This is a genomic window from Cecembia calidifontis (assembly GCF_004216715.1).
GTDB classification, from domain to species: Bacteria; Bacteroidota; Bacteroidia; order Cytophagales; family Cyclobacteriaceae; genus Cecembia_A; species Cecembia_A calidifontis.
In genome coordinates this window covers 4535001-4590000 of record NZ_SGXG01000001.1, presented here as the reverse complement: position 1 = coordinate 4590000, position 55000 = coordinate 4535001, and the positions used below count along the sequence as shown (strand labels likewise).

At 40.9% G+C, this 55000-nt stretch carries 44 protein-coding genes, 4 tRNA genes and 3 rRNA genes (1 of these 51 running past the window's edge); 38 read left to right on the top strand and 13 right to left on the bottom strand.

What is annotated here, in order from left to right:
- The 5 genes from BC751_RS19830 to rrf all read left to right on the top strand — a co-directional run.
- Positions 1–38: ribosomal RNA gene (locus BC751_RS19830) — 16S ribosomal RNA — on the top strand (it extends 1484 nt beyond the left edge of the window).
- Between the two features lie 67 nt (positions 39–105).
- Positions 106–179: transfer RNA gene (locus BC751_RS19825), tRNA-Ile, on the top strand.
- 18 nt (positions 180–197) lie between these two features.
- Positions 198–271, top strand: a tRNA-Ala gene (locus BC751_RS19820).
- A 119-nt stretch (positions 272–390) separates the two neighbouring features.
- Positions 391–3269, top strand: a 23S ribosomal RNA gene (locus BC751_RS19815).
- Positions 3270–3446: 177 nt separating this feature from the next.
- Positions 3447–3558: ribosomal RNA gene (gene rrf / locus BC751_RS19810) — 5S ribosomal RNA — on the top strand.
- The 16S, 23S and 5S rRNA genes sit together here with 2 tRNA genes alongside, the layout of an rRNA operon.
- A 925-nt stretch (positions 3559–4483) precedes the next feature.
- Here the strand turns inward: rrf and BC751_RS19805 are convergent.
- Positions 4484–5344, bottom strand: a complete 861-nt coding sequence (locus BC751_RS19805; protein WP_130277127.1) for an endonuclease/exonuclease/phosphatase family protein — start codon at positions 5342–5344, stop codon at positions 4484–4486.
- Between the two features lie 95 nt (positions 5345–5439).
- On the opposite strand from BC751_RS19805, the gene BC751_RS19800 reads away from it, so the two are divergent.
- Complete coding sequence (locus tag BC751_RS19800) at positions 5440–6330, top strand: flavin reductase family protein (RefSeq protein WP_130277126.1); 891 nt, start codon at positions 5440–5442, stop codon at positions 6328–6330.
- A 24-nt stretch (positions 6331–6354) separates the two neighbouring features.
- Here BC751_RS19800 and sppA read toward each other — a convergent pair whose 3' ends face one another.
- Positions 6355–8115: a signal peptide peptidase SppA gene (sppA, locus tag BC751_RS19795; RefSeq protein WP_130277125.1), complete on the bottom strand. Its 1761-nt coding sequence runs from the start codon at positions 8113–8115 to the stop codon at positions 6355–6357.
- A 71-nt stretch (positions 8116–8186) separates the two neighbouring features.
- Here sppA and folK point away from each other — a divergent pair, with 71 nt between their 5' ends.
- Complete coding sequence (gene folK, locus BC751_RS19790; protein WP_130277124.1) at positions 8187–8690, top strand: 2-amino-4-hydroxy-6-hydroxymethyldihydropteridine diphosphokinase; 504 nt, start codon at positions 8187–8189, stop codon at positions 8688–8690.
- Between the two features lie 3 nt (positions 8691–8693).
- On the opposite strand, the gene fabD is transcribed toward folK, so the two are convergent.
- The 3 genes from fabD to BC751_RS19775 form a co-directional block, all read right to left on the bottom strand.
- Entirely contained in the window at positions 8694–9569 is an 876-nt protein-coding gene (gene fabD / locus BC751_RS19785; protein ID WP_130277123.1) for an ACP S-malonyltransferase, read from the bottom strand.
- Between the two features lie 86 nt (positions 9570–9655).
- Positions 9656–10081, bottom strand: a complete 426-nt coding sequence (locus BC751_RS19780; protein ID WP_130277122.1) for a thiol-disulfide oxidoreductase DCC family protein — start codon at positions 10079–10081, stop codon at positions 9656–9658.
- Entirely contained in the window at positions 10078–12867 is a 2790-nt protein-coding gene (locus BC751_RS19775) for a T9SS type B sorting domain-containing protein (RefSeq protein ID WP_130277121.1), read from the bottom strand. The genes BC751_RS19780 and BC751_RS19775 overlap by 4 nt, the downstream gene beginning before the upstream one ends.
- Before the next feature lie 258 nt (positions 12868–13125).
- On the opposite strand from BC751_RS19775, the gene BC751_RS19770 reads away from it, so the two are divergent.
- From BC751_RS19770 to BC751_RS19755, 4 genes are all read left to right on the top strand, one after another.
- Positions 13126–13806 carry a succinate dehydrogenase cytochrome b subunit gene (locus BC751_RS19770; protein ID WP_130277120.1) on the top strand — a complete coding sequence of 227 codons (681 nt, stop codon included), beginning with the start codon at positions 13126–13128 and terminating at the stop codon, positions 13804–13806.
- Positions 13807–13818: 12 nt separating this feature from the next.
- On the top strand, positions 13819–15753 hold the full coding sequence (locus BC751_RS19765; protein ID WP_130277119.1) for a fumarate reductase/succinate dehydrogenase flavoprotein subunit: 1935 nt from the start codon (positions 13819–13821) through the stop codon (positions 15751–15753).
- Positions 15754–15780: 27 nt separating this feature from the next.
- Entirely contained in the window at positions 15781–16530 is a 750-nt protein-coding gene (locus tag BC751_RS19760) for a succinate dehydrogenase/fumarate reductase iron-sulfur subunit (protein ID WP_130277118.1), read from the top strand.
- Between the two features lie 313 nt (positions 16531–16843).
- On the top strand, positions 16844–18070 hold the full coding sequence (locus BC751_RS19755) for an IS4 family transposase (RefSeq protein WP_130273774.1): 1227 nt from the start codon (positions 16844–16846) through the stop codon (positions 18068–18070).
- Between the two features lie 416 nt (positions 18071–18486).
- Here the strand turns inward: BC751_RS19755 and BC751_RS19750 are convergent, their stop codons facing one another.
- The gene (locus tag BC751_RS19750) at positions 18487–19794 is read right to left on the bottom strand and encodes an IS1380 family transposase (protein ID WP_130273823.1); all 1308 of its coding nucleotides are present in this window, start codon (positions 19792–19794) and stop codon (positions 18487–18489) included.
- A gap of 484 nt (positions 19795–20278) precedes the next feature.
- On the opposite strand from BC751_RS19750, the gene BC751_RS19745 reads away from it, so the two are divergent.
- From BC751_RS19745 to BC751_RS19725, 5 genes are all read left to right on the top strand, one after another.
- A complete protein-coding gene (locus BC751_RS19745; RefSeq protein ID WP_130277117.1) occupies positions 20279–21340 on the top strand; it encodes a BF3164 family lipoprotein in 1062 nt (353 codons plus the stop codon).
- A 136-nt stretch (positions 21341–21476) separates the two neighbouring features.
- Positions 21477–22919 carry a sodium:solute symporter family protein gene (locus BC751_RS19740; protein ID WP_130277116.1) on the top strand — a complete coding sequence of 481 codons (1443 nt, stop codon included), beginning with the start codon at positions 21477–21479 and terminating at the stop codon, positions 22917–22919.
- Positions 22912–23355 carry a GNAT family N-acetyltransferase gene (locus tag BC751_RS19735; RefSeq protein ID WP_130277115.1) on the top strand — a complete coding sequence of 148 codons (444 nt, stop codon included), beginning with the start codon at positions 22912–22914 and terminating at the stop codon, positions 23353–23355. Before BC751_RS19740 ends, BC751_RS19735 begins: the two co-directional genes overlap by 8 nt.
- A gap of 421 nt (positions 23356–23776) precedes the next feature.
- Entirely contained in the window at positions 23777–24847 is a 1071-nt protein-coding gene (locus tag BC751_RS19730; RefSeq protein ID WP_130277114.1) for an alanine racemase, read from the top strand.
- 104 nt (positions 24848–24951) lie between these two features.
- The gene (locus tag BC751_RS19725) at positions 24952–25548 is read left to right on the top strand and encodes a porin family protein (RefSeq protein WP_130277113.1); all 597 of its coding nucleotides are present in this window, start codon (positions 24952–24954) and stop codon (positions 25546–25548) included.
- 21 nt (positions 25549–25569) lie between these two features.
- Here the strand turns inward: BC751_RS19725 and BC751_RS19720 are convergent, their stop codons facing one another.
- On the bottom strand, positions 25570–26697 hold the full coding sequence (locus BC751_RS19720; protein ID WP_130277112.1) for an SO2930 family diheme c-type cytochrome: 1128 nt from the start codon (positions 26695–26697) through the stop codon (positions 25570–25572).
- A gap of 4 nt (positions 26698–26701) precedes the next feature.
- Positions 26702–28003 carry a parallel beta-helix domain-containing protein gene (locus tag BC751_RS19715; RefSeq protein WP_130277111.1) on the bottom strand — a complete coding sequence of 434 codons (1302 nt, stop codon included), beginning with the start codon at positions 28001–28003 and terminating at the stop codon, positions 26702–26704.
- 226 nt (positions 28004–28229) lie between these two features.
- Between BC751_RS19715 and BC751_RS19710 the strand changes: the two genes are divergently transcribed.
- Complete coding sequence (locus BC751_RS19710; protein ID WP_130277110.1) at positions 28230–28775, top strand: porin family protein; 546 nt, start codon at positions 28230–28232, stop codon at positions 28773–28775.
- On the opposite strand, the gene ruvC is transcribed toward BC751_RS19710, so the two are convergent.
- Complete coding sequence (ruvC, locus tag BC751_RS19705; protein WP_130277109.1) at positions 28772–29347, bottom strand: crossover junction endodeoxyribonuclease RuvC; 576 nt, start codon at positions 29345–29347, stop codon at positions 28772–28774. The genes BC751_RS19710 and ruvC overlap by 4 nt on opposite strands.
- 21 nt (positions 29348–29368) lie before the next feature.
- On the opposite strand from ruvC, the gene BC751_RS19700 reads away from it, so the two are divergent.
- The 17 genes from BC751_RS19700 to BC751_RS19620 all read left to right on the top strand — a co-directional run bounded on the left by BC751_RS19700 (position 29369) and on the right by BC751_RS19620 (position 46653).
- Complete coding sequence (locus BC751_RS19700) at positions 29369–30481, top strand: glycosyltransferase (RefSeq protein ID WP_130277108.1); 1113 nt, start codon at positions 29369–29371, stop codon at positions 30479–30481.
- A 33-nt stretch (positions 30482–30514) separates the two neighbouring features.
- Positions 30515–30769 carry a hypothetical protein gene (locus BC751_RS19695; RefSeq protein ID WP_130277107.1) on the top strand — a complete coding sequence of 85 codons (255 nt, stop codon included), beginning with the start codon at positions 30515–30517 and terminating at the stop codon, positions 30767–30769.
- Between the two features lie 4 nt (positions 30770–30773).
- Positions 30774–31985 carry a PP2C family protein-serine/threonine phosphatase gene (locus BC751_RS19690; protein ID WP_130277106.1) on the top strand — a complete coding sequence of 404 codons (1212 nt, stop codon included), beginning with the start codon at positions 30774–30776 and terminating at the stop codon, positions 31983–31985.
- A 2-nt stretch (positions 31986–31987) separates the two neighbouring features.
- Entirely contained in the window at positions 31988–32617 is a 630-nt protein-coding gene (locus BC751_RS19685) for a polysaccharide deacetylase family protein (RefSeq protein WP_130277105.1), read from the top strand.
- Positions 32614–33723, top strand: coding sequence for a glycosyltransferase (locus BC751_RS19680; RefSeq protein WP_130277104.1), 1110 nt, complete (start codon positions 32614–32616; stop codon positions 33721–33723). Before BC751_RS19685 ends, BC751_RS19680 begins: the two co-directional genes overlap by 4 nt.
- Before the next feature lie 157 nt (positions 33724–33880).
- Entirely contained in the window at positions 33881–34657 is a 777-nt protein-coding gene (locus tag BC751_RS19675) for a TatD family hydrolase (protein ID WP_130277103.1), read from the top strand.
- Positions 34654–35733, top strand: coding sequence for an asparaginase (locus BC751_RS19670; protein ID WP_130277102.1), 1080 nt, complete (start codon positions 34654–34656; stop codon positions 35731–35733). Before BC751_RS19675 ends, BC751_RS19670 begins: the two co-directional genes overlap by 4 nt.
- A gap of 73 nt (positions 35734–35806) precedes the next feature.
- A tRNA-Ser gene (locus BC751_RS19665) sits at positions 35807–35894 on the top strand.
- A gap of 714 nt (positions 35895–36608) precedes the next feature.
- Entirely contained in the window at positions 36609–37409 is an 801-nt protein-coding gene (locus tag BC751_RS19660) for a MotA/TolQ/ExbB proton channel family protein (RefSeq protein WP_130277101.1), read from the top strand.
- A 56-nt stretch (positions 37410–37465) separates the two neighbouring features.
- Positions 37466–37795, top strand: coding sequence for a hypothetical protein (locus BC751_RS19655; RefSeq protein ID WP_130277100.1), 330 nt, complete (start codon positions 37466–37468; stop codon positions 37793–37795).
- Positions 37795–38436, top strand: coding sequence for an ExbD/TolR family protein (locus BC751_RS19650; RefSeq protein ID WP_130277099.1), 642 nt, complete (start codon positions 37795–37797; stop codon positions 38434–38436). Before BC751_RS19655 ends, BC751_RS19650 begins: the two co-directional genes overlap by 1 nt.
- Position 38437: 1 nt before the next feature.
- Positions 38438–38899 (top strand): ExbD/TolR family protein, encoded by a 462-nt coding sequence (locus tag BC751_RS19645; protein ID WP_130277098.1) that lies wholly within the window; start codon positions 38438–38440, stop codon positions 38897–38899.
- Between the two features lie 60 nt (positions 38900–38959).
- Entirely contained in the window at positions 38960–40288 is a 1329-nt protein-coding gene (locus BC751_RS19640; RefSeq protein WP_130277097.1) for an MFS transporter, read from the top strand.
- Positions 40281–41756 (top strand): NAD(P)H-hydrate dehydratase, encoded by a 1476-nt coding sequence (locus BC751_RS19635; protein ID WP_130277096.1) that lies wholly within the window; start codon positions 40281–40283, stop codon positions 41754–41756. Before BC751_RS19640 ends, BC751_RS19635 begins: the two co-directional genes overlap by 8 nt.
- 64 nt (positions 41757–41820) lie before the next feature.
- Positions 41821–43062: an MFS transporter gene (locus tag BC751_RS19630; protein WP_130277095.1), complete on the top strand. Its 1242-nt coding sequence runs from the start codon at positions 41821–41823 to the stop codon at positions 43060–43062.
- 262 nt (positions 43063–43324) lie between these two features.
- Positions 43325–45211 carry an IS1634 family transposase gene (locus tag BC751_RS19625; protein WP_242617459.1) on the top strand — a complete coding sequence of 629 codons (1887 nt, stop codon included), beginning with the start codon at positions 43325–43327 and terminating at the stop codon, positions 45209–45211.
- A gap of 134 nt (positions 45212–45345) precedes the next feature.
- Positions 45346–46653, top strand: coding sequence for an IS1380 family transposase (locus BC751_RS19620; RefSeq protein WP_130273823.1), 1308 nt, complete (start codon positions 45346–45348; stop codon positions 46651–46653).
- A 212-nt stretch (positions 46654–46865) separates the two neighbouring features.
- Here the strand turns inward: BC751_RS19620 and BC751_RS19615 are convergent, their stop codons facing one another.
- Complete coding sequence (locus tag BC751_RS19615) at positions 46866–48038, bottom strand: DUF4221 family protein (protein ID WP_130277094.1); 1173 nt, start codon at positions 48036–48038, stop codon at positions 46866–46868.
- Between the two features lie 62 nt (positions 48039–48100).
- Positions 48101–48244: a hypothetical protein gene (locus BC751_RS22160; RefSeq protein ID WP_207226921.1), complete on the bottom strand. Its 144-nt coding sequence runs from the start codon at positions 48242–48244 to the stop codon at positions 48101–48103.
- A gap of 201 nt (positions 48245–48445) precedes the next feature.
- Between BC751_RS22160 and BC751_RS19610 the strand changes: the two genes are divergently transcribed.
- Entirely contained in the window at positions 48446–49456 is a 1011-nt protein-coding gene (locus BC751_RS19610) for an IS30 family transposase (RefSeq protein WP_130273814.1), read from the top strand.
- A gap of 209 nt (positions 49457–49665) precedes the next feature.
- Here BC751_RS19610 and asnS read toward each other — a convergent pair whose 3' ends face one another.
- Positions 49666–51117, bottom strand: coding sequence for an asparagine--tRNA ligase (gene asnS, locus BC751_RS19605; RefSeq protein WP_130277093.1), 1452 nt, complete (start codon positions 51115–51117; stop codon positions 49666–49668).
- A gap of 177 nt (positions 51118–51294) precedes the next feature.
- On the opposite strand from asnS, the gene rpoN reads away from it, so the two are divergent.
- Together rpoN and BC751_RS19595 are read left to right on the top strand one after the other, a co-directional pair.
- On the top strand, positions 51295–52752 hold the full coding sequence (gene rpoN / locus BC751_RS19600; RefSeq protein ID WP_130277092.1) for an RNA polymerase factor sigma-54: 1458 nt from the start codon (positions 51295–51297) through the stop codon (positions 52750–52752).
- Positions 52753–52821: 69 nt separating this feature from the next.
- Positions 52822–53370, top strand: coding sequence for a phosphatase PAP2 family protein (locus BC751_RS19595; RefSeq protein WP_242617547.1), 549 nt, complete (start codon positions 52822–52824; stop codon positions 53368–53370).
- Positions 53371–53488: 118 nt separating this feature from the next.
- On the opposite strand, the gene BC751_RS19590 is transcribed toward BC751_RS19595, so the two are convergent.
- Positions 53489–54229, bottom strand: coding sequence for a porin family protein (locus BC751_RS19590; RefSeq protein ID WP_130277091.1), 741 nt, complete (start codon positions 54227–54229; stop codon positions 53489–53491).
- A gap of 174 nt (positions 54230–54403) precedes the next feature.
- Between BC751_RS19590 and BC751_RS19585 the strand changes: the two genes are divergently transcribed.
- A tRNA-Arg gene (locus tag BC751_RS19585) sits at positions 54404–54477 on the top strand.
- Positions 54478–55000 lie beyond the last annotated feature (523 nt).

Below are 55000 nucleotides of genomic sequence, written 5' to 3'. Positions count from 1 at the left end.
GTAGCCGTACCGGAAGGTGCGGCTGGAACACCTCCTTTCTGGAAAGACGACAGGTGTGTCGTTTTCGTATTCTCTTTCAAAATTTAAGTATTTCATTAATATAAAGGGCTTGTAGCTCAGGTGGTTAGAGCGCTACACTGATAATGTAGAGGTCCGTGGTTCGAGTCCACGCAGGCCCACTTTATATTAAAATTTATGGGGGATTAGCTCAGCTGGCTAGAGCACCTGCCTTGCACGCAGGGGGTCAACGGTTCGAATCCGTTATCCTCCACCTGGTTCCAAAATGTTGGGACAAAGTTCTTTGACATGTTGAGCGGAGAATGCAACAGGACGGGTGATAACCTGTCTTAAGACTGCATATGTCCTTTGCAAAAGGGGGGCATATGTGAAGAGTAAGTGAACAAGGGCGCACGGGGGATGCCTGGGCTCCATGAGGCGAAGAAGGACGTGCCAAGCTGCGATAAGCTGTGGGGACCTGCAAGGGGGGGCGATCCACAGATTTCCGAATGGGGCAACCCACCACGTGAGTGGTATTCCGCAAGGAAGGCGAACCTGCCGAACTGAAACATCTAAGTAGGCAGAGGAATAGAAAACAAGAGTGATTCCGTGAGTAGTGGCGAGCGAAAGCGGAGCAGCCCAAACCGCGCGTGTTACGGCACGTACGGGGTTATAGGACCTGCGCAAGATATGTGAATGTGACCTGAACGTACTGGGAAGTGCGGCCGTAGAGGGTGAGGGCCCCGTAAGGGAAGCATGAACATGTTGGCGGGAATCCTGAGTAGGCCGGGACAGGGGAAATCCCGGTTGAATTTGCCGGCACCATCCGGTAAGGCTAAATACTACATGGAGACCGATAGTGTACAAGTACCGTGAGGGAAAGGTGAAAAGTACCGTGAATAACGGGGTGAAAGAGAACCTGAAACCGTGCGCTTACAAGCGGTCGGAGTCCCGATACTTCGGGATGACGGCGTGCCTTTTGCATAATGAGCCTACGAGTTGCGCGTCACTGGCGAGGTTAAGGGCTTAAGGTCCGCAGCCGGAGCGAAAGCGAGTCTGAACAGGGCGTTGAGTCAGTGGCGGCAGACGCGAAACTTTGTGATCTACCCATGGCCAGGCTGAAGGTGCGGTAACACGTACTGGAGGGCCGAACCGATAAGCGTTGAAAAGCTTCCGGATGAGCTGTGGGTAGGGGTGAAAGGCCAATCAAACTGAGAAATAGCTCGTACTCCCCGAAATGTTTTTAGGAACAGCGTCGTGGAAAGTATCGATGAGGTAGAGCTACCGATAGGACTAGGGGGAGTCACATCCTACCAAATCCTGACGAACTCCGAATGCGTCGATACTGTAACGGCAGTGAGGGCTTGGGTGCTAAGGTCCGAGTCCGAGAGGGAAAGAACCCGGACCTACCGCTAAGGTCCCGAAATTTACACTAAGTTGAACAAAGGTGGTCCAGCTGCAGAGACAGCCAGGAGGTTAGCTTGGAAGCAGCTATTCCTTTAAAGAGTGCGTAACAGCTCACTGGTCGAGCGGCAGGGCGTCGATAATAAACGGGCATCAAGTGTAATACCGAAGCGTAGGATACAGACATCAGTCTGTGTGGTAGGGGAGCATTCCAAACGGCGGTGAATGCGCATGGCGATGTGCGCTGGAGCGTTTGGAAAAGCAAATGTAGGCATAAGTAACGATAATGGGGGCGTGAAACCCCCACACCGATAGACCAAGGTTTCCTGATCAACGTTAATCGGATCAGGGTCAGTCGGGACCTAAGGATAACCCGTTAGGGGATTCCGATGGCAAATGGGTTAATATTCCCATACCGCACATACAGGTGACGGAGTGACGGAGTGATGAAAGGACCGCGCGGTGACGGAATACCGCGTTAAAGGGTGTAGGTAATGGAGCTGTAGTAAAATGCGCAGCTTTAGCCGAACCTGACAGTACCGCGACCCTACGGGGGAGCGGACAGAGTCCCTAAGGGCTTCCAAGAAAAACTTCTGGCGATAAGCGTATGTGCGCCCGTACCGCAAACCGACACAGGTGGTCAAGGAGAGGATCCTGAGGTGCTCGAGTGAGTCATGGCTAAGGAACTCGGCAAAATTGCCCTGTAACTTCGGGAGAAGGGGCGCCCCCCACAAGGGGGGCCGCAGTGAAAAGGCCCAGGCGACTGTTTAGCAAAAACACATGGCTTTGCGAATTCGAAAGAATATGTATAAGGCCTGACACCTGCCCGGTGCCGGAAGGTTAAGAGGGGATGTTATCGCAAGAGAAGCATTGAATTGAAGCCCCGGTAAACGGCGGCCGTAACTATAACGGTCCTAAGGTAGCGAAATTCCTTGTCGGGTAAGTTCCGACCTGCACGAATGGTGTAACGATCTGGGCGCTGTCTCAGCCATGAGCTCGGTGAAATTGTAGTCACGGTGAAGATGCCGTGTACCCGCAACGGGACGGAAAGACCCCATGAACCTTTACTGCAGCTTAGCATTGGTATCGGGTAAACGATGTGTAGGATAGGCGGGAGGCTGTGAGACTGTGTCGCCAGGCACGGTGGAGCCGCTGTTGAAATACCGCCCTTTGTTTGCCTGGTATCTAATCCCAACGTGATTGGGAGACATTGCTTGGTGGGTAGTTTGACTGGGGTGGTCGCCTCCAAAAGGATAACGGAGGCTTCCAAAGGTTCCCTCAGCACGCTTGGTAACCGTGCGCGGAGTGCAATAGCATAAGGGGGCTTGACTGTGAGGCCGACAAGCCGAACAGGGTGGAAACACGGGTATAGTGATCCGGCGGTACTGAATGGAAAGGCCGTCGCTCAAAGGATAAAAGGTACTCTGGGGATAACAGGCTGATCTCCCCCAAGAGCTCATATCGACGGGGAGGTTTGGCACCTCGATGTCGGCTCGTCACATCCTGGGGCTGGAGAAGGTCCCAAGGGTTGGGCTGTTCGCCCATTAAAGTGGCACGCGAGCTGGGTTCAGAACGTCGTGAGACAGTTCGGTCCCTATCTGTTGCGGGCGTGGGAAGTTTGAGGAGACCTGACCTTAGTACGAGAGGACCGGGTTGGACTGACCGCTGGTGTACCGGTTGTGGTGCCAACTGCACTGCCGGGTAGCTACGTCGGGAAGAGATAAGCGCTGAAAGCATCTAAGTGCGAAACTCCCTCCGAGATGAGACTTCCGAACAGGGCCGTCAGAGACGATGACGTTGATAGGCTGCAGGTGTAAAGTCAGTAATGACAAAGCCGAGCAGTACTAATAGCCCGAAAGCTTACTGAAGTCTGCCTGTTGCATTTTCCGCGAGACATGATCATTTTAGACGTGAGACACAAGACACAAGATACAAGACTTGGGACTCGGTGCACGTCAACAGAACTTAAGATATTGAATATATGGACCGGAAGCCAGACAGAGCTAAGTCTTATGTCTTGTGTCTTCGGTCTTATATCTAAAAGCATAGGCGGCCCAGCGCAGGGGTCCCACCTCTTCCCATCCCGAACAGAGAAGTTAAGCCCTGCAGCGCCGATGGTACTGGGGTTACACCCGGGAGAGTAGGTCGCCGCCACATTATTAAAAGCCAGCAGCAATGCTGGCTTTTGTGTTTTCTATCCAAAACGGAAGGGGTTACACCCGGGAGAGTAGAGCCTGTCCCGGGAAGCGGGATCGCCGCCACATTATTTAAAAGCCTTTCAGGAAACTGGAAGGCTTTTGTGTTTTGCGCACAATACGGAAGGGGTTGCACCCGGGAGGGTAGAGCCTGTCCCGGGAACCGGGATCGCCGCCACATTATTTAAAAGCCTTTCAGGAAACTGGAAGGCTTTTGTGTTTTGCGCACAATACGGAAGGGGTTGCACCCGGGAGAGTAGAGCCTGTCCCGGGAACCGGGATCGCCGCCACATTATTTAAAAGCCTTTCAGGAAACTGGAAGGCTTTTGTGTTTTGCGCACAATAGGGAAGGGGTTACACCCGGGAGAGTAGAGCCTGTCCCGGGAACCGGAATCGCCGCCACATTATTTAAAAGCCTTTCAGGAAACTGGGAGGCTTTTGTGTTTTCCGCACAATAGGGAAGGGGTTACACCCGGGAGAGTAGAGCCTGTCCCGGGAAGCGGGATCGCCGCCACATTATTTAAAAGCCTTTCAGGAAACTGGGAGGCTTTTGTGTTTTCCGCACAATACGGAAGGGGTTACACCCAGGAGAGTAGAGCCTGTCCCGGGAAGCGGGATCGCCGCCACATTATTTAAAAGCCTTTCAGGAAACTGGAAGGCTTTTGGCGTTTATGGGAGAAGATAGAGGAGAGAAGCGGGAGATTAGATTCAAGATTCAAGACTCAAGACACAAGAGACAGGGAAAAGGGGGAAGTCGGAAGGCGGATGTCGGAAGGACAGGTCAGGGTGGATTTTTTGTTTGCTTTTGCACTGTTTCCAAAATTCGGGACAAGTTGTGGTTCCTAAAATGCAACTAAACAATTTGTGGTTTAGGGATTGCAACTAACTTACCAAGAAATCTCTGCCATGACAGGAAAATGGTCGGATGGGTATTTTAAACCATAATTGTCTGTTAATATCCCATGGCGATTCACCTTAATTTTAGGACTGACAAAAATGTGGTCAATTATTCCTTCCGGAAGTTTTTCCCAGTTGAAACCATTAAATGTTCCTTGATTTCCAATAGACGGCAATTGGCTGATTAATCTACTGTCTTTGAAATCCGAAGATTCTATAATATGACGGTAAGCAGGGTTGTCCGGTGTTACATTGAAATCCCCCATAAATATCACAGGTAAATTCTTGCTATTGATTTCTTTGATTTTAGTAAGAACCAGTCTGCTGCTTTCTTCCCTTGCTTTTTGTCCAATATGGTCATAATGGATATTGAAAACGTAAAATTCTTTTTTACCTTTTTTTGTCCTGAATTTTCCCCATGTACATACCCTGTTCAACGCGGCATCCCAACCTTTGCTAGGCTGACCTGGCGTTTCAGAAAGCCAAAACGTGTTCCCTTCGAGATAAATCAATTTTTCAGGATTATAAAATACTGCACTGAATTCTCCTTCATTTCCACCTTTGTCTCTACCAAGGCCTATATAAGGGAATGAAAGCACATCTTTCATTTCTTCCAATTGGTGAAATAGCCCTTCTTGGGTCCCAATGATATCCATTTGGTGAAATTTTATCTGATTGATAAGGTGTGGTGCCCTGTCTTTCCAAAGGTTTCCTATGTCATTGGGATTATCAAATCTTATATTATAAGTCGCAATATTCAATGTTTGGGCCTGGATAGAAAAGGGTAGGAGGGTGCAAAGCAATACAAAAATGAAAATGGTGCGTACTTTTAGGAAAATATCTGTCTTCATGGGTCTTTCTTGTTTTGTTTTATAATTTAGCAAAATAGAATGACGTGAAAGCAACCGTTCAGGTAAAGCTTTTGTTAACAACATAAAAGTTTTGAATGAAGACTGTAGACCCAAAAGAGATTGAAACAGCTCAGCTGCATGGCCTATTATTGGGAGCGATAGCCCCAAGGCCCATTGCTTTTGCCAGTACCATTGATGAAGCAGGCAATGTAAATTTAAGCCCTTTTTCTTTTTTTAATGTATTCAGTTCCAATCCTCCCATACTTATTTTCTCTCCTGCCAGAAGGGTGAGGGACAATACAACCAAGCACAGTTTGGACAATGTTTTGGAAGTTCCTGAAGTAGTGATCAATATTGTCAATTTTGAAATGGTGGAACAAATGTCCCTTGCCAGTACAGAATATGAAAAAGGGATCAATGAGTTTTTAAAATCAGGGTTGACCCCAGTACCTTCCGTCAAAGTCAAACCTCCCAGGGTTAAAGAATCTCCGGCAGCTTTTGAGTGTAAAGTGCTGCAGGTAATTCCTTTGGGCAAAGAAGGAGGGGCCGGAAATTTAGTGTTATGCGAAGTTTTATTGGCTCACTTTAAAGATGAAATTTTTGATGAGCAAGGGAAAATTGACCCAAATAAACTCGATGCAGTTGCCAGAATGGGAGGTGATTGGTATTGTCGGGCCAGTGGATCTGCACTATTTGAAGTTCCAAAGCCAGTGAAAAATAAAGGTATTGGGGTGGACCAAATACCCGATGTAGTTAAGAAAAGCCTTGTACTGACGGGCAATAATCTTGGCAGGTTGGGAAATGTGGAAAAACTACCAACAAAGGAAGAGGTTGAAGCTTTTTCTCATGATCCTGCAATTAAGGAAATGCAGAAAAGGTTTATTAACGATAAGGAAAGTTTTATCGATCACTTGCATCAATATGCCAAAGAATTCCTGGAGAAAGGTGATTTGGATACTGCCTGGAAGGTTTTGTTACAAAAGTAAAAAAGGAGCGAAAAGCTCCTTTTTTTATTGGATATGGTAATCAAATGGCATCCTGACCATAATGCCTTCATATTTATGGAGATCCTCAATCTGCTTATAAATGGGATAAAAATTCCCCAGTTTTTTCTGTTGGTAGTAAGCCTGGACATCATTGGAAATCTGACTTATAAATCTCTCAAACCAAGATTTCATTTCCGGATAATAAACCACCCGATAATCATCCGCTACTCCGGCTTTGGTGGCTGCAATTTTTATGGCTTCATCCAAACCACCCAAAACATCCACCAGTCCATTTTCCAAAGCCTGGTTTCCTGTCCACACCCTACCTGAGGCCACTTTCATCACGTCTTCTTTATCCATTTCTCTTCCCTGTGCTACCCTGCTAAGGAAAATGTCATAGCCATCTTCTATTTGTTTCTGAAAAATCTCTTTTTCTGCATCAGTAACTCTTCTTGTTGGGCTGAGGAAATCAGAAAACTCACCTGTTTTAACAACATCGGTTGTAATTCCCAATTTATTGTTCAAAAGTCCTTTGGCGTTGAACCATAAAGCGAATATGCCTATCGAACCTGTGATGGTATTTGGCTGGGCAACGATGGTATCTGAGGCCGCTGCAATGTAGTAACCTCCTGAGGCTGCAACTTCACCCATAGAAGCAATCACCGGTTTTTCTTTTCTGGCTTCTTCCAATTCTCTCCAGATAACTTCTGAAGCCAAGGCCGATCCTCCCGGAGAATTAACCCTTAATACTATGGCTTTTACATTATCATTTTTTCTGGCTTTGCGGATTTCTTCCTTAAAGCGCTCAGAGCTAATTAAGTTATCAGCATTGCCCCCCATAATTTCTCCCTCTGCCACGATTACCGCGATTCGGTTTTTCGAGCTTCTGCTTTTTGGCTTGACAGCTTTATTGATTCGGGAAACATTGATGGTATTGATTTTATCCTCTTTTTCTAAACCCAGTTTCTGCTTCATTAAATCAATTACCTGGTCTTCATACCACAAACCATCAATCAATTTTAATTCTTCAGCATCTTTCATTCTTCTGACAAGCATCTGGGCATTGATTTCTTTCAGCCTGTTATAGTTTATTCCTCTACTTTCGGAAATCTCATTTAGCATGAAAGCATTCAAATCTGTCAGAAAGGATTCAGTCTGTAACCTGTTTTCTTCACTCATTTTGTCCAGCATGAAAGGCTCTACAGCACTTTTAAAATCTCCAACCCTGAAAATTTCAGGCTCCACCTCTAATTTTTGAAAAAGCCCTTTGAAAAATAAGATTTCTGATGCTAATCCATTAAACTCCATCATGCCTGAGGGATTGACATAGATTTCATCTGCGGCAGTGCTTAGGTAATAACCATTCTCGGTATAGAGTTCACCATAGCTAATTATAAATTTACCGGATTCCTTGAAAGATAAGAGTTCATCCCTCAATTCCTTTATTCCCGCCTGTCCTGCCATGAGCGTTCCTGCTTTTAAGAAAATACCCTTTATATTGTCATTTTCTTTCGCGGTTCTGATGGCATTTTTTAAACTGGTCAAACCAATTGAAGGTACCGTGCTGATTAATCCAAAAGAAGAAAAATCCGGGTCATCCTCATTGCTTCTTTCTGCCAAAACTCTTCCTTCAAGGTTGAGCACAAGAACTGTATTTTCCTTGATTTTGACCTCTTCTTCTGAAGAAGAAATGACAGCGATCAATCCTGCAAAGAAGAAAAAACTAATCACCGAGAAAATCAAAAGTCCGACAATTACGGCTAAAACATTACCTAGAAATTTCATATTCTTGAATATTTGTTGGGCTAAAATAAGGCTTTTTTGTTTAAGTTTGATCTGCTTCATTTAACTTAAAAATGGAAAAATTAGTTTTTATCATCGGAGGAAATTTGGGAAACAGGTTTTCATTGATAAAAAGCGCTAAAATAATGATGGAGGAAGTATTCGGTCCAACAATTGCTGCCTCCTCCGTTTATGAGACAGAAGCCTGGGGCGGAAAATCCTCAGCGGATTACTTGAACCAGGTCCTTGTTTTCCAAAGTTCATTTGATCCTTTTAAAGTTTTGGAAATTATTCAAGGTATAGAGAATCGGCTTGAAAGAAAAAGGGCAATCAAATGGGGCGATAGGACCATGGACATAGATTTGCTTTTCTATGGGAATCTTTGTTTAGAAACTGAAAATCTGGTTATTCCCCATCCCTTTATTGCCAGAAGGAGATTTGTTCTGGAGCCTTTGAATGAGGTGATGCCTGAATTTATTCACCCCAAAGAAAAAATTGAAATACGCCAATTGTTGGCGAATTGTAAGGACGCTTCAAAAGTGTCCACATTTAAAAAAAGCCCGGAATTACCGGGCTAATTATTATATGCTGGACACTTCAGCTTCTTTATGGATTTTTTTAACCAATCCCTGCAACACTTTCCCCGGACCACATTCAATAAAATGAGTGGCGCCATCTGCTACCATTTGCTGTACAGATTGCGTCCATTTTACAGGAGCAGTCAATTGTGCAATGAGGTTTTTCTTAATTTCTTCTACCTCACGCACTCCTTTGGTACTTACATTTTGGTATACAGGACAGGATGGTGTATAAAAAACAGTATTTTCAATAGCTTTTTGAAGTTTTTCTCGGGCGGGTTCCATCAATGGGGAATGAAACGCTCCTCCTACAGGTAAGGGAAGGGCTCTTTTGGCTCCTGCTTCTTTCATTTTTTCGCAGGCAATTTCTATCCCTTTATTGGTACCGGAAATTACTAATTGGCCAGGACAATTGTAATTGGCAGGCACAACGGTTTCGCTGGTAATAGAGGCACAAATTTCTTCTACTTTTTCATCTTCCAAACCCAAAATTGCAGCCATTCCAGAGGGATTGATTTCACAGGCTTCCTGCATGGCCAATGCCCTTTGATAAACCAATTTCAAACCATCCTCAAAGGCAAGTGTCCCATTGGCCACCAAAGCTGAAAATTCGCCAAGAGAGTGGCCCGCTACCATATCCGGATTGAATTCGGGAGATGTTTTGGCCAAGATTACAGAGTGAAGGAAAATTGCAGGTTGGGTAACTTTAGTCTGCTTCAATTCCTCTTCAGTGCCTTCAAACATAATATCTGAAATCCTGAATCCTAAAATTTCATTGGCTTTTTCAAATAGGGCCCTGGCTTCGGCATTATTTTCATATAGGTCTTTTCCCATTCCTGAAAATTGAGCGCCCTGGCCCGGAAAAACATATGCTTTCATAGAGTTTGTTTTTTTGAAGCTGCAAATATACCAAAAAAATAAAATCCGGATTCTTCAAGGGCCTATACATGACCGAAGGAGCAAGATTAAATAAAATCCTTATCTGTTAGAAATTTATCCAACTCTTTTTTGGTTGGGATTCTGCAAGTATCTTTTTTACCGAACCATTTGTATCGGTTCTTGGCAATCCAATCATAAATGGGGTCCCTTAAAAAAGCTGGAATGATGATAAAACCATAGAGCAAAGGCCATAATCCACTTAGCTTTTTCGAAATTTCTAAGGCTGCCCTACTTCGGTAATAAACTTTATCCTGTCGGATCAGAATAAGGGAATCCAGGTAATCTTGTTTAATTTGAAAGGAGTCAAATAAACTTTTAACTGCTTTGTCCTGAAGTGCAGCGAATTTAAATGCGTTGTTCTTGTCCCTTTTGATAATAAAATCGACGGCGTTATTGCATAAATTGCATACGCCGTCGAAAAGAACTATGTCAAATTTATCATGAATCCTCATCGGATGATTTGAACAGTGCCTTTTAGTTTCTTTTCCTGAAGGGCCGGATCAAATGCATCAAATTTAACTGTGGCGGTGTAGAAATAGGTGCCGGCTGGAAGTTCATTGCCATTTTTATCCCTACCGTTCCATCTAATGTAAATATCGTTTTCATTAGAAGTTAAGCTGTTGTACTGGAATACTTCAACTCCCCATCGGTTGACTATGAAAATTTCAACTCCAAGCACAAATCTTGGGCACCTGGCAAAAGGATTGTCAAATGCCATAAAGGTGTCATTGATTCCATCGCCGTTTGGTGTAAATGCATTGGGAAGATCGTAATTCGGACAATTATCCACGCAGACGATATTGCTCGGTTCACTTTCATTACCGGAGCGGTCTACCGCGGTGATGTAATAGCAGCCCCTGTAATTTGGCAAATTGGTTATTCTTGCCTGAAGCTCAAAAGAAGAGTAAGTACCTACAAGGTTGAACTGTGCCTCTGGGCCGTTTGCAGAGAAGTAAAGCCTGTATGCACTCAGTTCATCGTCGCAAGTCCCTGAGAAGTTCGGTGCCCAGCTTAATTCATGAACAAAATTACTGAACCCACAAACCTTATCGTCCAAATATTCTGCACAATCCGGTCCTTCAAATGTCAGTACAGGAGGACAGGGAAGTCTGTCATCATCGGGTCTTGCGCAAATGATCTGTGATTTATTTTCCAAAGGAAGTTCAATCATATCTACATTATAAACGCCTTTGGTTACCACATAGTAGCAATATTCTATGTCCTTTTTTAAGCTGATTCCGTTATGGCTTCCATCATCAAAATATGTAAAGCCATTTGTGGTAGGGTCTACTTCAGCAATCAAAACGAAATTATCAGCATCCTGTGCATCCGGATCAGTCCTGTTTCTATACACTTCGTGTTTAAATTGCGATACTGAATTGTTCCAAGGCACATTGAAAGTCCAGTTCAATTCGATGGCCTCATTGATGATGGTAGGGGATAAGCGTACAGAAGAAGCAGCGCTAGAACTGTCTATCAGGGTATTATTTTCCCTGAGGATTACCTTGTAATTGTAAACCAAATTTTCGGTGTTCAGTCCAGTATCAGTAAAGGTGGTATCGGAAGTGGTGATGACAGACACCCTATTCTGATTTCCTGTTAACCCTGTATTTCTAAAGAGCTCATACGTGAATGGACCTGGGAACTGGGTACGGTCTATATCATAAGGTGGAGTCCATCGAATAAAGATTTCCCCATTGTTCTGGTCAGTGGCTTCCACACTCACATTGGTAATCAGGGGTACATCTACATCCACTGTGATACAGATTTCTTCAGAAACAATACTTTCTCCCAATCTTGGGGGAGGGTAAGCAGCCACTAATCGATAGCAATAGGTATTACCAGGGGCAAGACCTTCACCATTATTGTTATCTAAAAACTCAAAAATATTCATATTGGTGGTACCAATTAATTCATAACCTGCCCTTATTCCTGTTTCACAAGAATCCGGTTCATAGGGGTTTGAATTCAGTCTTCTCCAGATTTGCATGGTTTCGGCAGTACTTCCACAAGCATAGGGTTCCCATGACAATTTTGCTGCTCTGCCTTGTTGTTGTTCTATGTCATCAAAAACGGGGGGCGGTCCCACCACTTTGATGTTCCAGGTTCGGATATCCACCAAAGAAGGTCCCGAGCGGGGCTGGTCGGCAATTCTGATCCTAACTTGGTATTCTCTTTCCCTAACATGACTACATATAGTCTGCCAATTAAAATTTATAATTCCAGGACTGGGCTGGAAAACAGAAACAGGAGAATAGGTAGCGGGGGAAGAGGTAATTTCAATAGGTTCTCCGAAAACTTCTATCCTAATAGGGTCCCCATCAGGGTCTGAGCCTTGAATGATTTCCTCAATTCTTGTTCCGGCTACGACACAAAGATCAGGTGGGAGAATCAGTTCAGGTCTTCGGTTATTGGTGTTTTCGATGATGATCTGCATGTCCCTGACCACATAGCCAATCATTTGATATTGGCCTCCTATTTTTCTCCACTCTTGAATCTGAAATGCAATGTTATATTGTCCTGCGAGGCCGGGTGCATCCCAAATCAGGTCTCCAGTGACCGGGTCCATAGAGATGAATGGGTTAGGGCTACCATCTTCCCTGTTGAAACTGAACTCGCCAGAAGCCGGACTTCTGTAATTATTCACAAACCGTTGAAACCCCTGTTTGGGTCTAACAGTCAATTCATCGAAAAAGTAAGCTAAACTGTCCCCGTCCGGATCAAAAGCCCCCGGGTTATGTATATACCGGACATTAACACCCCCATTGTCAACTGGTGGAATAGTCAAAATAGGAGAATTATTTATCCCAATAAATGGGTCGATGGTGATCATTGTCTCCACATAAAAAGGGGTGTCAACCGAGTTATTCATATTCAAGGTGGCTGCATTTCTATTGAATTCCCTGAAACGGATAACATATTGCCCCGGACCTTGATAAGTATGGGTGATCACAAAAGTGTTTTTTTCAACCTGATTGCCCAATGCTTCCACCAATACAAAATCACTTTCTGTATTAAGACGGACCTCTCTTCCATCTCCAAAATCAATGTCACCTGGGCCAAATATTACATTGGAGCGTGTGTCCGTATATCCCACAACTGTAATCCGATAGGTCAAAGTTTGTGTGGAAACCCTTTCTGCGGTAATCTCACCTGCCCGAATATGGGTGGCCAAAGATGGAATTGCCGAAAGATATCCAATACAAAAAGCTAAGAATATGTATAATCTGAGTTTCATGAATAACCAGCTTTATTAAGGTCTATATACGAATGTAAACAAATCAGGATTAAATTATGGTATTTATTCAAACAATAAAAATAAACACTTGGTTAGAAAGATTGTAAAGAAAAGAAGAATTAACTAAAAAAACACTATTTAGAACGTTTTAAAATAAGTTCAATCGATTGTTTTGGAATTGTTTACTAAACTTTCCAAATGTAAATTTGGCCGCGAAGTAAAAAACCATAAACCAATCGAAAATTTAAGCAAAACTATATGAGTTGGGTAACAAAAACCTTAAGTAGCACCTTGGGCAGAAAACTTCTGATGGCCCTTACAGGATTGTTCCTGATTTTGTTCCTTATCGGGCATGTTTCGGGAAACACTCTTTTATTCAAAAATGATGGAGGAGAGGCATTTAATATTTATGCCAAGTTCATGACCACCAATCCAGCCGTCAAATTATTGTCCTATCTCACCTATATCTCGGTGATTGTCCATGTGGTTTACTCTATCATTCTCACCAGAGTGAACAAATCAGCCAGGCCAATACCTTATGCAAGCAGTCAGGCGTCTACCAATTCTCCTTGGACTTCCAGGAATATGGGCGTTTTAGGCACAATCATTCTGATTTTTCTTGTAGTGCATTTGCAGGGATTTTGGTATAAAATGCATTGGGGAGATTTGCCTATGGTAGAATACAATGGTGAGCAGTATAAAGATTTGTATAGCATTGTAACATTCGCCTTTCAGCAGGAATGGTTGGTGGCCCTGTATGTGATTTCCATGATCTTCCTTGGATTTCATTTGTCTCATGGTTTTTCCAGTGCATTCCAGACTTTAGGACTGAATCACGTCAAATATACACCTGCTATAAAAAAAGTAGGTTTGGCATTCAGCATTATTGTACCAGCACTTTTTGCAAGTATGCCTTTGTATATCTATTTCATGAATTAAACAAGATCAAGTATGATTCTAGATTCAAAAATTCCAGATGGACCCTTATCAGAAAAGTGGTCAAAACATAAATTCAATGTCAAGCTGGTCAACCCTGCCAATAAGCGTAAATATGATGTGATTGTTGTGGGTACCGGTCTTGCAGGTGCATCCGCTGCCGCCTCTCTGGCAGAGCTTGGATATAATGTGAAGGCTTTTTGCTTCCAGGATAGCCCAAGAAGGGCACACTCTATTGCTGCGCAAGGTGGGATCAATGCTGCAAAAAATTACCAAAATGACGGTGATTCTGTATTCCGTCTATTTTACGATACGATCAAAGGCGGTGATTACAGAGCAAGGGAAGCCAATGTTTACCGTTTGGCAGAAGTTTCTGTAAATATTATCGACCAATGTGTGGCACAGGGTGTGCCTTTTGCCAGAGAATATGGAGGATTGTTGGCCAACCGTTCTTTTGGTGGTGCACAGGTGTCCAGAACTTTTTATGCGAGGGGCCAAACTGGCCAGCAATTGCTTTTGGGCGCGTACTCTGCTTTGAGCCGTCAGGTGGCTAATGGAAAAGTGAAACTTTACCCAAGAACCGAAATGATGGATCTGGTGCTTGTGGATGGAAAGGCCAGGGGAATCGTGACAAGAAACCTTATTACAGGAGCTATCGAGTCTCACAGTGCGCATGCAGTTTTGTTGTGTACCGGAGGTTATGGTAACGTATTTTTCCTTTCTACCAATGCCATGGGTTCCAATGTGACAGCAGCTTGGAGAGCCCATAAGAAAGGTGCTCTGATGGCTAATCCTTGCTTTACTCAGATTCACCCGACATGTATCCCGGTATCCGGAGATCATCAGTCCAAATTGACTTTGATGTCTGAATCCTTGAGAAACGACGGTAGGGTATGGGTTCCTGCTACTGCTGAAATGGCTGAAAAATTGAGAAAAGGCCAAATACAGGCCAACGATATCAAAGAGGAAGACAGGGATTATTTCTTGGAAAGAAAATATCCATCTTTTGGAAACCTAGTGCCCCGCGATGTGGCTTCTAGAAATGCCAAATATGTATGTGACGAAGGCAGAGGAGTGAATGAAACAGGTGAAGCGGTATTTTTGGACTTCCGCGATGCTATCATAAGAGACGGTGAAGATGTCATCCGGGCCAAATATGGTAACCTGTTTGATATGTACCAGCAAATCACAGGTGAAAATCCATACAAGGTGCCTATGAAAATTTATCCAGCCGTTCACTACACCATGGGCGGACTCTGGGTAGATTATAACCTTATGACTACGGTACCGGGCTTATATGCCTTGGGAGAGGCGAACTTCTCTGACCATGGGGCTAATAGACTTGGCGCATCTGCATTAATGCAGGGTCTTGCTGATGGATATTTTGTAATTCCTTACACCATCGGAGATTACCTGGCACAAACCCCTAATGCCAAAATTCCAACAGACCATCCTGAGTTCCAAAGAGCCGAAAAAGAAGTCAAAGAAAGGATTCAGAAACTTTTGAGTATTAAGGGTGACAAGACCGTAGATTATTTCCACAAGAGTTTAGGAAAAATCATGTGGAATTATTGCGGAATGGCAAGAACCGCAGAAGGTTTGACCAAAGCGAAAGCAATGATAAAGGAACTTAGGTCAGAATTTTGGTCCAATGTGAAGGTTTTGGGTGAAAATGAAGAGCTCAACCAGTCTTTGGAAAAGGCACACCGTGTGGCTGACTTCCTTGAATTGGGAGAATTGATGGTTGATGATGCGTTGAACAGAAATGAGTCTTGTGGCGGGCACTTTAGAGAAGAATACCAGACTCCTGAGGGTGAGGCTTTGAGGGATGATGAAAATTTCGCCTATGTAGCTGCCTGGCAGTATATGGGAGAGGGGCAAGAGGAAGTTTTGCACAAGGAACCTCTGGTTTTTGAGAACGTGAAGTTGACCCAAAGAAGTTACAAGTAATTTAACAGCATTAAACTCGCAAGAGCTATGAACTTAACTTTAAAAATCTGGAGACAGAAAAATAACGCCGACAAGGGCGGCTTTAAGGAATATAAACTATCCGGTGTTTCCAAAGACATGTCTTTCCTTGAGATGCTGGATGTATTGAACGAAGAATTGGCAGAGAAAGGAGAGGATCCTGTTCACTTTGATCATGATTGTCGTGAGGGTATCTGTGGCATGTGTTCTTTGTACATCAACGGCAAGCCCCATGGTCCATTGCAGACCACTACCTGTCAGTTGCACATGAGGTCATTCAATGATGGAGAGACCATTACAATTGAACCTTGGAGGGCAAAAGCCTTCCCTGTAGTTAAGGATTTGGTGGTCGACCGCTCTGCATTCGACCGTATCATCCAAGCTGGGGGGTATATATCAGTAAATACCGGAGGTGTACCTGATGCCAATGAAATTCCGATTCCAAAGAAAGTAGCAGATGAAGCATTCGATGCGGCTACCTGCATCGGTTGTGGTGCCTGTGTTGCGGCATGTAAAAACGCTTCTGCTATGCTCTTCACTTCTGCGAAAATTTCCCAATTGGCATTATTGCCTCAGGGACAGGTAGAACGTAAGGAAAGGGTTGAGAAGATGATTGCCCAGATGGATGCTGAAGGTTTTGGTGCTTGTACCAATACTGGTGCTTGTGCTGCTGAATGTCCAAAAGGTATAAGCTTGACCAATATTGCCCGTATGAACAGAGAATACTTTACTGCTGTGGTAAGCAGTGACAATATTTAATAGAAATAAATTTTAATCAAGATAAGGAGGCTGTCTCATAAATAGGGACAGCCTCTTTTTTATTCGGGAAGGTATCGGAATCAAATTTCATATATCCAAATCTCAGGGCTTTCATTTGACTTATGATACAGCCTCTTTTTTAGCTATTTTGCTTTGCAAGATGATTTTTTTTTTAAAATTTTATTACTGTCGTCCGAGAACTGAGGCAATATAAAAAATAAAATCCTAGAATAGTACAAAAATCAAAGATGGGCAGCCCTTTTGGAGCTTACCCATCTTTTTCATATTGTTGTTTCGACCAAGAACCAACAACGTGACACAATTTAAGCATAAATTTTTGTCTGGGCATCCTATTATCGCTCAACTCCTCTCTCTTATTCCCAAAGAGCTATTGAATCAGGTCGTTGAGGAAGAAAACTCGGATAGGTACTACAAGAAACTCAAAACAAGTGATCACTTCATCTGCATGTTTTATGCGGTGTTGACCAGAAACAGCAGTCTTAGAGAGGTCTGCAAAAACATCGGCCTGATCATAACCAAGCTTATTCCTTTTGGAATGAAGCAGCTACCTGCCAGGAGTACCCTTTCTGATGCAAACCGTAAACGCAGTTATCGTGTTTTTGAACAACTATACAAAGGGCTGTATTCATACTATAGGGCATCTTTGGTAGGAAATTGGCTCGATATCGGTGGAGAGGTCGACCTCAGCCGTGTTGAGGTTTTTGATTCCTCAACGGTCACGCTGTTCAAGGAAATCCTCAGAGGGGCCGGACGCAATCCCCTGAACGGAAAGAAAAAAGGTGGTGCCAAGATATTTGCCAAAATGAATCTGGCAGAAGGCGTTCCCAACTTCATATGTATCCGTTCTGCGGCCACAAATGAAAATATGTTTTTAAAAGTGATGGATCTGCCTGAGCACGGGATAGCTGTTTTCGACAAAGGATATAACCGCTATTCCTGCTTTGAAAAGTGGGACAGTTCAAACAGATATTTTGTGACCAGAAAAAAAGACAATGCAAGATATGAAGTGGTCAGTGAGTTTGACTGTACGCATGCCTTGGACATCATCAAGGACCAGATTATCTCACTGAGCTACAGGGAGAAGGGAGTTTCTCGGACAGTTGAAGCCAGACTGGTGGTTTATGCTGACCCTGAAAGCGGTGAAACGCTGGAGTTTATCACCAATCTTAAGGGATTGGATGCCCTAACCATAGCTCTTCTCTATAAGAACAGGTGGGTTATCGAAGTGCTTTTCAAGCAGATCAAGCAGAATTTTGAACTCAGATATTTTTTGTCGGACAGCGAGAACGGGATCAAAATCCAGATTTGGGTGGCATTGATACTCAACCTCCTGTTTACAGTTCTACATAAGCGGATAAAAGAGGCTGAAGACTTCTCGACCATGGTCATGGTAGCCGCAAAAAATCTTTGCTCCTACGTCAGTCTTGAAAAGTTCCTACTTTTTCCTGAAGCTTACTTTAAAAGTATATTTCAAAAAGACATCCAAAATGTACAAACCCAATTATTCCTTTCCGGATAGGGGGTGCTTTTTGACTTTCAACAAAAAACACCTCTAAAACTTCATTAGAGGACTTTATTTTAAATTTCTTATTTTAGTCGGACGACAGTAAAATTTTATAGTGCTAGCGGAAATGATCAATTGTTTTATGGTACTTCTTAAGAAGTTAATTGCATACATTATGTTAAAAACAATTTCAAACTACCTAAAATCCGCAGGATTTTAGTTTGGAGATTTGAATCTGCTTGTTTGTGTTCATTTTTGGTCTAGTTCGGGAATTTCTTCCCTTTGATTGAAGAGTGTTCATAGTTTTGAGACAATGGATTTTAGGTTTGAGGATAAAATGGACGGTTTTTTTCCTCAATTTTAATGGAAAAGGCATACCTCTTCCCTGTAAATCTTTATTTTTTGAGCTCCTGAGGGGTTTTTATCTGAATTTAGTTCAAAATCGGCTTGTAATCCTTACTCGTGAACAGTTTGAGCACTTCTCTTCTTCCCGTTCTTATCCACTTGGCTGAAACAGTGATAAATCTGAAGATAAACTTCTTGAGCCTGTCGGTAGGCTTAAGCCAATCAACTTTTCTGGAATACTCTCCAATGATATAGGTGTAAAAATTGGCATACATAGCCGTCATAAGCATAAAGGAGGTATTCTCTGCAAGGAACGAACAGGGCAACTTAGACCAGCCAAAGTCATTGTTGAGTACATCAAACAAGCGTTCGCTTGCACCCCGGGCGTTATAAAACCTTACAACAGCTTCATTGGACGATGTATGTTCATTGGTCAGAATAGCCCTGTAAGTAAATGCATCTCCACTAAACACATCTGCCTGCCCGTCTTTACGCCTGATTCTGGTAATGACCAGCCTGTAAGACCTGTCTTTACCGAAAGGTTTGTAGTCGGATAGGTCAGTAACTTCCATTTCCTGTACACCCAAACGTATTTTCTGCCACTTCTCAGGGGCTATACTTCCAAGGATATTATCCAGTTTGGCACATCTGTTTGCCCGTATATAAAAGCTTTCGGTATGTGCTTCCAGTGTGCGGAGAACTTCTTCCTGATAGGATGCTGAATCGGCTCTGAACCTTCCGATACGGATATTTTCATTGGTAAGCTGCCCAAACATGCGTGTAAGTGTATCAGCCTGCAAATATTTGGCCTGACTGTTGCCATTTCTGCCCTCTACGTACACAGGAATGGCCTGTGAAAATTCAGGATGTGCTATGGAAGCTACACCTGGCTGATATCCATAGACGTGTTTATATGTCTTTTTTGAATCGTACTTTTCAGTTGGAATGACGGTGTTGTCATAATCGAGGTCGTAAGCAACACCTGACTTGAGTAATCCGGTCTTACAAGCTGATTTTAACAACAAGCTGTTGAGTTTTCCATTGATATTAAATTCATGGCTTACTCCACTGGACGGATTTATAAAGAGTTCTGTATCAACAGCAAGCTCTTTGATACCTCTCAGAATTGTATCGGCACTGCATACTGAAAATGAAGGGACCTGTTCAAGTGCGTCTCTCAAGTGAACATTGATATCTTCAGTACAGTCGCCACCATTAAAGAAAATAGCCATATGATTGGCGAAAATGTCACTGTATGAAAACCCTCCCCTTAAGGCTCTAACCCCCAATTGATTATCAATGAGTTCTGGGAGACCAGAATTTTTGAAAGAGTTAAAAACAAAATTAAAACCTCCGAAAGGTGTGATTTTTTCTGTCGAATTCGTAATTTTCATACCGCTTATCTAGTTTGAGTGGTATCATCTAAATAAGTGAAAAAAAACGAGCCGGAAAAGCCTGAATTGAATAAATTCAGCCACTTTTTCGGCTTTTTTTAAATCCGCCCTGCGGATTTAAGGAACTAATTTAAAAAATGGTCAAAAAGATTTTATTGTCATTCTTTGTGTCAGGAATATTCTTTTTAGAGAATACAAAGGCTGGTTGTCCAGTTACTAATTGTAATACTGATTGCGGTAATGGCAGACTGTGTTCAATTACCCAATATGAAAACGGGGTACAATGTTCCTGGACTTTGTGTTATGGTAAGGGGCCTTCTAATGAGTTTTAGGTTCTTTCAACAAAGGCTATCTCTAAAGGGATAGCTTTTTTAGTGAAAATTTTAATCAAATTTCTTTAATCCAATTTATAGAACTTTCATTGAATTTAGATTTAGTCTAACCTTTCACATTTTAATTTAAAAGGGAAATAAAGTTTTTAAAAATGAAAAAAACACTCATATATCTGATTTTAGTGTTCTTGATTGGGTGTGATAGTAGTTTGAAATACAAGGACATTGATTATACGTTTACACTAAATGCTATTCCGGAAATAAAGCCACTTAAGGCAATGAGGATGGATTTAGGATTATTGCTCTCCCCCGTACAGATTTTTTTTTATGATTCGCTATTATTTGTTTCAGCTGCAAATCAACCCTTTAATGTCAAAGTTTTTGATACTAATAAGGACAATGAACTTATAGGTGAAATTTTTGAAAACGGAATGGGGCCTTCAGAAACACTCTCGGTTTTTAATTTGATATTTTTAGATGATGGGACAGTTTGGGTCCATGATGTTGTTTCAACCTTAATGAAAAGATTTCTTTTCGATATCAAAGGTGATGCTATTTTAGTTGAGGAAATTGAAAGTTTGGCATTTATGAATCCTATTTTATCTTCAGTTTATTTGAGGAATGACCAATTTTATACCACTACCCAAGCGATTGTCCCGCTTTCCAGGTTTTTGGTTTATTCCCGGGAAGGTGATGAAATTTCTGGAGTTGGAAATTATCCGGACTATGGCATAGAAATGCCACCTATGGTGGCAGTGGATGTTTTTTCTGGCCAATTAATTTCCAATCCTCAAAAGGATAAAATGGTATTGGCTTATGAATATACAGATTTGATCGAGTTGTATGATGAGAAAGCTAACCTTCTAAAAAGAATTCACGGTCCACATCAATTTGTGCCTGATTTTGATATCGGTGATCGCTCTGGAACACCATATATGAAGCGGGTGTTTAATAAAACTCAGCATGCTTACAAATCTTTGGCCGCAAGTGAGGAACTGATTTTTTTATTGTACGCTAATGGTAAAACAGTAAAACCTGGAGAAGGGGAAGCCTCCATTCATCATAATAAAGTTTTAGCCATTGATTGGGAAGGTAATCCCTTGGCATTTTATGAGTTAGATCATGCTGTAACTTCTATAGCCGTGGATTGGGAAAAAAGAATAATCTATGGATTGGACAGGATTGAATCAGAAGTTTATGCATTTCATTTTTAAGTTAAGCCGAATTTGTTTTCAGCCAATATCTCGGTTTTTAATAAATGTTTTATTTCTTTTGGACTAATTTTATTTTTTGTACCTTATAAAAATCACATTAATTTGAAATTTTATTTGATTTAAAGGAAGGGGATTCATGCATTACATAGACCTCGGCATCTTTGTCGGGTACATGGTGCTGATGTTGGGCGTAGGGTATTACTTCATGCGCCAAAATAAAAATCAGGACGATTACTACGTAGGTGGAAGGAAAATTGGTAGCTGGCATATTGGATTGTCTGTAGTTGCTACCGATGTTGGAGGTGGTTTTTCGGTAGGACTTGGTGGACTGGGCTTTGTGATGGGGCTTTCGGGTAGTTGGATGCTGTTTACCGGGCTTTTGGGGGCATGGTTAGCCGCAGTAGTATTAATTCCACGGGTAAAGAATTATCCCGCCTTTGCAAACTTTTATACTTTCCCTCAGATTTTTGACCATTTGTTCAATAAGAAAGCAGCCTTGGTGGCAGCTGCAATTTCATTAATTGGTTATTTGGGTTTTACCTCTTCACAATTATTGGCGGGTGCCAAATTGGCTTCAGGGACTTTTGTTGATTTGAACTTGAATGAAGCTTTGGTGCTGATGGGGGTTATTGCGGTGGTGTATACCGTTTTGGGAGGGCTCAAGGCGGTCATTTATACAGATACTGTGCAGTGGATCATCTTGATGCTGGGTTTTATTTTGATCGGTATTCCGGTGGCTTATTTCCATGTGGGTGGTTGGGAGAGCATCCAGGCAACTTTGCCTGATTCCTATTTTTCGCTATCCAACTTAGAGTGGCAGGATCTGGCCAATTGGGGGATCACGATCATTCCAATTTGGTTCATCGGAATGACCTTATATCAAAGGATATTTGCCAGCCGGGATGAGAAGTCGGCAAAGAAAGCCTGGTTTATCGCTGGTTTTTTTGAGTGGCCCATTATGGCTTTTATGGGAGTAACCCTAGGTTTACTTTCCAAAGTAGCCTTTGAACAGGGGCTTTTGATCATAGATTTGGAGGTAATGGATCCTGAAATGGGTTTGCCTATTTTACTTCGCACCATTCTTCCTCCGGGAATCCTTGGACTGATGATGGCTGCTTATTTTTCTGCGGTTTTATCTACTGCGGATTCTTGTCTGATGGCAGCCTCCGGTAACCTCAGTACTGATATGTTGGGGAAATGGTTGAATGCCAAAAACGAAAAGTCTCAAATCAGATTCAGTCAGTTTTTTACTTTGGTTTTGGGGGTGTTTGCCCTGCTCTTGTCCTTGCAGATGACCAATGTATTGGATTTGATGTTGTACAGTTACGCCTTTATGGTTTCAGGTTTATTTGTCCCCATTCTTTTTGGTTTATTTACAAAACACCGGAATCCACAAGCTGCGATAGTTTCCATGATTAGCGGCGGGGTCATGACAGTAGGGCTTGGAATGACAGATTGGGAGCTTCTTTGGGGCTTAGATCCAAATTTTTTCGGGATAATTACCTCTTTAGCAATGTATTTGCTTGTAAGTGTGGTGTATAGAAATAAAAATCAAAATAAAATTAAAGAATATGCTTAAGATAGAAACTTTAAATGCAAAAGATCAGGCTACTTATTTGCAGAAAAAGGAGATAGCAGATTTCCTTTTTGTGCATTTGGAAAAATATGGGGATCCCCATCAGCACATCATGAAATGTCTGGATTATGCCCTGGATCAGGCTGTGGATAAGGGAGGATTTACTGTATTGGCAAGGGAAGATGGTGAAATTGTAGGTGCTGTGGTGATGAATAAAACAGGTATGTCGGGATATATACCGGAGAATATACTCGTCTATATAGCTGTGGATGCCTCCCAGAGAGGCAAGGGCTTAGGGAAAAAGCTGATGCAGATGGCCATAGATCTGGCAAATGGGGACATTGCATTGCATGTGGAGCCAGATAACCCCGCCAGAAAATTGTACGAAGCTCTTGGTTTTACCAATAAGTACCTTGAAATGAGACTTACCAAAGGATGAAGGAGGACCGAGCGTGAAGAAAAGCTTATATTGATAGCTTTTTAGCGAGGGACCAGGTTGGAGGGTAGGAAAAAAAGGAGGAAGGATGAAGCGAGAAATAAGAGTAGAACCAAGAGCCAAGAATCAAGAAACAAGAGACCAAGCTCGTGGAATACACGGATAACGCAGAAAAATTTGCGTTGAAAAGTTTGTGCTCAAAGAGAGAAATTAAGAATCGACCAGTTAACTCCATCAATTGCCCCGGGTTTTAACCCGGGAAAACATGAGAATTTCCTGATTCATATTCGTGGGTTTTAACCCACTAGTATAGACGTCAGAAAACACACCGAATCACAGGAATAAATCTTTGAAAACTGTATGGATTGGGATTTATCCATCTAAATAGGAGTATAAGCATTAGAGACAAAACTAAAAACTAAAAATGGCATATCTGACTTTACATAGACAAAAACTAAAAGAGAACTTTGAATTCTTGCGGGGAATGTTCGAACAGCATGGAGTTTCCTGGGGAGTAGTGTCCAAATTACTCTGTGGTAACCGGAAGTTTATGGCTGAATTGATCAATTTGGGTATCCATGAGATCCATGACTCAAGGATAAGCAACTTGGCCAAGATCAAAGAGATTGATCCTAAAGTACAAACGGTTTATATCAAACCTGTTTCCAAAAGGAATATCCCTAAAATGGTAAAATATGCGGATGTCAGTCTCAACAGTGAACTGACCACCATCCAATGGATTTCGGAAGAAGCCCATAAACAAGGAAAAATCCATAAAATCATTATTATGGTCGAGACGGGAGACCTTAGGGAAGGGGTGATGGGAGACCATTTGGTGGATTTTCATGCTCAAGTTTTTGACCTGCCCAATATTGAAATCATTGGTCTTGGGACTAATTTGAATTGTTTGAACGGAGTGATGCCATCTACTGATAAATTGATTCAATTAAGTTTATATAAGCAAATCATCGAGCTTAAATTCAATAAAAAGATACCATGGGTTTCTGCTGGTACCTCGGTCACCATTCCCTTGATGCTTCATCAGCAATTGCCTAAAGGAGTAAATCATTTTAGGGTTGGGGAAACCTTGTATTTTGGGGTTGATCTTTTTGAGGAAAAAATCATTGAAGGTATGCATGGAGATGTTTTTGAATTATTTGCAGAAATCATTGAAATGCAGGAAAAGCCTATGTTACCAATCGGTATGCTTGCAGCCAATCCTCAGGGTGAAATGACCGTGATAGATGAGTCTTTATATGGAAGGACTTCTTATAGGGCAATTTTGGATATAGGATTACTGGATGTCGACCCAAAGTACCTGATTCCTGAAGATGGGGAATTTGAAATTTTAGGTGCAAGTTCCGATATGCTGATATTGAATCTGGGTGAAAATCCAAAAAATTACCAGGTTGGAGATACGGTAAAATTTGAAATGAAATATATGGGAGCCCTAGGTATCCTTAACTCAAGCTATGTGGATAAGGTGGTAATTTAAACTAAATACTGGTGAAATTTTTATAAAAATAGTTGAATAACACCTGGTAATTCCTTCTTGGCATGGAATTGGTTTTAACCAGCCCGAACCAATTATTATTTCTTATGAAAAAGTTAAGTTTGATTGTGTTGACAATGATCATTTCAGTTTCTATTTCCCATGCTCAGAGTAGTCAGAGAGATAGGGGCGGTTTTGGTGTCAGGGGTGGTGTCAATTTTTCTACATTTGGGGGAGGCGATATTGCTGAGGATGATTATTCTCAAAGAACCGGTTTTCATGCGGGGTTGTACAATTCCTTTTATTTTGGCAGTGTGATCGCATTGGAGCCGGGTGTTTATTATTCTGTGAAAGGAACCCGGAATAATGATTTTGTCAATTCTCGGGCTGTCTTGAACTATGTGGACATCCCTGTTTTGCTCAGGCTACACCTTACAGAAGGATTAAATGTTTTTGGAGGGCCTCAAGCTTCTTTTTTGACTTCCTCAACATTTGAGGGGGATCTTTTTGGGTCCACGATCAGCTTTGATACCGATAATGTAAGGGAAAGGGACTTTGGCATGGTTCTGGGAATAGGCTATAACTTACCCAAAGGCCTAAATGTCCAAGGCACCTACAATTATGGACTAAGCCCTGTTTTCAAAAACAGCAATGTAGATGTGTTTAACAGAGGTTTTCAGATATCGTTAGGATATACCTTCTAAAAGTTTGAGAATTCCACCATATTAAGGCTTCATGGCATTGATCCAATCTTTGATCAATGCCAGGCCTTCTTGGTGGGTTGTGACCCTGCCGATTTCCGGCATGGCAGCTCCCACCTTATTGGTTTCCATCCTATAAGTCAAAATAGACTCGTTGGCTTTTCCGGGGACAATATCAAATTTAAAACTGCCGGCCCCAAATCCGGCTGCCACCGGTGTTTTGTAAATTCCTAATCTGAGGGGATCTGTTTCTTCATAGTTCAGGAAAAGCCCGGAGGTACTTGCGGGTCCTTCCTGCCGATGGCAATGCCCACAGTTGATATCAAGATAAGCTTTAGCTCTCAGCTCCAGGTCAATTTTTTCATCTTGGTAATTGGCCATTACGGGATAAAGGGACAATTCTTTAAGTTCCTTGAGATAACCATATTCTTGCCATTTGACAAGTTGATTTTTTTTCCCATCCCCAAATTCAATAGCATGATTTAAATGCTTGGTTTTTACTCCGATTGGAGTCATTGTTTCATGGGAATTGTGGCAGCTTTTGCATTGGTTTTTGTTGGGAACCAAGTAGTTGATCACTTGTTGATCTCCATTTTTGTCTTTCCAATGGACTGTTTTTTCTGCACCGGCTACTTTGTAGATTGCATCGCTTTGGTCGTCTTTCCAGATATATGGATAGGCTTCCCAAGCCCCGTTTTGTTTGACCATTAGCCGGGTTTCTACAATTCTTTTAACATTTTCAGGTTCTGAGAAATCAATTGGATAATAAAAATTCTTAATCAAAATGGTATTGTCTGGAAATTCAATTGTTCCCTCCGTATCATTATTGATGAATGCGGAGCTACCTTTCGGCATCCAGATAAATCTTGATTTGAAAGCATAATCCGTAAAAAGAGAGGAGGCCGGTTCATAAGGTAATACCCCTTCATTTGGCTCTAAATTTCTAAGGATGCCTTGGAAAAGGCCATAATCCGATAATTTTTCAAAAGGTATTGCATCTAAGCTTATTTCTTGGATTTTTTTGGGGGGTAATTCGATATCTCTGATTTGAGACGCATCCCAAAGAACTTCCTGTATGGGTTCTTTTGAGGAACAGCCCAATAGGGTCACAATACAGACAGAAAAGAATAAAAAAGCTGATTTATTCCACATGGTTTTAGCGGCTGGTAAGGTGTTTTACATCTGTGATAACTTCGGTTTTACAGACAAATGGGCTGTAATCTTTGCTGGCTTTGATGTTTTCTTCTCCTTCCCATAGGTCAAAAAGTGTGAAGTGAAGGCTTTTGATTGCGTCTTCCTGCAAACAAATATTCATAGGGTTGGATTGAATAGTTGAACCTAGGGATTTATCAAAAAAACCATCATAAATAATATCCTGTGTTTTGCCCTTTCCATGGGCATTGTAAACGGAAATCAATTGTCCAAACTCTTTACTGAGATCGGGAAATCTCCAGGTTCTTTTGTAGTCATTGCTGTGGATATAGACATTAGAGGTAAACGGAGACCAGTCAGGGGCATCCATAGGGAAGCCAGTGATATGATAGTTGGCTATGGCTATACCCACTGTTTTGTTCTTATGGATCCGGTTATTGTAAATTTCCACATCTTTGGCCGCCAAAAGAATAATTCCGGATCCTGGAGGGATCATTGTGACGGTATTGCCATTGGGATCTTCCCCCAGTGGGGTGGCAAAATTGATGTGGTTATTGGAAAAAACGCTGTTGTCATAAATTTTTGTCCCTCTTCCGTCTGATTTCGGCAGTCCGGGTAGGTTAAATACCAAGATACCTCCTGCGTTGTCTCTTGCGGTGTTTCCAAAAACTTCAGCATTATCACAGTTTTCTATTTCAATTCCTGCCACATTTCCGAAGGCCAGTGAATTTTTCACTATGATGTTTTCGGACTGACCTACATAAATTCCCGCATCTTTGGAATGGGAAGCTATGCATTCATCAATTACTACATTTTTGCATTGTACCGGATAGATGGCATATGTGCCATTTTTAGATTTGTCACCATTGGTCCAGGTAACATTGATCCTTCTGAAGGTCACACCATCTGAATGTTGGCTTTTTACCCCGTCTCCAGGAGCATCTTCAATACTCAAATCCTGGATTAGGATATCATTACCCACCAATTTGACCCCTTCCCCTCCGGTTTTTAGCTCCCTAAAGGACAGTACTGTTTTGTCCATACCCTGACCTTTGATCTGGATATTGTTTTTGTTGTCCAGGATCAGTTGGGTTTTAAAACTGTAAAAACCTTCTGGAATTTCTATGATATCTCCATCTTTGGCCAGAATTATTGCTTCAACAACCTTTTCAATTTCATCGGAAGATGCCCTTCTAAGTTTGCTTGAGTCAAAGCTCATTTCGGTAGTTGAATTGGAACAGGAAAAACCAAGCCAACTAACAGTGATCATAAAAACAAAAAAGGACAGAGAATTTAGTTTTTTCATAGCACAGGTTTATCAATTCAAAGGAATTAGTTAAAAATATGCGATTTCTCTTTGGATTCCAATAGGCTGGTTCTCTTTGTTGTTGACGAAAAACTGCAAAAGAAAATCGACTCTTCTTATCCAAGTTAAGCAATCATTCTTTTACTTTGGCCTTTCTTTTGAGAAAAGTGGAGTTCAACATCTTTTCTGAATGTCAGCGAACTTAAACCTTAAAAAATACCGACCTATGAAAAAAATCATTTTCATTTCTTTAATGCTTATCATAACAGCATCCTCTGAGGTTTTTGCACAATTTGGTGTAAGGGCCGGGGCCAATATCTCCAATTTTCAGGGTTTTGATTTTCAATCCAGAATTGGGATGCACCTTGGCGCTTATTACGGATATGAATTTAACTCAGATTTCAGCATTGAACCGGGTATTTTCTATTCCCAAAAAGGATTTAAATCAAACAGCCTGGAGATCAAAGAAAATGTAAATTATCTAGATATTCCGGTTCTGGTAAAGTATCATTTTGAGGATGTTTTTAATGTTTTTGCAGGGCCTCAAGGATCATTGACCTTATCCAGAAACTACAAAGAAGGAGACTTTAATTCCAAAAACACTGGTGTCCTCAGGGGTTATGATTTAGCTGCAGTAATCGGTGCCGGAGTAAAATTGCCTTATGATCTGAATGTTCAGCTGTCTTATGATTTAGGTTTGCTAAGTCTCAATTATTTTGATCAGAACGTGAAGAACAGGGTATTTAAAATCTCTGTGGGTAAATCATTCTAACCTTTGATCCTGTTCGGGTTTTCCTCCAAAAAAGCTTTCCAGCCTGCAGACCTTCCCCTAGTCTGCAGGCGCCCATCATGAAAATGATGGCAGAGGGCTACTGCCAAAGCATCGGTGGCATCCAATAATTTAGGGATTTCCTTGATATGTAACAGCGTCTTTAGCATTTCTGCCACCTGTTCTTTGGAGGAGTTTCCATTTCCGGTGACGGATTGCTTCACTTTTTTGGGTGAATATTCGGCGATAGGAATTTCCCTTGCTAAGGCCGCTGCCATCGCCACACCTTGTGCCCTGCCAAGTTTCAACATGGATTGGACGTTTTCTCCATAAAAAGGGGCCTCTAAAGCAACCGCATCCGGGTGATATTCGTCAATCAATCCGGTAATGCGCTCAAAAATTTTCTTCAGTTTCAGTTCATGGCCACTGTATTTTTTAAGGTGTATCACCCCAAATTGGATAAGGCTATATTTATTCCCTTCAACCAAAATCAATCCATAGCCCATGATATTGGTACCCGGGTCTATTCCTAAAATAATTTTTTCCTTTGTCGCTTTTTTTCCTTCTTTACTCATCACCGCAAGATAATCGAAATCATGGTAACTGTTTACCTGTTGTTTCCAATACTTTATGCAGGCCTTCTCAAATGGCTGAAACATGGCTGGTTGCAATCAAATACCCCAGATTCTACCAAGGTTAGTGAAAAGTCGGTAACTGTCCTTTTGCCCTTTAGAAATGAATCACAGAATCTGGAAGCTGTTTTTCAGTCCATCCTTCGCTTGAACCACAGGCCGCTTCAAGTGATATTTGTTGATGACCACAGTACGGATGAAGGAAGGGAATTATTGGCACGTTATACGAGGAAAAACCAAGATTTGGATCTACAATTTTTGATTTTGGTTTCACAGGGTATAGGGAAAAAGGCAGCGATAGAAACCGGGATAAATCATGCTTCCGGTGAGCTTATTTTGACCACTGATGCAGATTGTCTTTTACCAGAAGATTGGGTGGAGGTTTTTTTACAATCCTTTGCCTCTGAATCGGTTCAATTAGTGGCCGGTCCTGTGATAAGTAGGGAGAAAGAAAACTTTTTACAACAATTTCAACAAATCGAATGGGCAAGTATCCTGGCTGTGACGCGATTGGGTTTTCAGTTGAAAAGCCCAATAATGTGCAGTGCTGCCAATTTGGCTTATCGGAAAAACGCTTTTTTTTCCGTCAATGGCTATGAGGATAACCGGCATCATCTATCCGGCGATGATGAATTTTTGTTGAAAAAGATAGTTCAAAAATTCGGGGAAGATTCCTGTATTTACCATAAAAATAACATTGTGTTGACCAAGGCTGAAAAAAGCTGGAACAGGCTGCTCAGCCAAAGGTCAAGATGGGCTTCAAAATGGAATCTTCACAAGGGTGATATTCCCCATGTTGGATTTACAATGGTTCCCTTCCTGGTCCAATTAATTTTTATTTCAAGTTGGGGATTGCTTCTTCAAGGATGGTTGGGATTGGTATTGTTTTTGTATATCTGGGGAATGAAAATTGCATTTGAAATGGGTACTTTGGGAGCCATTTTAAATCATTTCGGATTGAAACAATCCTTTTCAGCTTATCTTGGTTCCAGCTTTTTGCACCCATTTTATGTGATTGCAGTAGGTGTAAAGGCATTATTTGGAAAATTTGAGTGGAAGGGAAGAAAATCCTCTTAATTCAGTTAATTTTAGGGCTGTAATAAGATGGACATGACCGACGAAGAGTTTGATCTTTTGGATGAATTGTATTTTGTGCAACATTTTGATTACCTCAAAGAGACTATGGGTTGGGAAGATGAACAACTCCTATCCGTCTTGGATTCGCTGTACAAGAAAGCATTTATAAAGTGTCTAAAAGGTCCAGATGATGAAATATTTGATTTAGACAGCATTAAGGACGAAGGTAAAGGGATGTTTTTTTTAGCTACCAAAAAAGGGCTAATGGCCCATAACGGCCGATTGTAACCGCATGAGTATTCAGACTGTAAAATATCGTAAGAAAGAACTAGAGCTGAAATCCCTTTTGGAGATCACCCAGGCGATCAATGAAAATAAGCCTGCCTCGGTGCTATTGGATATTTTTAAGTTTACCTGCTTGGTGCATTTGAATATCAAATCTATCTTGCTTTATATGGTGCAGGAAGAGCGATATGACAAGATGATCAGTCATGGGCTGAAAAACAGGGTCCCCGAGCATATCCCTTTCGGGAATATCCATTACAGTAAGGAAACGGGTGAATTAAAATTAGAGGTGGGTAAGGAATATTCATTTGCCGAGCTGGAAAGCTATCTTCCTGTTTATCACAAGGAAAAGTTATTGGCCGTATTATTTCTTAAAAAAAAGTCAGAAGAGGAGGAACTGGACCTGGATTTTACCCAAGCCTTGGCCAATATCCTAGTAGTAGCATTGGAAAATAAAAAGTTTGCCAAAAAGCAATTGGAACAGGAAAGGCTCAAGAGGGAAGTGGAAATTGCATCCAATGTACAGCGTATGCTGCTTCCATCCATCTTGCCCAATACGCCCAGACTGGCAGCCAAAGTAACCTATGTTCCCCATTCTACAGTAGGAGGGGATTATTATGACCTGATACAAAAGTCAGAAGATGAAGTTTTCTTCTGTATTGCGGATGTCTCCGGGAAAGGAATGCCTGCCGCGCTTTTGATGTCCAATTTCCAGGCTGCATTGCGGACTTTGTTGCGCAGCACCTCTGATCTGAAAATGGTAGTGGAACAATTGAATTATACCATTTTTGAAAACACGAAAGGGGAGCGGTTTATCACATTTTTTCTTGGCTATTACAATTATAAAAGCAGGGAACTGGTCTACGTAAATGCAGGCCACAATCCACCTGTACTCTGCTGGGAGGGAGAAAATCGAACAGAGTTGCTTGGTGCAGGTACCACTATTTTAGGAGCTTTTGAAGTTTTGCCTTTCATAGAAGTAGGGAAAAGAGAATTCTTAAAGGGTTTCACCATTCATCTTTACACGGATGGCCTTACAGAGAGCATCAATGTTCAGGAGGAAGAGTATGGAGACCAGCGTTTTCATCAATTTATTAAGAGCAAGAACTGTATGGCGCCTAAGCGGTTCCATGATATGTTTTTCCAGGAAATGGGAGATTTTTCAAAAGGAGCTGAACAAAGAGATGATATCACCCTTCTTACAATAAGGTTTCAATAAATATGGTTTGGTTGCATCATATTCCTTCCTTTGTTCCAAAGATTTTTGATGAAATGGTTTGGCACAAATCTAGGGAACATAGAAAGGTGTACCTTACATTTGATGATGGGCCGGTACCGGGTATTACAGATTTTGTCCTTGAGGAATTGGCAAAAAGAGGAATGACCGCAACTTTTTTTATGGTAGGGGACAATGTGGGTAAGTTTCCTGAATTAGCGAAGTCGGTTTATGAATCAGGCCATGCTATCGGGAACCATACCTATCATCATGTGGATGGTTTTGGGACACCTGACCAAAAATATTTTGAAGAAATCCGGCTTTGCCAGGATGAAATCCGCAATAGAACAGGCTTCAGTCCAAGTATTTTCAGGCCTCCTTATGGGAAAATTACCAGAAGGCAGTTTAAGGAAGTCAGTAAGCATTACCAAGTGGTATTGTGGGATGTGATTTCAGGAGATTATGACCCTGGACAAAGTCCTGGTAAATGTCTTTCAAAAACCAAAGAGCATACTAAAAAGGGCTCCATCATTCTCTTTCATGACCAGCAAAAAACCGAAAAAGTTATCAAAGCTGTATTGCCTGATTATCTTGACTTTGTGAATGATCAAGGTTTTGAAACAGCCAAATTATGATTCTTATTTTGTCCATTCTTATTGTGGTGCTTCTCCTGATCCAGGATGCGATTCTTTTGATTTTGCTAAACATAAATTTCAAAAATTATGGGGGGAAAAAGCTTTTTGGGAAAGAATGGCCATCCGTAAGCATTTTGATACCCTGTAGGAATGAAGAAAAGAATTTACCTCAAGCTTTAGCTGCTCTTGAGCAATTGATTTATCCCAAAGATAAAATTCAGATCATCCTTGGCAATGACAATAGCTGTGACAGGACAGGGGAAATCCTCCAATCTTGGTGTGCCAATAAGAAAATGGCAGAGTATGTTGAAACTGAGGAAGCCAAAAACACTGGAATGAACGGTAAGGCCCATGCCCTCCATCAAATGGCCAAATTGGCTTCAGGAAAGTTGTTGCTATTTACAGATGCAGATTGCCAGGTCCATCCTCAATGGGCCATGAGAATGGTCCAAGCCTGGGACAGAACCCATGCCGGGATAATAACAGGCATTACTACAGTAAAGGGAGGCCGTATTTTTGAAAGGATGCAGGCTATGGATTGGTGGCTTACCTTAGGGATGGTTAAGGTAGTAGGGGATTTGGGTTTTTCAGTGACCTCCATGGGAAATAACATGTTGGTTTCGAAGGAGGCGTATGAAGCAGTTGGCGGCTTTAAAGGTATCCCCTTTTCGTTGACTGAAGATTTTGAACTGGCAAGACAGGTTGGCAAAAAGGGGTATAAACATATTCACGAAGTAGCCGCTGAAAACCTTATTGAGACCAAAGCCCAGGTTGATTTTCGGAAATTATTGTCGCAGAGAAAGCGTTGGATGCATGGAGCTATGGCTTTGCCTCCTTTTTGGAAGCTCATTTTAGGGATTCAGGTTTTGTTTTTTCCGGCTATTTTAAGCCTTGTGATTTTACATCCTTTTGAAGGAACCATGCTTTGGTTTTTGAAAGTGTTAATACAAAGCTTTTTTATTTACCGTTTGGCATCAAAAACAGAGGTCTGTTTAAAAACATTCGATTTCCTGTATTTTGAAATATATTATTTGATTACAGCTTGGTCCACGATAGTTTATTATTTTTGGCCGTCCAAAACAGATTGGAAGGGAAGGAAGTATTGAGGTCGGAAGTTTGAAGTCAGATTCCGGAAATTATGCCCTTTATGTTTTTTGGAGACTAATCTTCAAGTGAACTGAAAAGAAGCTGCTGTAAAAAAAAAACAATACTTAAGTTTGGATTTATAGATAGTTAAAACCCTTAGTCAAACCAAGATTAACAGTGAATTATAATGATACCCATGTTCATATTTATTCCAGTAAGTATGATGGGGACAGAGATGATGTGATCAGAAGAACGCTTGAAAATGGCGTTTCCAAATTATACATGCCCAATGTGGATGTGGACACCATTGATGCCATGTTGGAAGCTGAGCTCCGCTATCCTGATGTTTGTATTCCTATGATGGGCTTACATCCCTGTGATGTCAACAAAGATTTTGAGAAGCAGCTTTATATCATGGAGGATTGGATCAATAAAAGAACCTTTGCGGGTATTGGCGAGACCGGCCTTGATCTTTACTGGGATAAGACTTTTTTTGAGCAGCAAAAGGAAGCCCTAAGGATTCAGATCCAATGGGCCAAAGAAAAGCAATGGCCGATTATTCTTCATTGCAGGGAATCTATGGATGAAACCATAACCCTCATCAAGGAACACAAGGACGAAAAACTCTTTGGGATATTTCATTGTTTTACGGGCTCAGTCGAGCAGGCAAAGGAAATCATTGAATTAGGGTTTATGCTGGGAATAGGAGGAGTTTCTACCTATAAAAATGGAGGTTTGGATACGGTCCTTCCATATGTAGATCCCGAATTCTTGGTATTGGAGACAGATGGACCCTATTTGGCACCTGTTCCGCATCGCGGAAAGCGTAATTCTCCGGAGTATATTCCTATCATTGCAGAAAGGGTAGGAGATCTTTTACAAAAAACTAAAGAAGAGATTGCCGAACTTACCACAAAAAATGCACATAAGCTCTTTCATCATTTTAAGTCATGAATTACAAAATCGTTAGACTCAATACTTCTGCGAAGAGTGATATTACCTCCTCTGTTTTGATTATTTACACAGGCGGTACTTTGGGGATGGCATATGATGAATCCGGGGCTTTGGTTCCCTTCAATTTTGGTCAGATTTTGGATAAAGTGCCCTCACTGATGCAGATGAATATTGCCATTACGGTGATTTCTTTTCCAGAACCCATAGATTCTTCCAATGTTAATATGCAGCATTGGGTAGACATGGCCTATATCATCTACGAAAATTATGATAGCTATGATGGTTTTGTGATCCTGCACGGCACGGACACGATGGCTTATTCCGCCTCCATGATGAGTTATATGCTGCAGGGATTGAGTAAGCCGGTGATATTTACAGGAGCCCAATTGCCCATATCGGCCATGCGTTCAGATGCAAGGGAAAACCTGATGACATCTTTGGAAATTGCTACGGCTAAGGCCAATGGAAAGCCTATTGTCCCAGAAGTCTGCATTTTTTTCAATCACATGTTATTGAGAGGGAACAGGTCCAAAAAGGTACAAAGTGTGCATTTTGATGCATTTGAATCCGAAAATTATCCTGCACTGGCCGAATCGGGGATCATTATTGATTACAATTTTGCTGCGATAAAGCCCTTTGAAGAGGGCAAGAAACTGAAATATCACAATAGACTGGACAATAATGTCATGGTTCTGAAGCTGTTTCCGGGCATCACCGCCAATGTCCTGGATTCCTGTTTTGACATCAAGGGGCTTAGGGGTGTGGTGTTGGAGACTTATGGTTCGGGTAACAGTCCTAGTGAACCCTGGTTTTTGAATGCACTGGAGAGGGCTGTCAAAAAAGGCATAATTATCCTGAATGTTTCCCAATGTAATGGCGGGCGGGTTATCCAGGGGAGATATCAGACCAGTAAAGATTTGTTGAGGATTGGAGTATTAAGTGGGGGTGATATTACCACAGAAGCAGCCATAACCAAGATGATGTTTTTGTTGGGGAATGAGGCATCCGATGCAGAGATCAGAAGAAAATTGGTCATGCCTTTGGCAGGGGAAATGTCATTGACAGGTCTGTCATAAATTTTTCAAAAAGATGTTGGATGGCTATGGAATAATTCATTTCTTTGCACTCCGATTTGGAAATCAACCAAACAGAGAGGTGTCCGAGTGGTTGAAGGAGCACGCCTGGAAAGTGTGTATACCCCTAAAGGGTATCGAGGGTTCGAATCCCTTCCTCTCTGCAAATGCCAACTTTAGCGATAGGGTTGGCATTTTTATTTACGTCAAAAGACCCAGTAAGGAAGGGATGAGAACCCTCGATTAAGCCATTGGGTTCGAAATCGACCAAAGGGAGATTCACGAGAGGCGGTGCGGCGTGCCCTGAGGGTACGAGTAATCCCTTCCTCTCTGCAAATGCCAACTTTAGCGATAGGGTTGGCATTTTTATTTACGTCAAAAGACCCAGTAAGGAAGGGATGAGAACCCTCGATTAAGCCATTGGGTTCGAAATCGACCAAAGGGAGATTCACGAGAGGCGGTGCGGCGTGCCCTGAGGGTACGAGTAATCCCTTCCTCTCTGCAAATGCCAACTTTAGCGATGGGGTTGGCATTTTTATTTACGTCAAATTGTAATTTTCTAACCTACATCTTTCTTTTGAATTCTTCAGGGCGGGAATTACGCTTTCAAGATTTAATTCTTAGTCCAGATTGGGATTTTTGCGGCTTATACCTCCACTTAAGCCATTTGTTTTTCCTTTTATATAAATTCTCTAAGGGCTTCATAATCGTTATTTTAGCTTGCACAAAATTCAATCAAGAGCATAGGAAATAATTTTTCTGAAAAAAATATGACTATTTCCTTTGCAATTTGATTTGAAAAAATGATAACTTTAAAATCTCAATATTACGTTAGAAACCGTTTAACCTTTATTTAAAGTCTATTTAAAAACTACATTATGAAAAAGTTAATCGCTTTGTTCATGCTTTCCGGAATCTTGATGTTCCCGGTAATTACGAAAGCTCAAGATGCAGAAGAAGCTGCAGAAGAAACTACTGAAGTTGTGGAACAAGTAGCACCTGCTACCCCAGCCGTAGTCGATGATGAAATCATTGACGAGGAGAAAGGTTTCCACCAAGTTATTAAAGAAAAGTTCATTGAGGGTGACCCTACTTTCATGTCTCCGGTATTGATCTGTTTGATTTTAGGTCTTGCTGTGGCTTTGGAAAGAATCATTACTTTGAACCTTTCTACAACCAATACCAAGAAGCTTTTGGCTAAAGTAGAGGAAGCACTTGAGCAAGGCGGTATCGAAGCTGCTAAGGATGTAACCAAAAACACCAAAGGTCCAGTTGCTTCAATCTTTACCCAAGGTTTGATGAGATACTCTGAGGGTATTGAAATGGTAGAAAAATCAATCATTGCCTACGGATCTGTTGAAATGGGCCGTTTGGAAAAAGGATTGGTATGGATCTCCCTTTTCATCTCCCTAGCTCCGATGTTGGGTTTCATGGGTACGGTAATCGGTATGATCGGTGCATTCGACGCGATCGAAGCAGCTGGTGATATCTCTCCATCCCTTGTGGCCGGTGGTATCAAAATCGCCCTTTTGACAACTGTTGCTGGTTTGATCGTTGCGATTATCCTTCAGTTGTTCTACAACTATTGCGTGGCTAAAATCGATTCATTGGTGAATGACATGGAGGATGCTTCCATCTCTTTGGTAGATATCCTTGTGAAGCACAAATTGTCCAAGTAATCGCTTGGCAGTTTAACCTTCAGCTCAATCAATCCTTAAATCGAAAATAATATATTATGGATTCTATAGATATCTTTATATTCATTGCGGAAGGTTTGATCATCCTTGGAGCTATCTTTGCGATTGTGATGCCATTAATCAAATCCTTTGATAATCCTTCAAGTTTGGTGAAAACCGGTCTTGGAGTTGCAGCTCTAGCAGTTGTTTTCTTCATCGCATACTCTATTTCTGACGGAGATGTACTCCCCAAATTTGCTGCAGATCCGTTTAATTTAACTCCGGCAATGTCCAAATTCGTCGGAGGAGCACTCTATACCACTTATGCTTTATTTATCATAGCTATTGTTGGTATCGTGTTTACTGAACTCAATAAAGCATTAAAGTAATGGCAAGAAAAAAAGGCAGATTAACCCAGGAGGTCAATGCAGGTTCCATGGCGGACATCGCCTTCCTGTTGCTGATTTTCTTCCTGGTTACGACTACGATTGCTTCGGACAAGGGTATCTTGAATGTCCTTCCTCCTAAGCAGGATCCTAATCAGCCACCGCCTGAGATTAAGCTTAATGAAAGAAATATCTTCAATATTCTTGTCAATGCCAATGATCAATTATTGGTAGAAGGTGAATATATTGATAATACAGATAAGCTTTCTGAGGACATTAAGGACTTTATCCTTAATTTTGGTGCACCTGATGAAGAAGCAATTGCTCTTTTCAATAGCCTCCCTGCTTCTTTAAGAAACAGAGCGAAAAGAGACCCGCAGTCTTCAGATCACCCGATGACTGGTGGTGCAGTTGTTTCTATCAAGACCAACAGAGGTACCAGCTATGAAAGGTATCTTGAAGTTCTTGACCAGGTAAAAAGAGCATATTTTGAAATTTACGCTGAAAGGGTCGGTCTCACTGCGGATCAATACAGGGCTTTGTCTGGAAAAACTCCAGCTGAAAAAGAGCTTCTGGACCGTGGTAAGGAAGGAATTCCAATGGCGATCTCAATTGCAGAACCAGATAAAATAGGAGGAATTTGATATGTCAAAGTTTAAGAAAAAAACCAGTACTTCTCAGAATATTCCTACCTCTGCGTTACCGGATATTATCTTCATGCTTTTGTTCTTCTTCATGGTGACCACCGTTTTGAGAGAACAAGAGATCTTAGTAGAGCAAAAAATCCCTCAGGCTACGCAGTTGCAGAAATTGGAGAAAAAGACTTTAATTTCCTATCTGTATATTGGTAAGCCAAAAAATGTGGCCTTGTTTGGAACAGAACCACGTGTACAGGCAAATGATGTACTGATTAATACAAAAGACATCGTGCTTTGGGTTAATCAGGAAAAAGATAAGTTGTCTGAGGCTGAAAGAGATCAAATCACTATTTCCATGAAAGCTGATAGAGAAGTGAAAATGGGCCCAATTTCCGATGTTCAGTTTGAATTGAGGGAAGCAGATGCAAGAAAACTTCTTTACGCTGCAGTAGGAAAAGTTCAAAATTAATAATCATTCAATTTCTTAAAAAAGCTATTCCGAAAGGGATAGCTTTTTTACTTTATACCCATGATTTTAAAAAGTCTCAGAAGCAAAAATAAGGTGCAGAATGCGTGGGCCATGTATGATTGGGCCAATTCTGTTTACAGTTTGGTCATTACCTCTACCATTTTTCCTGTTTATTTCAATAATGTAACCCAATCTGATGAATGGGGTGACGTGGTTTCTTTTTTTGGTTTCCCAATTATCAATACTGTTCTGTACTCTTATTCCATTTCTTTTTCTTTTCTGGTTATAGTTTTTATTTCACCGCTTTTATCAGGGATTGCTGATTATGGTGGGAAAAAGCTAAGTTTCATGAAATTTTTTGCATATATTGGCGCATTATCATGTATTGGTCTGTTTTTTTTCGATGGATCTAATTTAGAATATGGGATCATTTGTGCCATGTTGGCGAGCATTGGATTTGCAGGTAGTATTGTTTTCTACAACGCTTTTTTGCCCGAAATAGCAACCGAAAGTGAATTTGACTTTTTAAGTGCCAAAGGTTTTGCTTTAGGTTATCTTGGAAGTGTTATTTTATTGGTTTTGAACTTGGTGATGATACAAATGCCTGAAATTTTTGGATTGGAAGATGGTGGTCAGGCAGCCCGTTGGTCTTTCTTGATCACCGGTTTGTGGTGGGCAGGGTTTGCTCAGATTCCCTTTCGGTACCTTCCTGATAATTCCCAGAAGAATAAAATTAAAAGGGCTGTTTTGCTCAATGGTTATCATCAAATACGCTTAATTTTTCAGGTTGTTAAAAACACCAAAGTAATGAGCCGTTTTCTTGCTGCCTTTCTTTTTTACAGCATGGGTGTACAAACTGTGCTTTATTTAGCAGCTTCTTTTGGTGACAAAGAACTTGAACTAGCCGGTGATAAATTGATACTTACCATATTGATCATTCAATTGGTCGCAATTTTTGGCAGTTATTTGTTTGCTTTTATATCCAAGCGATACGGTAATAAAAGCTCATTGATTATTATGGTCTTTGTTTGGATATTAATTTGTGGAGCGGCATACTATGTTGAAAATGAATTTCAATTTTATGGCTTAGCTTTCATAGTAGGTATGGTAATGGGGGGTATTCAATCGCTTTCAAGGGCTACCTATTCAAAATTGATTCCTGATAATACTTCAAATAATGCTTCTTTTTTCAGTTTTTATGATGTTACTGAAAAAATTGCCATTGTATTGGGTACTTTCTCCTATGGTTTGATTGAACAGATTTCGGGTAGCATGAGGAACTCTGCGCTTGTTCTGGGAATATTTTTTATTGTAGGTTTAGGTTTCTTATTTTTGGTAAGGATACCCAAACAAGAGTTGGATAAAATTGTCGAAATTAAAAATGCTTAGTATCATTTCTGGTGATAAGGTCAAACTACTGGATGCTGCCTTTATTAAGGCAAGGCAAATGCGTTCATTAGACCTTATGGAAAATGCTGCAAAAGCCTTCTTTGTATGGTTTGAACGCATGTTCAGTGCTATACAAGGGGAAATTTTTATTTTTTCCGGACCTGGAAATAATGGGGGTGATGGGGTTGCTATTGCCAGGTTACTTGCAGAAAGCGGGAAATCCGTCAAGCTGATTTTTTTTCAGGATAAGGAACAATGTAGTCCGGATTATCAAGCAAATTTTGAAAGGTTACCTTCTAAGGTTAAAGTGCTTTCTGTTTTGGATTTTGATTTTCAGATTACTGAAAACGACTTTGTCCTGGACTGTATTTTTGGAGTAGGTATCAATAGGCCCATTGAAGGTGTTTACCTTGAGGCTGTAAATAAACTGAACCACATTTCCTGTCATAAAATCTCAGTTGATATTCCTTCTGGGATTCCTTCGGACAATATTCTTCAAGGGGAAGCTTTTAAGGCTGAACATACGTTGACTTTTCAGTTTCCAAAGTTTTCATTGCTATTTCCGGAGCATGCGGAATATACAGGAAGAATACATGTTGTTGACATTGGCATTCCTGATGAATTTATCCTGAATTTTAATGAGGGGAAATTTTTTCTCAGAAGGGAAGATATTTCAAGGTTTCATAAAAAATTTCATGCTTTTAGTCACAAGGGTGACTTTGGAAGAATTATGCTTTTTGGAGGCAGCGTGGGTAAGGTCGGGGCGATGGTTTTATCTTCCAAAGCTGCATTGAGGACAGGGAGTGGGCTGGTTCATGTCCAAATAGCAGAATCAGAACGTGCTATCATTCAGACTGCTGTTCCGGAGGTTATGGTAGCCGGTGCTCAGGAAATCAAAAAACTGAAATCCTTTGATGCATTAGGGATAGGTCCCGGATGGGGTACTGAGGTTGATCTTGCATTTTACTGTAGTCTTTTGAAAAGATACCATAAGCCTTTGGTGATCGATGCTGATGGTCTAAACTTGTTGGCCAAAAAACCTGAAAATTTGAAATATGTTCCCAAGGGAAGTGTCCTGACTCCTCACCTCAAGGAATTTCAAAGATTAGCAGGAGAGGCGAAAGACCATAAGGAAAGGCTGGAAAAGGCAAGGTCTTTTGCTAGGGAACATGGGGTTTATTTGGTACTTAAGGGGGCTTTTACCTCCATTTCTACCCCTCAAGGGGAGCAATTTTTCAATTCTTCCGGCAATCAATACATGGCCACAGCAGGATCCGGAGATGTACTTACTGGAATGATTACCTCATTTTTAGGACAGGGCTATCCTCCTTTGAATGCGGCTATTTGTGGTGTTTTTCACCATGGTTTGGCCGGGGAAATGGCAGCTTTGAAAAAAAGGAGGGGAGTTATTGCTTCAGATATCATTGAATGTGTTCCTGGGACTTTTGTGGAATTGAATATTGAATGAATAATTATCCATGCTTTTAGAACTTTACTCAATTGTTACTGGTTGAAGTCCATATTGCTTTTCGATGAATAAGGAAAAACTATTACTCTGGACCCTTGCGGCCATCAATTTTACCCACATCGTGGATTTTATGATTTTGATGCCATTGGGTCCTCAATTGATGAGGATTTTTGAAATCAGCCCACGGGAATTTGGACTTCTTGTTTCCTCCTATACTTTCAGTGCTGGGATCAGCAGTTTTATGGGGGCTTTTGTTTTGGATAAATATGACAGAAGAACCATTACTTTATGGGTGTTTACGGGATTTTTATTGGCCACCTTAGCCTGTGCCCTATCCCCCAATTACCCCATATTATTGGTTTCAAGAATTATAGCGGGTTTGTTCGGAGGACTGACTTCTGCTTTGATATTAGCCATCATCGGAGATGTGATTCCTGATTCCAGAAGAGGGAGGGCTATGGGATTGGTGATGGCAGCCTTTTCTATAGCATCTGTTTTCGGTGTACCATTCGGATTGTTTATTGCTAGTATTTCCAATTGGCATGCTCCTTTCTTTTTTCTTGCGGGGATGTCTGTGTTGATTTTGTGGATGATCTATCAGTTCTTACCTTCTATTACCGCCCATTTGGTGCATAGGGTGAACAAGCCAAGTCCCATCCAGGTAGTGAGGCGGGTCACAGGAAATCCCAATCAAATGAAAGCCATTACCCTGACCATCATGATGATGCTTGGACAATTTACGATCATTCCTTATATCAGCCCTTATATGGTGGCCAATGTTGGTTTTACGGATATTGAATTGACCTATATTTATATGGCAGGGGGCTTGTTTACAATATTCACTTCTCCTTGGGTGGGTAAAATGACTGACTTGCATGGGAAAACCAAAGTCTTTACCATCTTTATGGTTCTGAATCTTATTCCTATTGGGGTGATTACCCATTTGGGACAGACCCCGATTCCCTATGTTTTATTGATCACCACCATGTTTTTTGTGACTTCTAATGGGAGGATGGTTCCCGCAATGGCATTAGTGACTGGTACTGCCAAGCCGGAAAATAGGGGAAGTTTTTTGAGCTTTAATTCTGCTGTACAGCAACTGTCCGCAGGATTGGCATCTTTTGTAGCGGGACTGATTCTTGCCGAGGGTATCAATGGGGAATTGCTCAATTATAATATCGTAGGCTATATTTCCATCTTTTTAAGCTTGCTTTGTATTCCCTTGGCAAAAAGGATAAAAGTAATCGATACAGATGCTGTGCACTATGTTAAAAATATAGCAGACGTGGAAACTGTAAAAGGTTAACTTCAAAAAAAAATGTAAAGCATTTAAACTTAAATTTTGTGAGCTTTTAATTCAATTATTAACTAATTCAATTATTTCCTTAACCCAGATTGCAGCTTTTAGGGGTTAAAAAAGAAAATTTCGGGAAATTTTCTTTTTTTTAGCTCCGATTACCCGTACCCCCCTACGTGATTTTTTTTCTACGGGCTGTATAATGCCATTTTTTGGTTTGTAGTACACAAGGGGTATTGCATCTTGGGGTTCAATACCAGTACTTTACACCATGTATTTCAAGTTCTCTTTACGTAAACATCCCGATTCGGGAAGACTCAGCGGATACTACCGGCTGGTGGAAAGTTACCGTAATGCTGACAACAGGGTGTGTCATCGCACTATCCTGAATATAGGTTTCATGGAGGATGCTGCGCCCGAGCAGCTCAACAAAATACAGAAACACCTTACTGAGAAGTATGAGCACAAGGCTTCTTTTTTTGACCTGGAGGAAGATCCAATCGTCAGACGCTATGTTGAAGACTTCTGGAGTCGGATCGTATCTTCCAAGAAGCTGGATATCAAGTCGGAACAGCAGCTGTCACGGATGGTGGATATGGATACCATCCAGCACAGTAATGCCAGAGAAATAGGAGCAGAGAATATTGCTTTCCAGACATGGGAGAAGCTGCAGCTTACACCTTTATTACTTTCGGCGGGATTCAGCGCCGAAGATGCAAGTCTTGCAGCCACACAGGTTGTATCCCGTGCGGTATACCCCGCTTCCGAACTCAAAACTGTCCGTTGGATAAAGGAAAACTCGGCAGTCTGTGAGCTTACGGGCTATGATATGGATAAAATAACCAAGGACAAGCTGTACAAAAGTGCGCTTGAGCTATACAAAGTCAAAGATTCACTCGAAAAGCACCTTTCCAAACGTACCAATGAACTCTTTGATCTACAGGATAAGATCATCCTTTATGATCTGACCAACACCTACTTTGAGGGAGAAAAACCGAACAGTAAGCTGGCACAATACGGGAGGAGCAAGGAAAAAAGAAAAGACGCAAAACTTGTTGTGCTGGCACTGGTAGTGAATGTGGAAGGGTTTATCAAGTACTCCTCTATCCTGGAAGGAAACATAGCAGACTGCAACACACTTGCTGCAATGATTGAAAAGCTTTCCGTCCACACCTGTACAGGACCTGCGGTAGTGGTACTCGATGCAGGCATAGCCACCGAAGAAAACCTGCATCTTATCCAGAGCAAAGGATACAGCTACCTCTGTGTAAGCAGGACAAAACTCAAGGATTATAGCTATGTGCCCGACAGGCTTACAACTCTGCTGGAAACAAAATCAAAGCAGAACATCAGACTCAGAGCCGTGTCCACAGAAAAAAACACAGACTATTATTTGGAAGTCAAAAGCCCTTCCAAAGAGAAGAAAGAGGAAGGCATGAAGCTACAGTTCGAACAAAGGTTTGAACAGGAACTGCAAAAAATACAGCATGCCCTCAACAGCAAGGGAGGAGTGAAAAAAACCGATAAAGTCCACCAGCGCATCGGGAGGGCCAAAGAAAAGTATCCATCAGTCCAGTATTATTATGAGATCACTGTTGAAAGTGACCCTAAAACAGAACAGGCGACAGCAATGTCATGGAAGAAAAACCCGGAACGGGAGCAGGCAAAAGCTGATAATCTGGGCATCTATTTTTTACGGACAAACCTGAACGTGCAGGAGGAGTACATCATCTGGAATATCTATAACACTATCAGGGAAATAGAGAATGCCTTCCGTACACTAAAAACCGATCTGGATCTTAGACCGATTTACCATAAAAACGATGATGCCACCATGGCACATCTACATCTGGGAATCCTTGCATATTGGATAGTCAATACAGTGAGGTACCAGCTCAAGCAGAAGGGAATAAAAAGCTGCTGGGGTGAAATAGTGAGAATAGGAAACACACAAAAGGCCATCACTACTTCAGGGAAAAACACCTATGATAAAGTCATTACCACACGCAAGTGTACAGTTCCAAACAAAAACCTAAAAGAAATCTACGACATCCTTCAGACCAAATACCAACCGTTTACAAAAAGAAAATCCGTAGTACACAAACTTGAACTCAAAAAAACAGAAATACCCAAATTACAGCTACTTACAGGCGGATAGCTGCAATCTGGGTTAAATCCGCAGGGCGGATTTAAAAAAAGCCGAAAAAGTGGCTGAATTTATTCAATTCAGGCTTTTCCGGCTCGTTTTTTTTTCACTTATTTAGGTGTTACCACACATCCTTGATAAGCGGTATGAAAATTACGAATTCGACAGAAAAAATCACACCTTTCGGAGGTTTTAATTTTGTTTTTAACTCTTTCAAAAATTCTGGTCTCCCAGAACTCATTGATAATCAATTGGGGGTTAGAGCCTTAAGGGGAGGGTTTTCATACAGTGACATTTTCGCCAATCATATGGCTATTTTCTTTAATGGTGGCGACTGTACTGAAGATATCAATGTTCACTTGAGAGACGCACTTGAACAGGTCCCTTCATTTTCAGTATGCAGTGCCGATACAATTCTGAGAGGTATCAAAGAGCTTGCTGTTGATACAGAACTCTTTATAAATCCGTCCAGTGGAGTAAGCCATGAATTTAATATCAATGGAAAACTCAACAGCTTGTTGTTAAAATCAGCTTGTAAGACCGGATTACTCAAGTCAGGTGTTGCTTACGACCTCGATTATGACAACACCGTCATTCCAACTGAAAAGTACGATTCAAAAAAGACATATAAACACGTCTATGGATATCAGCCAGGTGTAGCTTCCATAGCACATCCTGAATTTTCACAGGCCATTCCTGTGTACGTAGAGGGCAGAAATGGCAACAGTCAGGCCAAATATTTGCAGGCTGATACACTTACACGCATGTTTGGGCAGCTTACCAATGAAAATATCCGTATCGGAAGGTTCAGAGCCGATTCAGCATCCTATCAGGAAGAAGTTCTCCGCACACTGGAAGCACATACCGAAAGCTTTTATATACGGGCAAACAGATGTGCCAAACTGGATAATATCCTTGGAAGTATAGCCCCTGAGAAGTGGCAGAAAATACGTTTGGGTGTACAGGAAATGGAAGTTACTGACCTATCCGACTACAAACCTTTCGGTAAAGACAGGTCTTACAGGCTGGTCATTACCAGAATCAGGCGTAAAGACGGGCAGGCAGATGTGTTTAGTGGAGATGCATTTACTTACAGGGCTATTCTGACCAATGAACATACATCGTCCAATGAAGCTGTTGTAAGGTTTTATAACGCCCGGGGTGCAAGCGAACGCTTGTTTGATGTACTCAACAATGACTTTGGCTGGTCTAAGTTGCCCTGTTCGTTCCTTGCAGAGAATACCTCCTTTATGCTTATGACGGCTATGTATGCCAATTTTTACACCTATATCATTGGAGAGTATTCCAGAAAAGTTGATTGGCTTAAGCCTACCGACAGGCTCAAGAAGTTTATCTTCAGATTTATCACTGTTTCAGCCAAGTGGATAAGAACGGGAAGAAGAGAAGTGCTCAAACTGTTCACGAGTAAGGATTACAAGCCGATTTTGAACTAAATTCAGATAAAAACCCCTCAGGAGCTCAAAAAATAAAGATTTACAGGGAAGAGGTATGCCTTTTCCATTAAAATTGAGGAAAAAAAACCGTCCATTTTATCCTCAAACCTAAAATCCATTGTCTCAAAACTATGAACACTCTTCAATCAAAGGGAAGAAATTCCCGAACTAGACCAAAAATGAACACAAACAAGCAGATTCAAATCTCCAAACTAAAATCCTGCGGATTTTAGGTATTTATTCAAATTACTGAAGTCAAAAGTATGAATTACCATATAATTTTCATCAAATTCTGGATTATCGGGGTGCATAGGGAAAAGGTTTAATCCTTTTTCTGAGACAAAATAATGATGGGCTAGATAGGTGTTTTTAGGAAGAGTAATTTCGTGTTTTAACGAATAATCATCTCCATTGTAAATACTTATTGTAAAATACCGGGGAGTATACCCAAATTTCATTGCGTTTTTATCCGCCGAAATATCATCTCCAGGCCAGCCAAACCGGTATATTAAATTTTTATAGGGGTCAAATACAAGTCCTAGATTTTCTGAGCTTTTATGTAACAGCTGCATATTTTCTTCAATTGAACGGGACATCCGCGGGGAAAGATAATATTCATTTGAGAATGAATTTAGTAATTTTGTCTGCAGTTGTTGCTCTTTGATCTCAACCCCATTAAAACCAACCTCTACAAATGTATTACTTTGTCTATGTAGAAGAAGTAAAGAGTTTGATTTAGAAGTTTGACTAAGGGTAATAAAATTATTGTATGTAAGAAAAGATGTGGGTAGTTTAAAGTCTAAATAATTAAAAGTTCCTAATGATTTATTGAAACATAGTATTGGAGGATATTCGAGTAACGCCTGATTATTTAGATTGGAAGGTGGTACATTCCCAAGATCCCTCAAACCAAGGTATATTAACCCTGAATGATTGGTGTGAAACATATTTGAATACCTTGTCATAGAAGGTATTGGCACTCCCAATTTAGAATAATTCAAATAGTTGTAGACATTTACTAACTTTCCTTCCTTATCAATCAATCGAAGTTCAAAGCTCATAGTAGGGACATAGATACTATCATTATTTAGAACAAAAAAACCAATTGGATTCCCTAAACCATTTGGGCCCTCTCTTTCCATATTTATAAATCGTTTAATTTTTTTATCAGAAAGGTCAAATACACTCAAAGTTTCCCGGTCAGCGTTCCACCAATAAAGATCTCCATCTAAATATTGTAAGCTTCTTGTATAAGTTTCTGTTTTAAGGTCTATTGGAATAGCTATCGTCTCAACTAGGAATTTTGATAACTCTAGAGAATTGTCTAATGTTCTAGAACAAGAGAAGAAAGAATAAATTAAAAAAACTAAGAGTAATTTAGTCATATTTTTTAATAATATTGGAGAAAATCAGGTCTATATTAAAAATAGACCTGATTTAAATACAATTAATAAATCAATAGAAAATCAGGGTCTAACTGTGGGTATAGTTGTAGTGCAATCAGGACCACAATAAGCGCAATATCCATGAAGCCCTCCTGCCCAACAAGCTTGTAAGTCATTATCCCACCCACACCAAACTTGTTTAGCACTTAAAGTATCTATTGAACCAATAGATGTTAAAAATAGTAACATCATCAAAACCAAATTGAATTTTTTCATGATAATAAAGTTTAGGTTAAAGATTTATTTTACTTAAAACCTATATTCAAGTCATAAATGCAACACTAAGGGTTTAAGGGAAGGAACCTAGGTTCCTTCCCTTAGGCTGAAAATATTAATTTAGTGTTGTCATGAATAAATTTAAACATCTCAGCCAGGAACAAAGGTACCAAATAGAGGCTTTATTTAGAAACGGAACTTCCCAGACCAAAATCGCTGCGATTATCGGTGTCAACAAAAGTACTGTATCCAGAGAACTTCAAAGAAATACCGGCAAGAGGGGCCGTTATAGCGGTGAATATAAGGCTGCAGTTGCCCAGAACCGTACAGACGAAAGACATAGACTCAAGAGAAAGCGAATCAAATTTACCGAGTCCCTTAAAGAAGAGGCCCGCAAATTCCTTGTTGTTGACAAATTGAGCCCAGAGCTAATATCGGTCACCTGGAAGAAACAAGGTAAAGAAGGGGTTTGTCATGAGACACTCTACAACTGGATATTTACTGCCAAAAAAAGTAGCCATTGGAGATACCGAAGGGACAGGGAGCTTTACAAGAATCTCCGGCATGGTAAAAGAAAGCGTAAGAGAGGTAATTACAGGCATACCAGAGGAATTATCAGGGAGAGAGTTCCAATTGACCAAAGGCCTCCTGTAGTTGAAAAAAGACAAAGGATAGGAGATATTGAAGTAGACCTTATGATGGGGAAAAACCACAAATCAGCTCTTTTGGTACTGGTGGACAGGGCAACCTTGGTTACTACCATAGAGAAACTTGATGGTAAAAATGCAGATATCATTGAACAGAAAATAGCAAAGAGAATACAGAGAATTGGTGCTTCGTTCTTCAAATCAATCACTTTCGATAATGATATGGCATTCGCAAACCATTATAAAATCAGAGATAAATTCAATATCCCAACATTCTTTACAAGACCATACACTTCACAGGATAAAGGAACAGTGGAAAACAGAATCGGACTTATCAGGGCTTTCCTGCCAAAGGGTACTGACCTCAATCAAATCTCTCGGGAACAGATCCAAAATATAGAAACCAAAATCAATAACAGGCCAATAAGAAAGTTTAATTATCTTAGTCCTATCGAATGTCTAATGAAAAAATTAGGCGTTGCATTTATGACTTGAACATGGCAAACTAAAAAATATCACATGGGATTCAGCTGAGTTTAAGTAATTTTTTTTTTTTTTTTTTTTTTTGATATACGGTCAAAAATTAGAATAAACGGTCATTTGTGTTTTTGAGTAAATATAAACTCAATTAGATTCTAAATAAAAAAAGCCTACCTTTAAATTGAAGGGCAGGCTTTATAAAAAAAAATAATTTTTTCCTACATTTAAAACTCCGCATGTCCAGGAGTCCTTGGGAAAGCAATTACATCTCTGATGTTGCCCATACCGGTCACGAACTGTACCATTCTTTCAAATCCAAGTCCAAATCCTGCATGTGGCGTGCTTCCGAATCTTCTGGTATCCAGATACCACCACATTTCTTCTGTAGGGATGCCCATCTCCTCCATTCTTGTAGTTAATAACTCCAGCCTTTCTTCTCTTTGAGATCCTCCCACGATTTCTCCAATGCCAGGGAATAAAATATCCATGGCCGCAACGGTTTTGCCGTCTTCGTTCTGCCTCATGTAGAAGGCTTTGATCTCTTTCGGATAATCTGTTAGGATTACCGGTTTTTTGAAGTGTTTCTCTACCAGATACCTTTCATGTTCTGACTGAAGATCAACTCCCCAGTTTTCGACCAAATACTGGAACTTCTTCTTTTTGTTGTGATTTGAGTTCCTAAGGATGTCAATAGCTTCTGTATAGGTCAATCTTTGGAATTCGTTTTCGACCACAAATTTCAACCTTTCCAACAGCCCCATTTCACTTCTTTGGTCGGCCTTTTTTGCATTATCTTCTTCTGCAGCTCTTTTATCTAAGAACTCCAGGTCTTCCTTGCAGTTTTCCAAGGCATAGGAAATTACATATTTGAGGAAATCCTCGGCTAGGTTTTGGTTGTCTTCTGCATCATAAAAGGCCATTTCGGGTTCTATCATCCAGAATTCTGCCAAGTGCCTGGTGGTGTTAGAATTCTCCGCCCTGAATGTGGGACCGAAAGTATAAATTTCAGCTAAACCCATGGCAGCCAATTCCCCTTCCAACTGACCGGAAACAGTGAGATTGGTTTCTCTTTCGAAGAAATCCTGCTTGAAGTCAATTTTTCCTTCCTCGGTAAGAGGAGGATTTTTCAGGTCCAAAGTGGTTACCTTAAAGGTCTCTCCAGCTCCTTCTGCATCGGAGGCTGTAATGATAGGTGTGTGGATATAAAAGAATCCTTTATCATTAAAGTATTTGTGCACAGCATAAGCCAAAGCATGTCTAACCCTGAAAACTGCGCCAAAGGTATTGGTACGGATTCTAAGGTGTGCGATTTCCCTAAGGAACTCAAGGGAATGCTTCTTAGGCTGAAGAGGGTATTTCTCAGGATCGGCATCTCCCAAGATTTCTATTTGCTGGGCATTCAATTCAGTTTGCTGACCTGAACCTTGAGAGGCTACAATAGTTCCATGTATTTTAAGGCATGCACCTGTTGTGGCTCTTTTTAAAATTTCTTCAGCTATTTCATTAGGGTCAGCTACAATTTGATAGTTAGTGATGGATGAACCATCGTTGAGCGAAATGAAAGCCACATTTTTGTTGTTTCTTTTGGTGCGCACCCAACCCATAACCGTAACCTTTTGGCCGGTGTAATCCTTTTCCAGGAGTTCTTTTATTTTAATTCTTTTGTTGAAGGCCATATTTTTTTTGAATATTTGAAAGTTAAAGAGCCTCATTACATTGGCTTTCCAAAGGGAATGCAAAAAAACGATATAATAAGCTTTTTATCAAAAAATTGTTCTAATTTCCTAAATTTGGAATGCAAGAACATCGTTAATGTTCTAAAGTTGTCGCTTTATAATAATTGCTAGGCCGATATGCAGAAACTAAATTTAAGTCAGGTATTATCCCAAAAACTGTCTCCCCAACAAATTCAGTTTATCAAGCTCCTTCAGGTGCCTACGGCAGAACTGGAAGCAAGGGTAGAGGAGGAGTTGGAGATTAATCCGGCTCTTGAAGAAGGCAGGGAAGAGGAAAAGGCTGAGAGTGATGAAATGGATTATGAGGATAGTTATGAGGATGATTTAGGATATGACGATAAAGACATCAATTTAGATGATTATCTGAACGATGATTACGGTGGGTATAAAATGCAGGGAGATGGTAATTATTCGCCTGATGAGGAAGACAGGGAAATACCCATTTCAAGCGGGGTTTCTTTACAGGACCAGCTCCTTACCCAGCTCGGTTTTTTGAAACTTGATGAAAGACAAAAGATAATCGGCCGACAGCTCATTGGTAGCATTGAAAGTGACGGGTATATCCGTAGGGATCTGGAAGCCATTATCAATGATCTTGCTTTCAGCCAGAATATTGAAACTGATATCGATGAGGTCGAAGAGATTTTAAGAAAAATCCAGAGTTTTGACCCCAGCGGCATAGCTGCCAGAAATCTTCAGGAATGTTTATTGATCCAATTGGAGAGAAAGGAGCATCCGGATGATCCGACTGTGCAGAATGCCATTCGGATTATCAATGAGTGTTTCGATGAATTCACGAAAAAACATTATCCCAAAATCCAAAAAAAGCTGGATATAGGAGATGAGGAGATCAAAGAAGCTGTCAATTTAATTACCAGGTTAAACCCTAAGCCGGGAGGTATTTCAGACGGATTGGTTAAAACCCAATACATTATACCGGATTTTATTCTGACTAATACAGATGGGAAACTGGAAATCACCCTCAATTCCAAAAATGCCCCGGAATTAAGGGTGAGCAGGTCTTACTCGGAAATGTTTGACGCATATGAAAAAAGTGACAAAAAAGACAAAAAACTCAAAGAAACGGTCACTTTTGTTAAGCAGAAACTGGATGCTGCCAAGTGGTTTATTGATGCCATCAAGCAAAGACAGCAGACTTTGTTGAAAACCATGCAGGCCATTTTGGATTACCAATATGAGTTTTTTTTGGAAGGAGACGAAACCAAGCTTAAACCAATGATCCTCAAAGATATTGCAGAAAAAATTGATATGGATATTTCAACGGTTTCCAGGGTGGCCAATAGTAAATCAATCCAGACCGAGTTTGGGATATTTCCCTTGAAATACTTCTTTTCAGAGGGTATTACTACTGAATCAGGTGAGGACGTCAGCAACAAAGAGGTCAAAAGTGTGTTACAGTCTATGGTGGATCAGGAAAATAAGAAAAAGCCTTTATCTGATGATAAATTGGTTAAAATGCTTAATGACAAAGGGTATAATATTGCCAGAAGGACAGTCGCCAAATATAGGGAGCAGTTGCAGATTCCTGTCGCCAGACTTAGAAAAGAACTATAAGTGTACCGAAAGCTAGCCCTTTTTATTTCTTACCTGTTTCAACCATTGTTAATACCAACGCTGGTATTTTTGTATTTGATTTATGGGGCTACACATTTGGTGAAAGTGTCCTATTTTGACAACCGTTTTTTGGTGGCCATGGTTTTCCTGACCACTTTTATCATTCCTTTGCTCAGTGTGGTGATGATGCGGTTGACCAAAAATATTGGTTCGTTTCATATGCATTCCAAGGAGGAAAGGGTATTTCCGTTTTCGATGATCAGTCTTTTTTACATGATCACTACCTACCTTTTCTATTTAAAATTCCGCATAGATCCTGCGTTATTACTTGCTTTGGTGGTAATCACAATTAGCGTAATTATACTTACCAGTGTGACATTTTTTTGGAAGATCAGTGCTCACATGACTGGAATCTCGGGCTTAGTAGCGATCATATTTGCCATAGCGCTCAAATATCCTTCCTATGATTATTTAGCGTTGGTAATTGGAAGTATTCTGGCTGCCGGACTAGTGGGTTCTTCCCGACTATATTTAAATGCCCACACGCCAGGGGAAATATTTGGAGGATTCATCTTGGGATTTTCAATTTGTTTCAGTGCATTCTATTGGCTGCTGTAAATTGGGATATTAGATTTTATGGAAGGCCAAAAAGTTCTTTTGGTCATTCGGGTATTTGCAAAACAAAAAAAAGTCGGGAATCCCCGACTTTTTTTGTTTTCATGTTTTGAAATTTTGCTTAAAACAGTGCGAAAGAAACCCCAAAACTTAATTGTGTTGCCTCGGTATTAAAAGGTCCCCTGTTATTTTGGAAAACAGTATTTAAACCATAGTAGCCCCAAATATTAAATCCCGGGAATCCCATTCTGGTATAGACGCCATATCTCAATGGATTTACTCCGTAGGATTGTCTGTCCTTTATTTTTCTGGTCAGCCCGTTCTCATCTGTAAATTCGATTTTGGTTTGGGCATTCATTAAATATCCCACCTTTCCGCCAAGTGCTATCCGCATACTTTTATTGTAATTGCTCTTTCTAAAGTGGTATCGGAATTCTAGAGGGATGTCCAGGTAATTCAAAGAAACATTGTTTGTAGATATAGAAATATTGTCTCCATAGACATCCCGAATGGCTAAAAGTCTGCTGGATTCAGGTCCTATGGTTGGGTTGTTGAAAAGCGTCCTGTCATTTCTAAAGGCCATTTTGTCGGTACCTACACCAATTCCCGGATTAAAAGTGAAACCTGTTGCTTCTCCAATTTTGATTTCTGTCTGATAATAAATATTGAATGTCCTGGAAGGTAAAAAATTGGTTCTCAGTTCATCTGGTTTATTATTTAAGGTATTGAAACCAAAATCCAAAAAAAGATCGCCTTTGATATCCGGTCTTCCTCCTATTGGAGTTCTTTCTCTTTCCTGTGCAAATAGAAAATCTGAAGCGATTAGGTTGGTTAATAAGACGACAATAAAGATTCTTTTCATGAAAGCGCTTTTTGTTTTAAAATTTCGGCTAAATTATAAAATCCCATCCGATTTGCTGTCCTTTTTCTCTTAATTATTCTTAATTGAAAAACAGGCAAATGAAAATAATAGACAAAAAGACCTCTGAGGGCTTTTGGATATTTAAAAAAGCTCACTACTTTTGCAATCCCAATTGGCCTCGTAGCTCAACTGAATAGAGCACCTGATTACGGCTCAGGAGGTTTCAGGTTTGAATCCTGACGAGGTCACTTCTTAAAAATCCTGCACCGGCGGGATTTGTTTTCTTCAAATCTGATTACGGCTCAGGGGGTTTCAGAGCCTGTACCGAGAATCGGTATTTGAATCCTGACGAGGTCACTTCTTAAAAATCCTGCACCGGCGGGATTTGTTTTCTTCAAATCTGATTACGGCTCAGGGGGTTTCAGAGCCTGTACCGAGAATCGGTATTTGAATCCTGACGAGGTAACCTTTTAAAAATCCTGCACCGGCGGGATTTGTTTTCTTCAAATCTGATTACGGCTCAGGGGGTTTCAGAGCCTGTACCGAGAATCGGTATTTGAATCCTGACGAGGTAACCTTTTAAAAATCCTGCACCGGCAGGGTTCTGTCACCCGAAATATGGTTTAAGAGCGTTCGAATTCATTGACCAAAACTATTTTGGTAATGTACTTCGGTTGACACCATTCAATTCAAAAAAAATGTTGTCCATTCATCCTGCTTTCAAGAAAAATTTGAAAGTACCAGGGAACGATAAGCTTTCAATGCTTGTTA

Coding starts and splice junctions, on each gene's coding strand:
- BC751_RS19805 (WP_130277127.1), bottom strand. CDS start 5,344: ATGAAGACAGATATTTTCCTAAAAGTACGCACCATTTTCATTTTTGTA.
- BC751_RS19800 (WP_130277126.1), top strand. CDS start 5,440: ATGAAGACTGTAGACCCAAAAGAGATTGAAACAGCTCAGCTGCATGGC.
- sppA (WP_130277125.1), bottom strand. CDS start 8,115: ATGAAATTTCTAGGTAATGTTTTAGCCGTAATTGTCGGACTTTTGATT.
- folK (WP_130277124.1), top strand. CDS start 8,187: ATGGAAAAATTAGTTTTTATCATCGGAGGAAATTTGGGAAACAGGTTT.
- fabD (WP_130277123.1), bottom strand. CDS start 9,569: ATGAAAGCATATGTTTTTCCGGGCCAGGGCGCTCAATTTTCAGGAATG.
- BC751_RS19780 (WP_130277122.1), bottom strand. CDS start 10,081: ATGAGGATTCATGATAAATTTGACATAGTTCTTTTCGACGGCGTATGC.
- BC751_RS19775 (WP_130277121.1), bottom strand. CDS start 12,867: ATGAAACTCAGATTATACATATTCTTAGCTTTTTGTATTGGATATCTT.
- BC751_RS19770 (WP_130277120.1), top strand. CDS start 13,126: ATGAGTTGGGTAACAAAAACCTTAAGTAGCACCTTGGGCAGAAAACTT.
- BC751_RS19765 (WP_130277119.1), top strand. CDS start 13,819: ATGATTCTAGATTCAAAAATTCCAGATGGACCCTTATCAGAAAAGTGG.
- BC751_RS19760 (WP_130277118.1), top strand. CDS start 15,781: ATGAACTTAACTTTAAAAATCTGGAGACAGAAAAATAACGCCGACAAG.
- BC751_RS19750 (WP_130273823.1), bottom strand. CDS start 19,794: ATGAAAATTACGAATTCGACAGAAAAAATCACACCTTTCGGAGGTTTT.
- BC751_RS19745 (WP_130277117.1), top strand. CDS start 20,279: ATGAAAAAAACACTCATATATCTGATTTTAGTGTTCTTGATTGGGTGT.
- BC751_RS19740 (WP_130277116.1), top strand. CDS start 21,477: ATGCATTACATAGACCTCGGCATCTTTGTCGGGTACATGGTGCTGATG.
- BC751_RS19735 (WP_130277115.1), top strand. CDS start 22,912: ATGCTTAAGATAGAAACTTTAAATGCAAAAGATCAGGCTACTTATTTG.
- BC751_RS19730 (WP_130277114.1), top strand. CDS start 23,777: ATGGCATATCTGACTTTACATAGACAAAAACTAAAAGAGAACTTTGAA.
- BC751_RS19725 (WP_130277113.1), top strand. CDS start 24,952: ATGAAAAAGTTAAGTTTGATTGTGTTGACAATGATCATTTCAGTTTCT.
- BC751_RS19720 (WP_130277112.1), bottom strand. CDS start 26,697: ATGTGGAATAAATCAGCTTTTTTATTCTTTTCTGTCTGTATTGTGACC.
- BC751_RS19715 (WP_130277111.1), bottom strand. CDS start 28,003: ATGAAAAAACTAAATTCTCTGTCCTTTTTTGTTTTTATGATCACTGTT.
- BC751_RS19710 (WP_130277110.1), top strand. CDS start 28,230: ATGAAAAAAATCATTTTCATTTCTTTAATGCTTATCATAACAGCATCC.
- ruvC (WP_130277109.1), bottom strand. CDS start 29,347: ATGAGTAAAGAAGGAAAAAAAGCGACAAAGGAAAAAATTATTTTAGGA.
- BC751_RS19700 (WP_130277108.1), top strand. CDS start 29,369: ATGGTAACTGTTTACCTGTTGTTTCCAATACTTTATGCAGGCCTTCTC.
- BC751_RS19695 (WP_130277107.1), top strand. CDS start 30,515: ATGACCGACGAAGAGTTTGATCTTTTGGATGAATTGTATTTTGTGCAA.
- BC751_RS19690 (WP_130277106.1), top strand. CDS start 30,774: ATGAGTATTCAGACTGTAAAATATCGTAAGAAAGAACTAGAGCTGAAA.
- BC751_RS19685 (WP_130277105.1), top strand. CDS start 31,988: ATGGTTTGGTTGCATCATATTCCTTCCTTTGTTCCAAAGATTTTTGAT.
- BC751_RS19680 (WP_130277104.1), top strand. CDS start 32,614: ATGATTCTTATTTTGTCCATTCTTATTGTGGTGCTTCTCCTGATCCAG.
- BC751_RS19670 (WP_130277102.1), top strand. CDS start 34,654: ATGAATTACAAAATCGTTAGACTCAATACTTCTGCGAAGAGTGATATT.
- BC751_RS19660 (WP_130277101.1), top strand. CDS start 36,609: ATGAAAAAGTTAATCGCTTTGTTCATGCTTTCCGGAATCTTGATGTTC.
- BC751_RS19655 (WP_130277100.1), top strand. CDS start 37,466: ATGGATTCTATAGATATCTTTATATTCATTGCGGAAGGTTTGATCATC.
- BC751_RS19650 (WP_130277099.1), top strand. CDS start 37,795: ATGGCAAGAAAAAAAGGCAGATTAACCCAGGAGGTCAATGCAGGTTCC.
- BC751_RS19645 (WP_130277098.1), top strand. CDS start 38,438: ATGTCAAAGTTTAAGAAAAAAACCAGTACTTCTCAGAATATTCCTACC.
- BC751_RS19640 (WP_130277097.1), top strand. CDS start 38,960: ATGATTTTAAAAAGTCTCAGAAGCAAAAATAAGGTGCAGAATGCGTGG.
- BC751_RS19635 (WP_130277096.1), top strand. CDS start 40,281: ATGCTTAGTATCATTTCTGGTGATAAGGTCAAACTACTGGATGCTGCC.
- BC751_RS19630 (WP_130277095.1), top strand. CDS start 41,821: ATGAATAAGGAAAAACTATTACTCTGGACCCTTGCGGCCATCAATTTT.
- BC751_RS19625 (WP_242617459.1), top strand. CDS start 43,325: ATGTATTTCAAGTTCTCTTTACGTAAACATCCCGATTCGGGAAGACTC.
- BC751_RS19620 (WP_130273823.1), top strand. CDS start 45,346: ATGAAAATTACGAATTCGACAGAAAAAATCACACCTTTCGGAGGTTTT.
- BC751_RS19615 (WP_130277094.1), bottom strand. CDS start 48,038: ATGACTAAATTACTCTTAGTTTTTTTAATTTATTCTTTCTTCTCTTGT.
- BC751_RS19610 (WP_130273814.1), top strand. CDS start 48,446: ATGAATAAATTTAAACATCTCAGCCAGGAACAAAGGTACCAAATAGAG.
- asnS (WP_130277093.1), bottom strand. CDS start 51,117: ATGGCCTTCAACAAAAGAATTAAAATAAAAGAACTCCTGGAAAAGGAT.
- rpoN (WP_130277092.1), top strand. CDS start 51,295: ATGCAGAAACTAAATTTAAGTCAGGTATTATCCCAAAAACTGTCTCCC.
- BC751_RS19590 (WP_130277091.1), bottom strand. CDS start 54,229: ATGAAAAGAATCTTTATTGTCGTCTTATTAACCAACCTAATCGCTTCA.